Origin of the sequence: Nocardia sp. NPDC046763, from assembly GCF_040645495.1 — a bacterium.
Taxonomy (GTDB): Bacteria; Actinomycetota; Actinomycetes; order Mycobacteriales; family Mycobacteriaceae; genus Nocardia.
This window is the reverse complement of record NZ_JBEYYI010000001.1, coordinates 1-57,671: the sequence shown is the minus strand read 5'-3', so window position 1 is coordinate 57,671 and position 57,671 is coordinate 1. Positions and strand designations below refer to the sequence as shown.

Annotated in this window: 48 protein-coding genes (1 of these 48 running past the window's edge); 21 read left to right on the top strand and 27 right to left on the bottom strand. The window is 69.7% G+C overall.

The window, feature by feature from the left end:
• Positions 1 to 209 carry the final stretch of a DNA helicase PcrA gene (pcrA, locus tag ABZ909_RS00240; protein ID WP_356995367.1) on the top strand. The gene continues 2,257 nt to the left of window position 1, outside the view, so only the last 209 of its 2,466 coding nucleotides appear in the window; its start codon lies beyond the left edge, outside the window; it ends in the stop codon at positions 207 to 209.
• On the opposite strand, the gene ABZ909_RS00235 is transcribed toward pcrA, so the two are convergent.
• The 4 genes from ABZ909_RS00235 to ABZ909_RS00220 form a co-directional block, all read right to left on the bottom strand.
• Complete coding sequence (locus ABZ909_RS00235; protein ID WP_356995366.1) at positions 210 to 449, bottom strand: hypothetical protein; 240 nt, start codon at positions 447 to 449, stop codon at positions 210 to 212.
• Positions 446 to 2,050, bottom strand: a complete 1,605-nt coding sequence (locus tag ABZ909_RS00230) for a cytochrome bc complex cytochrome b subunit (RefSeq protein WP_356995364.1) — start codon at positions 2,048 to 2,050, stop codon at positions 446 to 448. The genes ABZ909_RS00235 and ABZ909_RS00230 overlap by 4 nt, the downstream gene beginning before the upstream one ends.
• A gap of 90 nt (positions 2,051 to 2,140) precedes the next feature.
• Positions 2,141 to 3,523, bottom strand: a complete 1,383-nt coding sequence (locus ABZ909_RS00225; RefSeq protein ID WP_356995363.1) for a DUF1731 domain-containing protein — start codon at positions 3,521 to 3,523, stop codon at positions 2,141 to 2,143.
• 81 nt (positions 3,524 to 3,604) lie between these two features.
• Positions 3,605 to 4,081 carry a hypothetical protein gene (locus ABZ909_RS00220; protein ID WP_356995361.1) on the bottom strand — a complete coding sequence of 159 codons (477 nt, stop codon included), beginning with the start codon at positions 4,079 to 4,081 and terminating at the stop codon, positions 3,605 to 3,607.
• 190 nt (positions 4,082 to 4,271) lie between these two features.
• Between ABZ909_RS00220 and ABZ909_RS00215 the strand changes: the two genes are divergently transcribed.
• Positions 4,272 to 4,676, top strand: coding sequence for a DUF3224 domain-containing protein (locus ABZ909_RS00215; protein ID WP_356995360.1), 405 nt, complete (start codon positions 4,272 to 4,274; stop codon positions 4,674 to 4,676).
• Positions 4,677 to 4,713: 37 nt separating this feature from the next.
• Here the strand turns inward: ABZ909_RS00215 and ABZ909_RS00210 are convergent, their stop codons facing one another.
• Positions 4,714 to 6,336: an acyl-CoA dehydrogenase family protein gene (locus tag ABZ909_RS00210; RefSeq protein WP_356995358.1), complete on the bottom strand. Its 1,623-nt coding sequence runs from the start codon at positions 6,334 to 6,336 to the stop codon at positions 4,714 to 4,716.
• A gap of 12 nt (positions 6,337 to 6,348) precedes the next feature.
• Positions 6,349 to 6,999, bottom strand: a complete 651-nt coding sequence (locus tag ABZ909_RS00205; protein ID WP_356995357.1) for a TetR/AcrR family transcriptional regulator — start codon at positions 6,997 to 6,999, stop codon at positions 6,349 to 6,351.
• A gap of 119 nt (positions 7,000 to 7,118) precedes the next feature.
• On the opposite strand from ABZ909_RS00205, the gene ABZ909_RS00200 reads away from it, so the two are divergent.
• Both ABZ909_RS00200 and ABZ909_RS00195 read left to right on the top strand, forming a co-directional pair.
• Complete coding sequence (locus ABZ909_RS00200; RefSeq protein WP_356995355.1) at positions 7,119 to 7,880, top strand: crotonase/enoyl-CoA hydratase family protein; 762 nt, start codon at positions 7,119 to 7,121, stop codon at positions 7,878 to 7,880.
• An 86-nt stretch (positions 7,881 to 7,966) separates the two neighbouring features.
• The gene (locus ABZ909_RS00195; RefSeq protein ID WP_356995353.1) at positions 7,967 to 9,226 is read left to right on the top strand and encodes a hypothetical protein; all 1,260 of its coding nucleotides are present in this window, start codon (positions 7,967 to 7,969) and stop codon (positions 9,224 to 9,226) included.
• A gap of 7 nt (positions 9,227 to 9,233) precedes the next feature.
• On the opposite strand, the gene ABZ909_RS00190 is transcribed toward ABZ909_RS00195, so the two are convergent.
• The 4 genes from ABZ909_RS00190 to ABZ909_RS00175 form a co-directional block, all read right to left on the bottom strand.
• Entirely contained in the window at positions 9,234 to 10,847 is a 1,614-nt protein-coding gene (locus ABZ909_RS00190; RefSeq protein ID WP_356995351.1) for a carboxylesterase/lipase family protein, read from the bottom strand.
• Positions 10,848 to 10,965: 118 nt separating this feature from the next.
• Positions 10,966 to 11,211 (bottom strand): DUF2630 family protein, encoded by a 246-nt coding sequence (locus ABZ909_RS00185; RefSeq protein ID WP_354836333.1) that lies wholly within the window; start codon positions 11,209 to 11,211, stop codon positions 10,966 to 10,968.
• Positions 11,208 to 12,608 carry a PLP-dependent aminotransferase family protein gene (locus tag ABZ909_RS00180; RefSeq protein ID WP_356995349.1) on the bottom strand — a complete coding sequence of 467 codons (1,401 nt, stop codon included), beginning with the start codon at positions 12,606 to 12,608 and terminating at the stop codon, positions 11,208 to 11,210. Before ABZ909_RS00180 ends, ABZ909_RS00185 begins: the two co-directional genes overlap by 4 nt.
• A gap of 64 nt (positions 12,609 to 12,672) precedes the next feature.
• Entirely contained in the window at positions 12,673 to 13,368 is a 696-nt protein-coding gene (locus ABZ909_RS00175; RefSeq protein ID WP_356995347.1) for a DUF4184 family protein, read from the bottom strand.
• Between the two features lie 77 nt (positions 13,369 to 13,445).
• On the opposite strand from ABZ909_RS00175, the gene ABZ909_RS00170 reads away from it, so the two are divergent.
• Positions 13,446 to 14,135 (top strand): pyridoxamine 5'-phosphate oxidase family protein, encoded by a 690-nt coding sequence (locus ABZ909_RS00170; RefSeq protein WP_356995345.1) that lies wholly within the window; start codon positions 13,446 to 13,448, stop codon positions 14,133 to 14,135.
• A 3-nt stretch (positions 14,136 to 14,138) separates the two neighbouring features.
• On the opposite strand, the gene ABZ909_RS00165 is transcribed toward ABZ909_RS00170, so the two are convergent.
• On the bottom strand, positions 14,139 to 15,005 hold the full coding sequence (locus ABZ909_RS00165; RefSeq protein ID WP_356995344.1) for a DNA-formamidopyrimidine glycosylase family protein: 867 nt from the start codon (positions 15,003 to 15,005) through the stop codon (positions 14,139 to 14,141).
• Positions 15,006 to 15,073: 68 nt separating this feature from the next.
• The gene (cobF, locus tag ABZ909_RS00160; protein WP_356995342.1) at positions 15,074 to 15,847 is read right to left on the bottom strand and encodes a precorrin-6A synthase (deacetylating); all 774 of its coding nucleotides are present in this window, start codon (positions 15,845 to 15,847) and stop codon (positions 15,074 to 15,076) included.
• 20 nt (positions 15,848 to 15,867) lie between these two features.
• Here cobF and ABZ909_RS00155 point away from each other — a divergent pair, with 20 nt between their 5' ends.
• The 5 genes from ABZ909_RS00155 (at position 15,868) to ABZ909_RS00135 (ending at position 19,630) form a co-directional block, all read left to right on the top strand.
• Complete coding sequence (locus tag ABZ909_RS00155) at positions 15,868 to 16,674, top strand: thymidylate synthase (RefSeq protein WP_356995340.1); 807 nt, start codon at positions 15,868 to 15,870, stop codon at positions 16,672 to 16,674.
• An 88-nt stretch (positions 16,675 to 16,762) separates the two neighbouring features.
• On the top strand, positions 16,763 to 17,266 hold the full coding sequence (locus ABZ909_RS00150; protein WP_356995338.1) for a dihydrofolate reductase: 504 nt from the start codon (positions 16,763 to 16,765) through the stop codon (positions 17,264 to 17,266).
• Positions 17,267 to 17,371: 105 nt separating this feature from the next.
• Positions 17,372 to 17,698: a cupin domain-containing protein gene (locus ABZ909_RS00145; protein WP_356995337.1), complete on the top strand. Its 327-nt coding sequence runs from the start codon at positions 17,372 to 17,374 to the stop codon at positions 17,696 to 17,698.
• Between the two features lie 61 nt (positions 17,699 to 17,759).
• The gene (locus ABZ909_RS00140) at positions 17,760 to 18,770 is read left to right on the top strand and encodes a Dyp-type peroxidase (RefSeq protein WP_356995336.1); all 1,011 of its coding nucleotides are present in this window, start codon (positions 17,760 to 17,762) and stop codon (positions 18,768 to 18,770) included.
• Positions 18,771 to 18,832: 62 nt separating this feature from the next.
• Entirely contained in the window at positions 18,833 to 19,630 is a 798-nt protein-coding gene (locus ABZ909_RS00135; RefSeq protein WP_354836349.1) for a family 1 encapsulin nanocompartment shell protein, read from the top strand.
• Between the two features lie 20 nt (positions 19,631 to 19,650).
• On the opposite strand, the gene ABZ909_RS00130 is transcribed toward ABZ909_RS00135, so the two are convergent.
• The gene (locus ABZ909_RS00130) at positions 19,651 to 20,637 is read right to left on the bottom strand and encodes a DJ-1/PfpI family protein (protein WP_356995335.1); all 987 of its coding nucleotides are present in this window, start codon (positions 20,635 to 20,637) and stop codon (positions 19,651 to 19,653) included.
• A gap of 127 nt (positions 20,638 to 20,764) precedes the next feature.
• Between ABZ909_RS00130 and ABZ909_RS00125 the strand changes: the two genes are divergently transcribed.
• Complete coding sequence (locus ABZ909_RS00125) at positions 20,765 to 21,355, top strand: cysteine hydrolase family protein (protein WP_356995333.1); 591 nt, start codon at positions 20,765 to 20,767, stop codon at positions 21,353 to 21,355.
• A gap of 28 nt (positions 21,356 to 21,383) precedes the next feature.
• Here ABZ909_RS00125 and ABZ909_RS00120 read toward each other — a convergent pair whose 3' ends face one another.
• Entirely contained in the window at positions 21,384 to 22,754 is a 1,371-nt protein-coding gene (locus ABZ909_RS00120; RefSeq protein WP_356995331.1) for a serine hydrolase domain-containing protein, read from the bottom strand.
• Between the two features lie 119 nt (positions 22,755 to 22,873).
• Positions 22,874 to 23,251: a glyoxalase gene (locus tag ABZ909_RS00115; protein ID WP_356995329.1), complete on the bottom strand. Its 378-nt coding sequence runs from the start codon at positions 23,249 to 23,251 to the stop codon at positions 22,874 to 22,876.
• Between the two features lie 87 nt (positions 23,252 to 23,338).
• On the opposite strand from ABZ909_RS00115, the gene ABZ909_RS00110 reads away from it, so the two are divergent.
• The 4 genes from ABZ909_RS00110 to ABZ909_RS00095 all read left to right on the top strand — a co-directional run bounded on the left by ABZ909_RS00110 (position 23,339) and on the right by ABZ909_RS00095 (position 25,540).
• Positions 23,339 to 23,869 carry a hypothetical protein gene (locus tag ABZ909_RS00110; RefSeq protein WP_356995327.1) on the top strand — a complete coding sequence of 177 codons (531 nt, stop codon included), beginning with the start codon at positions 23,339 to 23,341 and terminating at the stop codon, positions 23,867 to 23,869.
• Positions 23,870 to 24,037: 168 nt separating this feature from the next.
• Positions 24,038 to 24,478, top strand: coding sequence for a hypothetical protein (locus tag ABZ909_RS00105; RefSeq protein WP_356995325.1), 441 nt, complete (start codon positions 24,038 to 24,040; stop codon positions 24,476 to 24,478).
• 54 nt (positions 24,479 to 24,532) lie between these two features.
• Positions 24,533 to 24,937, top strand: a complete 405-nt coding sequence (locus tag ABZ909_RS00100) for an NUDIX domain-containing protein (protein ID WP_356995324.1) — start codon at positions 24,533 to 24,535, stop codon at positions 24,935 to 24,937.
• A gap of 114 nt (positions 24,938 to 25,051) precedes the next feature.
• Complete coding sequence (locus tag ABZ909_RS00095) at positions 25,052 to 25,540, top strand: hypothetical protein (protein WP_356995322.1); 489 nt, start codon at positions 25,052 to 25,054, stop codon at positions 25,538 to 25,540.
• On the opposite strand, the gene ABZ909_RS00090 is transcribed toward ABZ909_RS00095, so the two are convergent.
• Both ABZ909_RS00090 and ABZ909_RS00085 read right to left on the bottom strand, forming a co-directional pair.
• Positions 25,528 to 27,156, bottom strand: coding sequence for an MFS transporter (locus ABZ909_RS00090; protein ID WP_356995320.1), 1,629 nt, complete (start codon positions 27,154 to 27,156; stop codon positions 25,528 to 25,530). The genes ABZ909_RS00095 and ABZ909_RS00090 overlap by 13 nt on opposite strands.
• A 324-nt stretch (positions 27,157 to 27,480) precedes the next feature.
• Entirely contained in the window at positions 27,481 to 28,152 is a 672-nt protein-coding gene (locus tag ABZ909_RS00085) for a helix-turn-helix domain-containing protein (RefSeq protein WP_356995318.1), read from the bottom strand.
• Positions 28,153 to 28,375: 223 nt separating this feature from the next.
• On the opposite strand from ABZ909_RS00085, the gene ABZ909_RS00080 reads away from it, so the two are divergent.
• The 5 genes from ABZ909_RS00080 (at position 28,376) to atzF (ending at position 35,130) form a co-directional block, all read left to right on the top strand.
• Positions 28,376 to 29,947, top strand: coding sequence for an amino acid permease (locus tag ABZ909_RS00080; RefSeq protein ID WP_356995316.1), 1,572 nt, complete (start codon positions 28,376 to 28,378; stop codon positions 29,945 to 29,947).
• Positions 29,948 to 30,112: 165 nt separating this feature from the next.
• Complete coding sequence (locus ABZ909_RS00075; RefSeq protein ID WP_356995315.1) at positions 30,113 to 30,859, top strand: DUF1989 domain-containing protein; 747 nt, start codon at positions 30,113 to 30,115, stop codon at positions 30,857 to 30,859.
• On the top strand, positions 30,856 to 31,473 hold the full coding sequence (locus ABZ909_RS00070) for an urea amidolyase associated protein UAAP2 (RefSeq protein ID WP_356995313.1): 618 nt from the start codon (positions 30,856 to 30,858) through the stop codon (positions 31,471 to 31,473). The genes ABZ909_RS00075 and ABZ909_RS00070 overlap by 4 nt, the downstream gene beginning before the upstream one ends.
• Positions 31,470 to 33,482 (top strand): 5-oxoprolinase/urea amidolyase family protein, encoded by a 2,013-nt coding sequence (locus ABZ909_RS00065; RefSeq protein ID WP_356995311.1) that lies wholly within the window; start codon positions 31,470 to 31,472, stop codon positions 33,480 to 33,482. The genes ABZ909_RS00070 and ABZ909_RS00065 overlap by 4 nt, the downstream gene beginning before the upstream one ends.
• A gap of 34 nt (positions 33,483 to 33,516) precedes the next feature.
• Positions 33,517 to 35,130, top strand: coding sequence for an allophanate hydrolase (gene atzF, locus ABZ909_RS00060; RefSeq protein WP_356995309.1), 1,614 nt, complete (start codon positions 33,517 to 33,519; stop codon positions 35,128 to 35,130).
• 7 nt (positions 35,131 to 35,137) lie between these two features.
• Here atzF and ABZ909_RS00055 read toward each other — a convergent pair whose 3' ends face one another.
• Positions 35,138 to 35,980 (bottom strand): patatin-like phospholipase family protein, encoded by an 843-nt coding sequence (locus tag ABZ909_RS00055; protein WP_356995308.1) that lies wholly within the window; start codon positions 35,978 to 35,980, stop codon positions 35,138 to 35,140.
• A gap of 247 nt (positions 35,981 to 36,227) precedes the next feature.
• The gene (locus ABZ909_RS00050) at positions 36,228 to 36,701 is read right to left on the bottom strand and encodes a MarR family transcriptional regulator (protein ID WP_356995306.1); all 474 of its coding nucleotides are present in this window, start codon (positions 36,699 to 36,701) and stop codon (positions 36,228 to 36,230) included.
• Between the two features lie 110 nt (positions 36,702 to 36,811).
• Between ABZ909_RS00050 and ABZ909_RS00045 the strand changes: the two genes are divergently transcribed.
• Complete coding sequence (locus ABZ909_RS00045) at positions 36,812 to 37,939, top strand: GDSL-type esterase/lipase family protein (RefSeq protein ID WP_356995304.1); 1,128 nt, start codon at positions 36,812 to 36,814, stop codon at positions 37,937 to 37,939.
• Between the two features lie 145 nt (positions 37,940 to 38,084).
• Here ABZ909_RS00045 and ABZ909_RS00040 read toward each other — a convergent pair whose 3' ends face one another.
• The 8 genes from ABZ909_RS00040 to ABZ909_RS00005 all read right to left on the bottom strand — a co-directional run bounded on the left by ABZ909_RS00040 (position 38,085) and on the right by ABZ909_RS00005 (position 57,611).
• A complete protein-coding gene (locus tag ABZ909_RS00040) occupies positions 38,085 to 39,653 on the bottom strand; it encodes a hypothetical protein (protein WP_356995303.1) in 1,569 nt (522 codons plus the stop codon).
• Positions 39,638 to 40,405: an ABC transporter ATP-binding protein gene (locus tag ABZ909_RS00035; protein ID WP_356995302.1), complete on the bottom strand. Its 768-nt coding sequence runs from the start codon at positions 40,403 to 40,405 to the stop codon at positions 39,638 to 39,640. The genes ABZ909_RS00040 and ABZ909_RS00035 overlap by 16 nt, the downstream gene beginning before the upstream one ends.
• Before the next feature lie 130 nt (positions 40,406 to 40,535).
• A complete protein-coding gene (locus ABZ909_RS00030; protein ID WP_356995300.1) occupies positions 40,536 to 40,976 on the bottom strand; it encodes a Uma2 family endonuclease in 441 nt (146 codons plus the stop codon).
• Complete coding sequence (locus tag ABZ909_RS00025; RefSeq protein WP_356995299.1) at positions 40,976 to 41,251, bottom strand: hypothetical protein; 276 nt, start codon at positions 41,249 to 41,251, stop codon at positions 40,976 to 40,978. Before ABZ909_RS00025 ends, ABZ909_RS00030 begins: the two co-directional genes overlap by 1 nt.
• Before the next feature lie 23 nt (positions 41,252 to 41,274).
• The gene (locus ABZ909_RS00020; RefSeq protein ID WP_356995297.1) at positions 41,275 to 42,426 is read right to left on the bottom strand and encodes an epoxide hydrolase family protein; all 1,152 of its coding nucleotides are present in this window, start codon (positions 42,424 to 42,426) and stop codon (positions 41,275 to 41,277) included.
• Between the two features lie 150 nt (positions 42,427 to 42,576).
• Positions 42,577 to 43,422 (bottom strand): hypothetical protein, encoded by an 846-nt coding sequence (locus ABZ909_RS00015; RefSeq protein ID WP_356995295.1) that lies wholly within the window; start codon positions 43,420 to 43,422, stop codon positions 42,577 to 42,579.
• 213 nt (positions 43,423 to 43,635) lie between these two features.
• Positions 43,636 to 43,863, bottom strand: coding sequence for a hypothetical protein (locus tag ABZ909_RS00010; RefSeq protein WP_356995293.1), 228 nt, complete (start codon positions 43,861 to 43,863; stop codon positions 43,636 to 43,638).
• 50 nt (positions 43,864 to 43,913) lie between these two features.
• Positions 43,914 to 57,611 (bottom strand): amino acid adenylation domain-containing protein, encoded by a 13,698-nt coding sequence (locus tag ABZ909_RS00005; protein WP_356995291.1) that lies wholly within the window; start codon positions 57,609 to 57,611, stop codon positions 43,914 to 43,916.
• Between the last annotated feature and the right edge of the window lie 60 nt (positions 57,612 to 57,671).

Here is a 57,671-nt window from a genome sequence, read left to right as displayed (position 1 = left end):
GGCCCGCGCCGGCCGCCTCGGGGGTCAAGCGCAACAACACCGGGCTGGTGCTGGCCGTCGGCGACCGCGTCAACGACGACAAGTACGGCCTGGGCCGGGTGATCGCCGCCGAGGGCTTCGGCTCGCTGGCGACGGTCACCATCGACTTCGGCACGGCCGGCAAGATCCGGCTGATCCCGCAGTACAGCCGGACCCTGACCAAGCTCTGATCAGCTGGTGTGGCGACTGAGGACGTCGTAGGCGCGCACGGCGTCCTCGGGAAAGACCAGGATTCGGAAGCGGTCCTTGATGTTTCGCCAGCGGTGGATGCGCGCCCGGCCCATGGTGGCGCGCACCCCGTGGGTGTGCAGCAGCTGCCGGACGGCGCGCGCGGACTGCATGTCGTAGACGGTGGCGGCGGGCACCAGCAGCCCGTATTCCTCGTCGTCGGTGCGTGTCCGGAGTTTCATCCTCGACTCCCGTTGTCCTGCTTGGCTTTCAGCATGGTGAGCTGTGCGTGTTCCTCATCATGATGCTGGGCGGTGAGGAGCGCACGCTCGTCGGGTGGGTCGGCGGTGAGGAACCCGCCGGGTCCCGGTTCGCCCGCGGAGCCGAGCTTGCTCATCTTCTTCGGGACGGCCGCGCCCTGGTACTCCAGGGGAATCGGATGGCCGTGCCGGTCCACCGGCCCGAGCGACTGGTGCACCTCGATGTACTCGCCGTGCGGCAGCCGCTTGATGATGCCGGTCTCGATACCGTGCTCGAGCACCGCCCGATCGCTGCGCTGCAGGCCCAGGCAGAACCGGTAGGCCACGGCGTAGGCCAGTGGCGGCAAGGTCAGCAGCGCGATCCGGAAGAACCAGGTGGTCGCGTTGAGGGAGACGTCGAACTTCAGCGCGATGATGTCGTTCACGCAGGCGAAGGTGAGCACCAGATAGAAGGCGATGGCCATGGCTCCGATAGCGGTGCGCACCGGCACATCTCGCGGCCGCTGCAGCAGATTGTGGTGCGCGGTGTCCTTGGTCAGCCGCTTCTCGATCCACGGGTACAGGGGGATCACCGCCAGCACGATGCCCATCACCACCGCCACCCAGAACGGCGCGGGAATGGTGTAGCGGCCCAGGTAGATCTCCCAGGGCGGCATGAGCCGGGCCAGGCCGTCGGTCCACATCATGTAGAAGTCGGGCTGGGATCCGGCCGACACCTGGGCGGGGTTGTAGGGCCCCAGATTCCAGATCGGGTTGATCTGGAACAGCCCACCCATGAGCGCGACGGTGGCCAGGGTGAACGCGAAGAACGCGCCCTGGTCCAGGGAGAACACCGGAACGATGCGCGCGCCCACCACATTTCGCTCGGTACGGGCGGGGCCGGGGAACTGGGTGTGCTTCTGGTACCAGACGAGTGCGATGTGAGCGCCGATGAGCGCCAGCATGATTCCCGGGAACAGCAGCACGTGGGTGATGTAGAGCCGCGGGATCAGGACGGTGCCGGGGAATTCCCCGCCGAAGAGGAAGAAGTGGATCCAGGTGCCCACCACCGGGACCGCCATGGTGATGCCGCCCAGCGGTGACCGCAGGCCGGTGCCGGAGAGCAGATCGTCGGGTAGCGAGTAGCCGAAGTAGCCCTCGAACATGGCCAGGATCAGCAGGACCGCGCCGATCACCCAGGTGGCCTCGCGGGGTTTGCGGAAGGCGCCGGTGAAGAACACCCGGAACATGTGGATGATGATCGACGCCGCGAACAGCAGGGCGGCCCAGTGGTGGACCTGCCGTACGAACAGGCCGCCGCGCACGTCGAAGGAGATGTCCAGGACGCTGCGGTAGGCGGCCGACATCTGGACGCCCCGCAGTGGCTGGTAGCTGCCGTTGTAGGTCACCTCGGTCATGGACGGCTCGAAGTAGAGCGTCAGGTAGACCCCGGACAGCAGCAGGATGATGAAGCTGTACAGCGCGATCTCCCCGAGCAGGAACGACCAGTGGGTCGGGAAGACCTTGTTGATGGAGCGTTTCAGGCCCGCGGCGAGGTGATACCGCTGGTCGGCGGCATCGGCGCGGTTCGCGGTGGCGTTCATGAACATGAGACGCCGGAGCGGGCCGAAACGTGACACCCGGATCGAGTGGTTGTCCCGGATCACATCTCGGGGACGGCCGGGATCGCCGGGTCAGCGCGGCAGCAGGTCCGACAGCGCCTCGTCGAGGGTCGGGTAGCGGAAGCGGAACCCGCTGTGCCGCAGCACCTCCGAAGTGGCGTGCCGGCCGGTCAGCCCGAGCGCCGGATCGGTGCGCAGGAAGACCGCGCCGACGGTGAGGGCGGCCGCGGGGGTGGGCGGCGACCACGGGCGGCGCAGCTGCCTGCGCAGGGTGGTCATGAGCTCCTTGTTGCGCACCGGGAAGTCGGTGGCCGCGACCACCACGCCGGTGGGCAGGCCGACTCGCGGGTCCAGGCCCAGCCCGGCGCGCACGATGGCCAGCCAGTCCTCGACGTGGATCCAGCTGAACCACTGCCGGCCGCTGCCGACACTGCCGCCCAGGCCCGCCTTGGTCAGGCCCACCAGTCGCCGCAGCGCGGGGGCGTCCGGGTCCAGCACGATGGAGGTGCGCAGGATGGTCCAGTGCGTGGCATTGGCGCCCTCGAAGGCCGCTTCCCAGGGTGCGGCCACGCCGGTCATCTGCGGCAGGCCGGGCTCGGGCAGGGGTGTGCCCTCGGTGCAGCGGAGTTCCCCGGCGTCGGCCCAGATGGCGGTGGTGCTCGCCTGGATCCAGTAGTCGACGGGCCGGTCCAGTGTCTTGGACGCCTCCACCAGCGCGCGGGTGGAATCGACGCGGCTGCGGCGCAATTCGGCGATATTACGGGCGGTGGGGCGGCAGTCGACGAGCTTGCCGGCGAGGTTGATCACCGCGGTGCGGCCCGCATTGCGCAGGGCGTCGGCCCACGTGCCGACGGTGCGGCCGTCCCATTCGTATTGCGGGTAGGGCAGTTCCAGCGCGGTGCGCCGGGTGAGGACGACGACACGCTGGCCCCGGCAGGTGAGGTCGGCGGCCAGGGTGCGGCCGAGGGCGCCGGTGCCGCCGGCGATCACGACGGTGAGCGCGTCCGCGGCGGGCCGCAGTCCGGCCAGCTGGGCCAGGCGGGTGAAGCAGGTGTGGGTGTCGGTCTGCAGCAGGTCCCCGACGACCTTGCGCATGACCGCGGCCGAGGTGCCGGTGAAGGTGAGCTGCTGCCGGAGTTCGGTGCCACCGTCACGCGGGGTCAGCACCCAGCGCAGTCGCATGGTGCCCGCGGGTTCGGGTTGTTCCAGGGTGATTTCGCGGTCGGGTACGAAGGTGGAGACGACGAACGGTTTCGCGAGCCGCCCGTGCACGGCCTCGGTGACGCGCCCGCGCGGCAGATAGTCGCCGGTGACGCCCGCCGCGGGGGTCCCGTGCAGCGTCACCGCGGTGATGGCGGGATTCCACTCCGGCCAGCGGGCGGGATCGCCGAGCACGGCCCACAGCTGCTGCGGCGGGAGGGCGATCCACTGGGTGTACGTCGTTGTACGAGGCATACTTTCGACGCTATTACCGGCGGGCTGCGGCGGGAAGCGTGGTCTTGGTCGCAGCCCGCGCGGTGTCCTCGGGGCCGGGTGTCAGCCGATGCTGGTCTGGGTGCCGAGGGTGAAGGTGTGGCCGTGCGAGGTGCAGGTCATGCCGTTACCGTGCGGACGCCCGCCGAGGCAGGTCGCGCCCGCGTAGTCGAACTGGGTGCCGGCGTACACGTTTCCGGGCGGGCGCGGCACGTCCCAGAGCTGGCGGGCATTCGGATTGCCGTGCTGGCCGCCGAGGCCGAAGGTCGGGTGGGCGGGCAGGAAGGAGCCGTCGATCACGATGTCGGAGATGGGAATCAGGCCCCACAATTTGTTGCCCTGGCCGAGATCGCAGGCGACATCGCCATTCGCGTGAATGGCGCACTGGGTGGCGAATTCATTGAAATACAGGGTGTCGCCCACCAGGAAATCCGAGTTGTCCGCCTCGATCACACCCGAGTCCGCCGAGGCGGCGCCGGTGCCGAGGATTGTGAGCGCGACCGCTGCCATCGCACTGCCGATAACACTACGCACGTTCATGATCATCGACACTAGAGCACCGGAACCCCTTGACACCAGCGCGAATTCGCGTTTTTCACAATTCGGGCATCGATTAACGAGACTTCTCGATCCACCCCGATTCGCCACTTGATGAATGTCCCCGTACCGCCTGAAGGTGGAGGACGACAGTCGCGCGCCGCGGGCGCATTCCGAAGAACAGGGGCATGTGATGAGCGAGAAGATTCGGGTCGAAGGCACCATCACGGTGCACAAATACGAGCCGGTTCCCTACGACGAGCCCGAGCAGGGACCGGTGCTCACCCGAATTCACGTGGAGGAGAGCTTCTCCGGCGGCATCGAGGGCGACGGTGTGGTGGAATTCCTCCAGTCCTCCACCCCCGACGGCGCGGCCAGTTTCGTCGGCATCGAGCGGATCGCCGGTTCCGTCGACGGCAAATCCGGCACCTTCCTCCTCCAGGACGCCGGCACCGTCGCCGACAACATCGTCAGCGGCACCTGGTTCGTAGTCCCCGGCTCCGGCACCGCCGACCTGACCAACCTCCGCGGCGAAGGCGGCTTCACGGCCAATCTCGGTGAGGGCGCAAAGGTCTGGCTCGAGTACTGGTTCGACTGATGCCGAGGGTGGCCGCCCACAGTCAGCCGGAGCCGGCTCAGTCGACGTAGGCGCGCTGAATGATCGCCTCGGTGTCGACGCCGGTCGGCAGCGTGCCGAAGGCGATGCCCCAGTCACCTCCGAACCTGGTGGCGCAGAAGGCGTCCGCGACGGCCTGGTGGCCGTGCCGCACCAGCTGCGCGCCCTGCAGCACCAGCGCCATCAGCTCGACCACGCGGCGCGCGCGGTACTCGATATCGGCGAAGTCGGTGAGCTCCTTGCCGATTCGGTCGATGGCCTCGTCCAGGTGGCGGTTGGCGCCGCGGGCGAGGTTCACCTCGGTGAAGAATGCCTCGACCGTCTCCGGCTGCCGCCCCATGGCGCGCAGCGCGTCCAGCGCGGCCACATTGCCCGAGCCCTCCCAGATGGACATGAGCGGTGCCTCGCGGTACAGCCGCGGCATGCCGGACTCCTCGGCATAACCGTTGCCGCCGAAGCATTCCAGCGCCTCGGCCGCGTGCGCGGGGGCGCGCTTGCACACCCAGTACTTGGTGACCGCCAGTGCGATGCGGCGCAGTGCCGCCTCGGCGGGATCGGAGTCCGCGCGGTCGGTGGCTCCGGCCAGGCGCATCATGATGGTGGTCGCGGCATCGGATTCGATCACCAGGTCCGCCAGCACATTCCGCATGGCGGGCTGGTCGACGAGGTGCTTGCCGAACACCTGGCGATGCCGGGCGTGGTGGGTGGCGTAGACGGCCCCGGCGCGCATGCCGGTGGCCGAGCCGATCACGCAGTCCAGCCGGGTCATATTGACCATCTCGATAATGGTCTTCACGCCCGCGCCCTCCGCGCCGACCGGCCAGCCGATGGCGTTCTCGTACTCCAGTTCCGAGGAGGCGTTGGACTTGTTGCCCAGCTTGTCCTTGAGCCGCTGGATGCGCAGCGCGTTGCGGGTGCCGTCGGGCAGCACCCGGGGCAGCAGGAAGCAGGACAGGCCGCCCGGCGCCTGGGCCAGGGTCAGGAACATGTCGCCCATGGGGTGCGAGGTGAACCACTTGTGGCCGACGATGCGGTAGGTGCCGTCGGCGAGCGGGGTGGCCGTGGTGGTGTTGGCGCGGACGTCGGAGCCGCCCTGTTTCTCGGTCATGGACATGCCCGCGATGAGTCCGGCCTTGCTGGACGGCTCGCGCAGGCCGAAATCGTAGACGCGGGAGGCCAGCAGCGGCTCGAACTTCGCGGCCAGTTCGGGATTGTGGCGCAGCGCCGGCACCACGGCGTAGGTCATGGAGATCGGGCACATGTGCCCGGCGTCGGCCAGGCCCCAGGTGAAGAACTTGGCGGCGCGGGCCGCGTGCGCGCCGGACCGGTCGTCCTGCCAGGGCGAACCGTGCAGGCCGTGCGACACCGCGGTGTCCATGAGGTTGTGCCAGTACGGGTGGAACTCCACCTCGTCGATGCGGTTGCCGTAGCGGTCGTGGGTGTGCAGAATCGGCGGGTTCTCGTTGGCCAGCCGGCCCCACTCCTGCGCGGCCGCGCCGCCCGCGAGCGCGCCCAGCTCCCGCACCTCGGCCTCGGCCCAGCCCGCACCCTCCCGGTGCAGGCCCTCGAGCAGCGCGGGATTGCGCGAATTGTCGAAGGGGACGATGGGCGGCACCTGGTTGAAGACGTCGTGCGTGTGCATTGCGGGTGACTCCTATTCGTGTGGGACGCCGCGAGATTCGGGGTGGCCGCCGGAGGCGTCCGGCTGGACACCGAGGGCGCGCAGGGCGAACGCGACCAGTTCCGGCAGCACCGATTCGCTCTGGAGTTGTTCGGAGAGCGGGCCGACGAGCACCTCGCCGATCGCCCCGACCAGCGCGGTCGCGGAGGTGCGCGGATCCTGCGGCGGCAGTTGACCGGTGGCGATGCCGTCGGAGATCGCGGACACGTAGGTCTCGGCGAAGGCCCGGCGGAAGCGCAGGCGTTCGGCGTCGACGACGGTGTCCACGGGTTCGGCGAGCAGCACATAGGCGAGTTTGGGGTTCTTGAGGGCGCGGCCGGCGAAGGTCTCGACGGCGGCGGTGACCCGGTCCGGGGCGGTGCGTCCCTCCCCCGCCGCGCCGGCCTCGGCGACGGCGTCGACCTCACGGGTGACGACCTCACGGAAGACGGCGGTGACGAGTTCGGCCTTGCCGCTGAAGTTCTTGTACACCGTCCCGGTGGCGACCCCGGCCTCGGCGGCGACCGCGGCCATGGACAGTCCGGCGAACCCGTCGCGGGACAGCACGGTCATGGCCGCCCGCACGATCGACCCCGCCTGAGCGTCCAGGCGAGCCTGGACAGCGGGGGTTCTGCGATAGGCCATACAAGAAGTGAACCACCAATTCATTTCTTGACGCAAGCCCACCCGTCGCCCACCACCACCCGCAACCGAGGCGCTCCGCGCCGCTGTGCAGAATCCACTTACGGCGTACTGTCGGCCGCGTGACAGTACGAGTCGAGCGCAACGGCCCCGTCTACACCGTGATCCTGCACCGCCCCGAAGCCCGCAACGCGGTCGACGGCCCCACCGCGAAAGCCCTGGCCGACGCCTTCCGCGACTTCGACGCGGACCCCACCGCCGCGGTCGCCGTGCTGTGGGGCGACGGTGGCACCTTCTGCGCCGGCGCCGACCTCAAGGCGCTCGGCACCGAACGCTCCAACCAGGTCACCGAGGACGGCGACGGACCCATGGGCCCGACCCGCATGAAACTGTCCAAACCCGTCATCGCCGCGGTCTCCGGGTACGCGGTCGCGGGCGGCATCGAGCTGGCGCTCTGGTGCGATCTGCGAATCGCGGAGCAGGACAGCACCTTCGGCGTGTTCTGCCGCCGCTGGGGTGTGCCGCTCATCGACGGCGGCACCGTGCGACTGCCCCGCATCATCGGCGAGGGCCGCGCCATGGACCTGATTCTCACCGGCCGGGCCGTCGGCGCCACCGAGGCGCTGCAGATCGGACTGGTCAACCGGGTGGTGCCGAACGGCGAATCCCGCCGCGCCGCCGAGGAACTCGCGCGCGAACTGGCCACGCTGCCGCAGACCTGCCTGCGCTCGGACCGCATGTCGGTGCTGGAGCAGAACGGGCTGGAGGAGTCCGAGGCCATCGCCAACGAGCTGCGCCACGGCATGACGGCCCTGATGGACGGCGCACTGGACGGGGCGCAGCGCTTCGCCTCGGGCGAGGGCCGCCACGGCCGCCCGGCCTGATCGGACCTCGGGGTCGACCGGTCGCGCGAAAGCCCCGAATACGCGCGGCAGCACCCCATGGAACCGATCGGTACGCTAGCCGTTCGATGGATCGGCTGAGCGTGCTGGACGAGATCTTCCTGCGGTCGCATCGGGGCATGGGCACCCCGATCGTCCTGCAGGGACTCTGGCGTACCGCCGAACCGGTGCATCCGGCCCTGCTCTGGCGGGTGCACCGCGATCTACGCACCGGGCCGCTCGGCCGCCGGGTGGTGCGCTCGCGGGTGCCCGGGGCGCGGCCACGCTGGCAGCCGAACGAGACCGCATACCCGTTCACCGTGACGCCGGAGCCGATTCCGCGCGCGGCCGCACTGGATTGGGCCGACCGCCAGGGCGCGGACCTCGATCCCGAGGCCGGGCCGGGCTGGCGGCTGTCGGCGGCGCGGCTGGACGACGGCGGCTGCCTGGTCGCGCTGACCTGTTCGCACGCGTTGGCCGACGGCCGCGCGCTGACCCTGGCCATCGACAACGCACTGTCCGGTGTCCCGCTCGCGGCACCCCTTGCGGGACATTCGGATTGGGCCGACGCCCGGCGCATGTGGGCCACGGTCCTGGGTGGGACCGCCCGCGCGCTGCGGCGCGGCATTCCCGAACGCCCGGCCGCGCCCGAGGCTCGGAAGGTGTTGCCGGGCAACGAGAATGCCTTCGCAAGCCCCGGAACCTCCACCACCTGCGGGACGGTGCTCGAGATCCCTGCCCGGGACTGGAACCGCGTCGCGGTCGCGCACGCGGGCACCGCCAACAGCCTGTTCGTCCATCTGATCGCGAAGATGCTGTGGTCCAGCGGTTTTCCCGCGGACACCATCGCCGCCAGCCTCCCGGTCGACACCCGCGACGAACCGCGCGTGGACAACGACATGTCCATGACCGAGGTCGCCATCACCCGCGACGACACCCCGGCGACCCTGCGCCGCAAGGCCCGTGCGGCCTACGAGCACCGCATGACCAGTCCGGGCGGCATCCCCGAGGAGATCCTCCAGGTCATGCCCGACCGGTGGGCGTATCGGCTGGCGAGGGGCGCGGGCGAGCGAGACGTCCTGTGCTCCAATATCGGCAACCTGCCCGAGTCGCTGCTGGCGCTGGGCCCGCACTCCTGCACCGGGGTGGCGGCCCGCGCCATCCACCCCGGGCTCCGGCCCGACGCGCTGCCCCGAACCCGGCTCTCGGGGTACCTGACCCGGATCGCCGACACCTACACGCTGTCGCTGATCGGCCTGGATCCGGACGCCATCCCGACCGGGGACGCGCTCACCGCGCTGGCCGAGACGGAACTGTCCGCGCTCGGCCTGCCCTGCTCGACGTGGTGACCGCCGCTCAGGTGAGGGCGGGAATCCGAACTCCCTGCCACGCCAGGCGTTTGGTGCGGTCCGGGTCGAGTTCGACGCGGCCGGGCGAATCGATGATCAGCGTCGCGCGCTGTTCCTCGGTGTAGGCGGGCCAGGCCGGCAGCGGAGTTCCGGTGCGGGCGAAGGCCAGCCAGTTGTCCTGGAACTGGCTCGACACCTCACGAAAGGCGCGGTGGCCGCCGAGCGCGGTCATGGCACGGCCGAAGGACGAATCGACCGCACCGAAGACGGGGATCAGATCCAGGGCGTGCGTGGCGCCGAAACCGCTCAAATGGATTGCGCGCGGGGCGAAGTCGTAGCGGTACGCGTAGGTCGGCGCGTAGCGGCTGTGCGCCTCCATGACGCGGACCGAGGGCCGCCAGAAGGTGAAGTCGCCGCCCATGCGGACGGTGGCCTTCTTGCCCGGAAAACCGGGATAGGCCGCGGTGACCCGGGATTCGACGGCCGCACCGAACTCGGACAGCGTCTCGTGCAGCCGCTCCCGCGAGGTCGGCATGGACTGGCCGAGTTTGGTGAAGATGGGGCTGTCGTCGCCCACGTCGAGGGCCTGGTCCACGTGGCGCAACAGCCAGCGCATGCGATCGGGGGTGGTGGGCAGGGTGTCGTCGAAGCGCACGAACAGGGTGGCCTCGTCCCGGTTGGTCCCGATGATGAGCGGCACCCGGTGCGCGGTGCCATTGGCGAAGGCGGCCAGCGGTGCGGCGGGCAGGAATTCGCCGTCCACCACCGGGGCCACCGGGAACAGGCCCGGCTGCTGGTGCATGATCCGGGCGACCGCGTGATCGACGGCCTTGCGGATGTCGTTCGCACCGGCGATGCGCAGTTCCTTGGCGGCATCCCCGGGGGCGATGCCGAGGTCGTCGAGGCAGCGGCGGGCGAACAGCCGGGCCTCGGCCTGGCTCGGGGCCCAGTCCGCGGGCGCGCTCTGGGCGATGCCGCGGTGGAACAGCCCGGCCGCGGCGGGGGTGGCCATGAGGGCCAGCACCGCGTGCGCCCCGGCCGATTCGCCGAAGATGGTGACATTGTTCGGGTCGCCGCCGAACGCGGCGATATTGCGCTGTACCCATTCCAGGGCCGCGACCTGATCGCGCAGGCCCAGGTTGGAATCGAATCGGCTGTCGGGCGTGGAGTATTCACCGAAGTCGACGTAGCCGAAGGCGCCGAGCCGGTAGTTGACCGACACCACGATGACATCGCCGCGGACCGCCAGCCGGGCGCCGGAGTACAGCCGCAGCGCGGAGGTTCCGATCATGTAGCCGCCGCCGTGGATGAAAACCATGACCGGGCGGGGCGTGGCCGCAGGCGCGTTCGGCGCGGTCACGTTCAGCGTGAGGCAATCCTCGCCGGTCGGCTGTGCCTGCCGCGGCCCGATCCGTGCACCGTCGCGGTGTTGCATTGCGGCATAACCGAAATCGGTGGCGTCGCGCACCCCACTCCACGGTTGCACCGGCTGCGGCGCCCGGAAACGGAACTCCCCGACCGGAGCCGCTGCGAAAGGAATGGACCGCCAGCGTGAAACGCGGCGGCCCCGGAGTCCGCGAACCCTACCGTCCGCGGTCGTGATGTCTGTCGTTGCCACCATTCACAAAGGGTAGACCCAACTCTCGGGGGCTCCCAGGGGCTCGGACCATGGATCCCGAAGGTGGCGGGAACGGCCGACCCGCCAGGCAGAGCGGAACGGCCGGACGGCGGACGGGCGATTACTGCAGGTAGCCCTCGACCTGGCGGGCGGGGTTGACCTGGGCCTCGTCGGGGTTGCGCCCCTGGTCCATGCGGGCGCGGCGCTGACGCAGCAGGTCCCAGCACTGGTCGAGCTGGACCTCGATCTCGGCCAGCTGGCGGCGCTCGGCCTCCGGATCGAGTTCGCCACCGGTGGTCTTGGCACGCAGCTCGTGCTCACGATCCACGAGTTCCTTGATGCGCGCGTGGATGTCCTTTTCGGTCATGCGGACCACTCTACGACCCGGGCCAGCGCCGCCCCCGCCGACCGGACCGCGCCCGGGAGCTCTGCCGCAGGCAGCGCGGCATATCCGAGGACGATGCCGAAGGTGTGCCGGGCGCCCAGATGGTGGCGGGCCAGCGCGTCGAGGTAGACGCCGCGCTCGCGGGCGGCGGCCACCGCGCGGTCCTCCTGCTCCGGGGTGGCGAGTGGGACGAAGACGTGTGATCCGGCGTCGTCGCCACGCACGTCCAGGCCGCGGCCGCGCAGCTCGTCCACCACCAGGGCGCGGCGGGCCGGCATGTCGCGGCGCAGGCGGCGCAGATGGCGGGCCAGGTCACCGTGCCGGGCCAGTTCGGCCACCACCTGCTGACCCGCCGGGGCCGGGCCGGTGCCGGTGAGTTCGCGATGGGCGAGCACCGCCGCGGCGATGGCCGGATCCGCCACCAGCCAGCCGATGCCGAGGGTGGGCGTGAGGATCTTGCTGGTGGTGCCCAGATGCACGACCACATCGGGGGCCAGGGTGGCCAGCAGCGGCAGCGGCGCGGTGTCGTACCGCAATTCGCCGTCGTAGTCGTCCTCGACCACGAGTGCGCCGGTGCGGCGGGCGAATTCGATGAGCTCGACCCGGCGGGCGGCGGGCATGCGCGCGCCGAGCGGAAACTGGTGCGCGGGAGTGCAATACACCAGGCGGGCGTCCTCGGGCAGCCGCTCGACCCGCAGGCCCTCGGCGTCCACCGGCGCCGGGACCGGCCGCATGCCCGCCGCCCGGAACGCCCCGGCCGCCCGCTGATAGCCGGGATCCTCGATGGCCACCACGTCGCCGGGTCGCAGCAGCGCCGCCGCGAGTTCGCCTGCGGCCGCGCTGGTTCCGGCGGTGGCCAGCACGGTGGTTCCGCTGCCCGCGCCCAGCCCGCGATGCCGCAGCAGGTGTTCGGCGACGGCCTCCCGATAGTCGGTCTCCCCGCGCCGGTCCTTGCGGATCAACGGCATTCGATCCGAGGCGGCCCGCCACGCCCGCCGCCAGGCGGCCGGGTCGATGGCCTCGATGGACGGCGCGCCCGCGCCGAGATCCAGCAGTCCCGCCAGCGGATCGGGCCGTTCGGGCCCGCCGGTTTGCGCGCCCACCGGTGCGGGCGCGGCCGTGAGGTAGGTGCCCGAGCCGTGCCGCCCGTCCAGCCAGCCCTCGGCGTGCAACTGGTCGTAGGCGGCGGTGACGACGGTCCGGCTCACCCCGAGCCGATTGGCCAGCTCGCGGGAGGAAGGCAGCCGGTCACCGCCGCGCAACGCGCCGGTGGTCGCGGCCCGGCGCAGTCCGTCGGCCACCTGAACGGCCAGCGGCACGCCGCTGTCCCGTTCGACGATGAACGGCAGATCGTCGTCGACCAGCCGATTCGCCCGCAAGTGGCCTCCTGATCACTCGACAACCGGTCGATACCAGAATGCCACTCAGCGCACGACAGTGCGCTCAGCGAAGTCCCCTGACGGCCGCAACTACCATGGAGCCGAGGGCGTACACCACGAAACCCGTTGCGGCGCTGGTGATTGCGTAGACCAGCAGGTGCCGCACGCAGTCGTAGAGGCTGGCGTGCGCCACCGGATCGGTTCGGGCGATGAGACCGGCGAGCACCGCCACCGCGAGCAGCGCCGCCAGCACCGGGGCGCGCCGGGAATCCGGCGCCACCGGCCGGGCTCGCCGGTACCAGGCGGCGAAACAGCCTGCGAGCAGCAGCATTCCGCCGATCGAGGAGATGTACCCGATCACGTTGTACACCCGATGCGGTCCGATCACGGACTCCCGCAACACGTCCCAGTGGCGCACGGCGGGACCGTCGGTGTGGGTGAAGGCATCCCAGGCGAGGTGGGTGAGGGCCCCGATGAGCAGGGCCGCCGCGGCCGTCACCGGCCCCGGCCTGCTCGCGGCGATCTCCTTGCCGATCATGCCCGAGACGGTGCCGCGCAGCGCCCACCCGATGGCCACCAGGATCGCGCCCAGCAGCACGTCCACCGGGAGCCCCCGCAGCGAATGTGTCAGCTCGCCATCCACACCGATCCACAGGTAGTACGGCATGTCGGGCGCGATGCTCCCGGCGACGAGTCCCGGAAACCACAGCACCCGCCGCATGGGCAGCACGGCAGCCGGATGTGCGAGCGTGAACGGCACGGATCCCCCAAGTGGTCTGTAGATCTTGCGGAGAATTGGCTATTCAGGAATGCCATTTCTCCCACGAAACTGGTCATATGAGTGAGACAGCTTCGACCCGGACCCCATTGTCACCCACCCCGCGCAGCAGCCTCACCCGGTCCAAGGAACGGGGCCGCACCGACCGCGCCGAACTGGACGCGGTCCTCGACGCCGGGCTCATCTGCCACCTGGGCGTGGTCCTGAACGGCAGCCCGGTGGTCATCCCGACCATCTACGGCCGCGACGGCGACACGCTGTACCTGCACGGCTCCACCGGCTCGGGCAACATGCGGGCCGCCATGACCGGCGACGTCTCGCTGACCGTGACGCACGTGGACGGCATCGTCTACGCCCGCTCCGCCATGCACTTCTCCATGAACTACCGCTCGGCGGTCATCCACGCCCGGCCGGTCGAGCTGACCGACCCGGACGAGCGCATGCACGCGCTGCGCGTCATCGTCGAACAGGCCGCACCCGGCGCGTGGGACGCGGTCCGTTCACCGAACAAGAAGGAGATGGCCGCGACCATGGTCCTGGCCCTCGACCTCACCGAAGCCTCGGTCAAGGTCCGCACCGGCGGCCCGCGCGACGAGCAGGACGATATCGATACCGGTGGCGTCTGGGCCGGCGTCCTGCCGCTGCGGCAGGTCTTCGACGCCCCGATCCCGGCCGCGGATCTGGAAGCGGGAGTAGAGATTCCGGCGCATGTGCTGGACCGCCGCACCGATGCGGTGGCCGGGGTCTAGGGCCTACTTCAGCAGCCGGGACATGCGGCGATCGGCCAGGATCTTGCCGCCGGTCTGGCAGGTCGGGCAGTACTGGAACGACTTGTCCGCGTAGGAGACCTCGCGGACGGTGTCGCCACACACCGGGCACGGCAGGCCGGTTCGGGCGTGCACTTGGAAACCGGACCGCTTCTCGCCCTTGAGGCGGGCGGCATCCTGGCCCACCGAGCGCAGGATGGCGTCGGACAGCGTGGCGCGCATGGCCGCATGCAGGCGCGCCACCTGTTCGGCGTCCAGCGTGCCGGAGGTGGCGAACGGCGAAAGCTTTGCCGTGTGCAGGATTTCGTCGGAGTAGGCATTGCCGATGCCGGCCAGCAGGCTCTGATCGGTGAGCGCGTTCTTCACGCGCTGCGATGTGCCGCGCAGGATCTCGGCGAATTCCGGTTCGCTCACGGCCAGGGCGTCGGGCCCCAGCCGCGCGATGCCGGGCACCGAGAGCGGATCGCCGGTAACCCACACGGCCAGCCGCTTCTTGGTGCCGGCCTCGGTCAGATCGAAGGCGGGGGTGGCGCCCTCGGTTGTGAAGAAGTGCACGCGCAGGGCCAGCGGCCCCTTGCCGGGCTTGGGCGGATTGGCGCCGGGCTCGTCGATCCACCGCAGCCAGCCGCCGCGCGACAGGTGCGTGATCAACCACAGCCCGTCGCAATCCAATCCGAGGTGTTTGCCCCAGTGCCCCACCCCGGTCACGTCCCGCCCCGAGAGCGCGGTCACCGGCGGATCGAAGGTCTTCAGCACGCTCAGGGCCGCCACGTCGACCCGCCCGACCACCGCCCCCACCGCATGCTCGGCCAGGAACTGCTCGAGCGCCACAATCTCCGGTAGTTCGGGCAACGGATCTCCTCCAATGGGCGACCATCTCCGTCGTCCACCCTAACCGCACACCCCGACACCCGGCCGATTCAGCGCGCGGCGCCCGCCTGCCGCAGCAGGTAGATGTCCATGATCCAGCCCTTGGCCGCGCGCAGGGCCGCACGCCGGCGGGCGATACGGCCCTCGACCACGCGCAGCGGACCCTCGACGATCACCTCGTCGGGCATGCCCAGGTACGCGCCCCACCAGATGTAGACATCGTCGCCCGGCACCTGTACGAACGAACACTCACCGTCCAGCATCACCAGCGTGGACTGCCCCGGGACCAGCCCCTCCTCCCGCAGCCGCCGCCCGGTGGTGATGTGCAACGGCTCGCCGATCTCGTGCAGCACGATGCGGTGCGCGGCGGCCAGCGCCTGCGCGCTGGTGACGCCCGGAATCACCTCGTACTCGAACTGGATGCGCTCGCGTTCGAGCACCCGCTCCACGATGCGCAGCGTGCTGTCGTACAGCGACGGGTCACCCCACACGAGAATGCCGCCCACACCGTCGGTTTCGGCGAAGGCCCGCTCCAGCAGCTCGGCCCGCGCCTCGTGCCAGTCCGCGACCGCGCCCTGGTAGACGACGTCCGCGCCGCTGGCGGGCACGCCCCGGTCCCGCGGCGGGTCGATGATCTCTACTATCGAGTGCGGCTGGCGCGCGTACTCGGCCAGGATGGCCGACCGCACGTCCGTGAGCTCCTGCTTCTCGGCCCCCTTGCCGATGAGAAAAAACACGTTTACCTGGCACATGGCCTTGATGGCCTGCACCGTCACCTGGTCCGGGTCCCCCGCCCCGATTCCGATCACAAACAACTTCCGCACGATGCGTAAGCTTGCCAGGCGTGGAGAGCGCCCGAGATACCCAGTACGAGGACCTGCTCCGACTGGTGCTGGAGTCCGGCACGCCCAAGGCGGATCGGACCGGAACCGGCACCCGCAGCATTTTCGGGCACCAGCTGCGCTACGACCTGTCGCAGGGCTTTCCACTGATCACCACCAAGAAGGTGCACCTCAAGTCGATCGTCTACGAGTTGTTGTGGTTCCTGCGCGGTGACTCCAATGTGCGGTGGCTGCGGGAGCACGGCGTCACCATCTGGGACGAATGGGCCGACGCGCAGGGCGAATTGGGCCCGGTCTACGGCGTGCAGTGGCGGTCCTGGCCGACCCCGGACGGCACCCACATCGATCAGATCTCGCAGGTGCTGCAGACGCTGCGCACCGATCCGGATTCGCGGCGCATCATCGTCTCGGCGTGGAATGTGGCCGAGCTGAACAAGATGGCGCTGGCCCCCTGCCACGCCTTCTTCCAGTTCTACGTGGCCGACGGCAGGCTGTCGTGCCAGCTGTATCAGCGCAGCGCGGATCTGTTCCTGGGCGTGCCGTTCAATATCGCCAGCTACGCGCTGCTGACCCACATGGTTGCCCAGCAGACCGAGCTGCTGCCCGGCGACTTCATCTGGACCGGCGGCGATGTGCACATCTACGACAATCACGTGGCCCAGGTGCGCGAGCAGCTGACCCGCGAGCCGTACCCGTTCCCGCAGCTGCACCTGCGGCCCGCGCCGACGCTGTTCGACTACGCGTACGAGGACGTGGAAATCCAGGGCTACCAGCATCATCCGGCCATCAAGGCGCCGGTGGCGGTATGAGTGGTCAGGGCCGGAGGCGCCGCTCCACCTCCCTGCGCTTGCGGAACGTGACCAGGGAGGCCCCCGGCTCATATCTGGCGGGCACAGCGTGAACCGGACCATCGGGCTGATCTGGGCCCAGACGCCGGAGGGAATCATCGGGCGGGACAACACGATTCCGTGGCGCGTCCCCGAGGACATGGCGCACTTCAAGGACGTCACGTTGGGGCATCCGGTGATCATGGGCCGCAAGACCTGGGATTCGCTGCCGGTGCGCTTCCGGCCGCTCGACGGCCGCCGCAATATCGTCGTGACTCGGCAGGCGGACTGGTCCGAGGCCGGGGCGGAGCGGGCGGGCTCGCTGGCCGAGGCCCTGCACATGACCGGCGAGAACTCGGTGTGGATCATGGGTGGCGGCGAGATCTACCGTGCCGCAATGCCTTTCGCGACCGAGCTGATGGTCACCGAAATCGACGCGGACATCGCCGGCGACACCCTGGCCCCGGCCATCGATCGCGCGTGGCAGACCGATGCCGCCGACTGGAGCGAGTCCTCGACAGGTCTGCGGTATCGCTTCCGCCGTTATCGCCGCGTCGCCCAGGGCTTGCGGTAACGCCTGCATTCCTAGTCCGGCAATTCCTGCACACACCGCCTCGAAACCGCCGATCGTCCCGGGTGCGTCCGGCATACTCAGCGATATTCCGGCGAAAGGCAGTCCATGGACAAGAAATCGCTGACCGCGGTTGCCCGCCAGCAGCTGAAGCTGGCGGCCAGCGCCTCGAGCGGGCGCAGTTCGTTGACCATCTATGGCGGCCACACCCACAGCCTGCGCCAGACGGTCATCGCGATGACTGCCGGACAGACGCTGGCCGAGCACGAGAATCCGAGCGAGGCGACCCTCGTGGTGCTGAGCGGGGTGCTGGTGGTGATCAGCGGCACCAACGAGTGGAAGGGCTCGGCGGGTGACCTGATTGTGATCCCCAACGCCCGTCACAGCGTGAAAGCCGTCGATGACGTGGCATTTCTGCTGACCGTCGCCAAGTAGTCCGGGGAACGAGGCATACCGGGCAGGTCGGCGGTCGACCGCAGCGCATAAGGTGGTGCCCATGGGTGAGCCACAGCCGATCCTCGACCCGCTCACACCGGCCGCGATCTTCCTCGTCGTCACCATCGACGAGGGTGGCGAGACGGTGACGCGGGATTTGCTCGCAGATCTGCCCGGGTTGCGCCGCTCCGTCGGATTCCGGGTGCCCGGATCCGGCCTCGCGTGCATCACCAGCATCGGGTCCGCCGCCTGGGACCGCCTGTTCTCCGGGCCGAAACCCGCACAGCTGCACGAGTTCCCGGGTTTCATCGGTGAGCGGCACCAGGCCCCGGTCACACCGGGCGACCTGCTGTTCCACCTCAAGGCCGAAACCCAGGACGCCTGTTTCGAATTGGCGATGAAGATCGCCGAGCGGCTGTCCGGCGCGGCCACCATCGTGGATCAGACGGTCGGCTTCCGCTATTTCGAGCAGCGTGATCTGCTCGGATTCGTGGACGGCACCGAGAATCCGGAGGGACAGCTCGCCGCCACCGCCGCGCTGGTCGGCGACGAGGATCCCGAATTCGCCGGTGGCAGTTACGTCATCGCGCAGAAGTACCTGCACGATCTGGGCTCATGGAAGGCGCTGTCGACCACCGAGCAGGAAAAGGTCATCGGGCGAACGAAACTCGACGACTTCGAACTTTCCGACGCCGACAAGCCCGCGAATTCGCATGTGGCCGTGAACGACCAGGACGAGATCGGCAATATCGTGCGCGCCAATATGCCGTTCGGCTCGGTCCAGGACGGCGAATTCGGCACCTATTACATCGCCTACGCCGACGACCCGGCCATCACCGAGAACATGCTGGTCCGCATGTTCCTGGGCACCGCGGACGCCGCCTACGACCGCATCCTGGACTTCTCCACCGCCGTCACCGGCACCTCGTTCTTCGCGCCGCCCGCGGGGTTCTTCGACGCGCTGCCGGCCGCACCCGCGCCGGAGGCGGCCACCCAGCGGGAATCCACCGGCGGCAATGGCGTTGTGTCCCGGGACGGATCTCTCGGCATCGGGGCGCTACGCAATCGTTGAACCGCCGCTACGCAATCGTTGAACCGCCGCTACGGAATCGTTGAACCGAACGGAGCTGACGCATGAACAACCTGCATCGCGAACTCGCGCCCATCACCTCGGAGGCCTGGTCGGCCATCGAGGAGGAGGCGACGCGAACCTTCAAGCGGCACATCGCCGGTCGCCGCGTGGTCGATCTGTCCGGACCGCACGGCACCGACTACTCCGCCGCCGGACTGGGCCGCACCTCCACCATCACCTCCCCCGGTGACGGCGTGCAGGCCCGCCAGCGCGTGGTGCTGCCGCTGGTGGAGCTGCGGGTACCGTTCACGCTCTCCCGCGAGGAGCTGGACAATATCGAGCGCGGCGCGCACGACGCCGATCTGGATCCGGTGAAGACGGCGGCCAAGAAGATCGCCTTCGCCGAGGACCGCGCCATTTTCGAGGGCTATCCGGCGGCCGGGATCATCGGTGTCCGGGCCTCCACCTCGTGCGAGCCGGTGAAGCTGCCCGGCGACCCGCGCCTGGCCCCGGAGGCGGTGGCGCAGGCGCTGAGCAAGCTGCGGCTGGCGGGTGTGGACGGGCCGTACTCGGTGCTGCTGTCGGCGGATCTGTACACCGCGGTGAGCGAGACCTCCGATCACGGGCACCCGATCCGCACCCATATCGAGCGACTGATCGACGGTGACATCATCTGGGCGCCGGCCATCGACGGCGCGTTCGTCCTGTCCACGCGCGGTGGCGATTTCGATCTGCAGATCGGCCAGGATCTGTCCATCGGCTATCTCTCGCACGATGCCGAGACGGTGCAGCTGTACTTCCAGGAGAGCCTGACGTTCCTGGTGTACACGGCCGAGGCGGCGGTCCCGCTCGAGGCGTGACCAGGTGATTCGAGGCGAGATCAGGTGAGCCGGAAGCGGTTTCGATACTCCGTCGGCGTGATGTCCAGTACGCGCCGGAAGGCCCGGGTGAGGGTGTCGGTAGTGTTGAAACCGCTCAGGGTCGCCACCCGGTCGAGCGTGTGGTCGGTCGTCTCGAGCTGATTGCGCGCGAATTCGACTCGGGCGGACTCGATATAGGCCGCCGGGGTGGCGCCGAGATCGGTCTTGAAGATGCGGGTCAGCTGCCGTTCGCTGACATGGGCCTGCACGGCCAGATCCGCGACCGTCAGCGGCTCGGCGAGATGCCGGGCGATGTAGTGCCGCAGGTCGTCGATCCGGCGCGTGGCCGAGATGGGTTCGAGTGACACGCTGAACTGGCTCTGCCCGCCGGGCCTTTTCAGGAACATGACCAGCTGCCGCGCCACGCGCAGTGCGAGGGCGTCGCCGAAATCGTCGGCGACCAGTGCGAGGGACAGGTCCAGGCAGGCGGTGAGTCCCGCGCCGGTCCAGACGTTCTGGTCGCGAATGAAGATCGGATCGGCGTCCACGGTCACGGCCGGATGTTCCGCCGCGAGCTGCTGTGCGGTGGACCAGTGGGTGGTGGCGCGCTTGCCGTCCAGCAGCCCGGCGTCGGCGAGAATGTGCGCACCCACGCAGACCGAGGCGACGCGGCGGCTGTTGGCGGCCAGCTTCGCCACCCACGCCACCACCTGCGGGTCGCTGAGCGCGCGCACCCGGCCGGCGCCGTCCACCTCGACCGAGCCGGGCACCACCAGCGTGTCGATCGCGCGCCCGGCGAGGTCGGCGAAGGTGATGTCGGGCAGCACTCGGACTCCGGCGGAGGTGGTGACGGGGTCGAGGGTCTCGGCGGCCAGCGCCACCTGATACCCGGTGTCCCCGTTCATCTCTCGCTGGAGCAGCGCGAAAACCTCTGGCGGCCCGGTCACATCCAGCAGATCGACCCGGTCGAACAGCACGATGACGACGAATCTCGCAGGTGCGTTCATCGTTCCTCCACCCTCGCCGTGTCCGAATCTGCAGGCTACATGACATTTCCGACACGCCTGTCGGCTCATAGCGTGGAAAACGTCCACCGCACCGGGCGGTCCGGACGCGTGACCCAGGAGGATCTCCATGCCCGCACAGACCCTGCGTGACCTCGGCGGCTTCGATCAGACCCCGGCCACCCTGGCCGACGCGACCCTGATCCTCGTCGACTACCAGAACACCTACACCCGCGGCGCGATGGAGCTGACCGGCTGGCGGCCCGCCCTCGACGCCGCCGCCGACCTGCTGGGCCGCGCCCGCCGGGCCGGCTCCGCGATCATCCACATCGTCAACGACGGCGGCCCCGGCACCCCCTACGACATCACCGCCGACATCGGCGCGATCCACCCCGCCGTGGCCCCGGCCGACGGCGAACCCGTTGTCGTCAAACAGGTTCCGAACGCCTTCCACGACACCGACCTGGCCGCCCACGTGGACGCCGCGGGCAACAAGAACCTGATCATCGCCGGCTTCATGACCCACATGTGCGTCACCTTCACCACCGAGGGCGCCTTCCTGCGCGGCAACCACCCCACCGTCGTGGCCGACGCCTGTGCCACCCGCCCCCTCGAATCGGCCGTCGGCGAGGTGACCGCCGCACAGCTGCACGACAGCGCCCTGGCCACCATCGCCGACCTCTACGGTGTCGTCGTGGCCTCCGCCGCCGAGCTGAACTGATCCTCGGGCCGGCTGGGTATGGCGAGCGTCAGGGCTGGCGGGGCATCGCGCGGCTGGTGTGCAGGTAGCGGGCAGCCGGGCCACCGTCGCCGTTGATCAGGCCGTAGACGGCGTGGCGGCCACGAACAGAGCGCGCGGCGATCAGCGCGTCGGACCGTAGGTGCAGAAGTTCCATGCGGTCCGGGGCGGAGGCCAGGGCGGCTTCCGCCGTCAGGGGCATCGTGGACAGCCAGGCCCGGCCGTCGGGGCCGACGTCGATGACGTGCTCGTACATGACCGAGCGGTAGCGCCCGCTGACCCGCGCCGCATCCACCGGTTCGGGCCGGGCGGGCGGCACGGGCCGGGCGGGCAATCGGATACCCGCGTGCACCCACAGGAGGTCTCCGACGACATCCTGGTAGAGCGCGAACGCGTCACCTCCATTGGCCAGCAAGGCGATTGCGACGTCGGCGGCGGGCGCGATACGCAGGAAAGCGTTCTGGCCGATGGTGCTGCCGTCGTGCCCGAACAATCCGGTTCCGGCGGGATCGAACAGCTGCCAGCCCAGACCCCAGTGGGTGCCGTAGCCGATATCGGGCACCTCGACGTGGGGCCGGGTCATCGCCTGTACCGCGGTCTCGGAGAGCACGGGGACGCCCTCCATGGTGCGACCGCCGGTCAGGTGCAGCCGGGCGAATCCCAGCAGATCGCGCGCGGACATCGCCAGCCGCGCCCCGGCCGGAGCGTTGGAGGCCGGGAGCGCCCATACCGGCGCGGGTTCCGGGCCGACCCCCGCCGCGGATTCGATATGCCCTACCGCGGCGCGGAACAGGATGGCCTCGTCGGCGTCGGTGGCCACCCGGGTCAGCCCGAGCGGGGTTACCAGCCGCTCCCGCAACACCGCGTCGAAAGGCTTGCCGCGCAACACTTCCAGTATTCGACCGAGTAGCACGTATCCGCTGTTGCAGTACGAGAACATGTCTCCGGGCGGGTGCACCTGCCCGGCGTCCGCGATGGCGGGCACGAACTTCTCCACCGCGTCCGAACCGCGCCCGGTGTCGAGGAACAGGTCACCATCGATGCCCGAGGTGTGGCCGAGCAGCTGCCGGAGGGTGATGCCCGCCGCGGCCGCTTCGTCACGCACCCGGAACTCGGGCAGGTACCGGCGCACCGGGGCGTCGAGCTCGATCAGCCCCTCGTCGGCGAGCTGCATGATGAGCGTCGCGGTCCACGCCTTGGTGACCGAGCCGATCTGGAACACCGAATCCGTGGTCGCCGCAACACCTGTCGCGGTGTTCAGCACCCCGGCCGCCGCGGCCGTGATCTCGCCGCCGACCAGCACCGCGACTTGCGCGCCGGGGACTCCGTGCTCCTCGATCGAGTCGGCCAGTCGGCGCGCGAGGTCGACGGCGTGCGGCATGAGTCGCTCCTTCGGGTGATGCGGGACCACCGGTTACCGGTGAGCGGTAGTAGAGGCACGGTAGGTCGCCAAGGGCGTCGATGTCGAGATCGGCTGGGAATCCGCCGGTTTCGCCCCCCTCAGGAGTCCGTCTGCATGACGTAGAAGCGGTTGTCGTCGGGGTCTCGGAAGGCGAACATGAGCGGCGCGGAATCCCAGTCCAGCAGCGCGCCGACGGTGAGGCCGAGGCCGGCGAGCGTGGCATGGGCGGCGCGGGCATCGGGGGTCGCCAGCCGGATCCCGGTGTCGATGCCCGCGGGCAGTTCCGCGGACGCGCGCACCAGCGCCAAGGAGGCCGTCCCGCCGGGTAGCGACATCTCTATCCAGCGGAAGCCCGGCTGCAGTTCGGCGTCCATGCGGGTCACCAGCCCGAGCCGCTCGAGCAGCGCCTTGGTCCGGTCCTGATCGGTCACGGGCACCGCGATATTGACGACCGCGGTGAAGGTCGATTGCGTCATGCGGATGAGGACGGTCCGTCCGCGTCGAATTCATCGACGACGCGCACCTGGGGGTACGGTGACCGGCAGTCGGTTTCGGGAGGCGGAATGACGATGGTGCGGGCGGGCGTGGTGCCGGGGCGGCGCATGGCCGGGTACGTGGCCGCGGGGATATTCGTGGTGGCCGTCGTCTGCGCGGGGACCGTCGTGGCGTTCGGGCTGAATCGGGTGTTCACCGGGCTGTTCTTCGGCGCGGCCGTCGCGGTGGGGATGATGGTCGCGCTGTTCGGGCGGGACCGGGTGGAGCTGACCGAGGATGCGATCGTGCGGCGGACCCCGTGGGGTGCCTCGACGGTGGCGTGGGATCGGGTGGTGGCCGGACGGTTCGCGCTGGACGAGAAGGGCCGCTGGACCCTCGCACTGGATCTCAACGGCGGCGACGAGCCGCATCGGGAACTGGTGCTGCTGTCCATCCCGCCGGTGCAGCGGCCCATCGCCAACGCCTACGACATGCGCAAACGCGAACAGGTCGACGAGATTCGAACCATGTTGCGGCACAGGCGGATCCCGGTGACCATCCTGCCGGAGATCGCCGACGCCCTGCAGCGGCACTGGAAGATCGCCCCGCCCACCCGCTGAGCCCGCACGCCTGGGGGATCTCCCTGAGCGATCGGCGACCACAGGACGATGCATCCGCCCCGGTCACAGCCGAGAATCCTTGGTGTGGCCGGTGATCGCAGCGTTCTCTCGGGAACCTCACAGCCACGGCGGATCGGATGCACAGCCGCAGGTGTGAGGGTGATTATCGTGGCGTTGAGCGTTGTGGCGGAGGACTTCCGCCGGTACGGATGGACGATCGAGACGACCGGCGACGGCGTCGACTTGATCACCGGCGAGCAGATCGCGGCCATCGAACTCACCGGGTCCGTCGCTGCGGGAGTGCGCCGATACCTGCGCGCAAACAATCTCTCGGGCCCGGTCATCGAGGTCCCGGGTCCGCAACGGCGGGAAATCCATCTGGTCATCGGCGTGGCCAAGGCCGCGCGGGCCATCGAGAGCCTGCGCGCCGCGGGGGCGATCGTGCACACCGACGGTGACCGGGTCCCGCTGCCGCAGCCGGGCCGCGGGATCGCGTGGAGCGTCATGCCCCACCAGGCGCGCTGGGTGCCGCCGGTGGTCGCCATCGCCGCGGCCGTGCGCTGCGTCGCGGCCGGCGATCGGGCGCGGCTGCGGACCGTGGCCTGCTGACACCGGGCCGGTTCGAGGGCGCCCGCACAGCCCGCGCTACCAGGGCTGGCTAGGGTGGGACGGGTGATTCGCACCGCGGCACTGGCGCATATCAGGGACCGTCGCATGTTGCAGACCCGGTCCACCGGCAAGGGCGTCTTCTATATGGCGGGCGGCAAGATCGATCCGGGTGAAACCCCGGAGATGGCCCTGCACAGGGAGATTCACGAGGAACTCGGGGTGGCCGCCACCGGCGTCAGCGAGCTGGGCGTGTTCGAGGCGGAGGCCTACGGGCACGCGCCCGGCACCCGCCTGCACATGACCTGCTTCCTCGGCGAGCTCACCGACGAGCCGCGCCCCTCCGGGGAGATCGCCGAACTGCGCTGGTTCACCCTCGGCGAATACGCCGCCATGGACGCGGTCGCCCCCGGCTCGCTGCTGGTCTTCCGGCGGCTGCGCGCGCTCGACCTGATCGACTGACCCTCGCACTGTAACCACCCGCGCTATTTCTGAATGGCAGCTACGCCAACCGGATCCGCGCCCCGAGATGCGCCGGTCCGGATTCCGGATCGCACCGAATCAAGGGTGATTGCAGTGATCAAACCGCTTACTCTGCTCGCGACGGCCGTGATGGCCGCGGGTGGCCTCGGCTTCGGAACCGTGGCGGACACCCGTTTCGACTCCGGCGCCGACTGCCTGTGGGCGGGCGGCACGCACCCGCGGGGGTCGCAGGTGGTGGCGGGAGGCTCGGCCTTCACCTGCGGCAGCGACGCGGCCGGTCCGCACTGGTACCGGGGCGGCGCTGCGGGCGGGAGCACCGTGCCGAATCCCGGGGCGGACGCCGATCCGGCGGGCCGCTTCAGCGCGGGGGCGCGCCAGCCCGGCACCGATTACGACGACTACTGCGTCGGCGATCAGCTCATCCCCGGTGTCGGGGACGTCTTCGAGGCCGTCCCGACCAGCGGCGGCCTGCTGTGGAAGTCGGCGGGCCCGGTCTCGCAGTGGACCTTCGATCCCGGTGTGGTGCAACCGAAGACGTCCACCCGCTCGTCCGGGATGTGCCTCGACGGTCAGCTGCTCTGAGCGTCCTCGTTGTCGTCCGCCGCCGTGTACGGCCGATTCGGGATGAGGGCGGCCGAGGCCAGGCCGACGAGCAGGAACAGCGCCGCGGCCAGCAGCGTGGTCCGGGTGGAGTCGGCGAAGGCCCGGCTCAGCGCGTCCACGATGGCCGCGGCGCCGTGGTGGTCCCGCAACCCGGTGATGGCCCCACCGGCCGACTGTCGGGTCGCGGTGGCGAGGGTGTCGGCGGCAGGCTTCTGCAGATCGGGCACGTGTGCGAGCCGTCTGGGAAGATCGTGGGCCAGCGCCGCCGACAGCAGCGCACCGATGACCGCGGTGCCGAAGGCCGATCCGATCTGCCGCACCGTGGACTGGGTGGCCGATCCCTGGCCCGAATTCTCCGGCGGCACATCGGCGAGCACGGTCCCGGTCAGCTGCGCCGAGGCCATCCCCAGCCCGATGCCGTACCCGATCAGCAGCACCGCCAGCCACCAGCCGGAAATGTGCGGGGTGACGAACAGCGCGGCCAGCGCCACGGCGACGGCCTCGAACAGGAGGCCCAGCTGCACCACCCGCACCGGCCCGAACCTGCGCACCAACCTCTCGGCGAGCCCCGCGGCCAGGAACGCGCCGACGGCCATGGCGGCGAGCACATAGCCCGCGCCGAGGGTGGACAGCCCGAGCGCGTTCACCATGAACAGCGGCAGCACGAACAGCAGGCCGAATTCGCCCAGCGCCACCAGGAACGCGGTGATATTGCCCCAGCGGAAGCTGGGGATCCGGAACAGCGCGGGATCCAGCAGCGCCGAGCGGCCGATCAGACGGCGGTGCTGCTCCCAGCGGATGAACAGGTACAGCGCCACCACCCCGAGCACCAGCAGGATCGGGATCAGCGAGACCGGCGCGCTCGCCGGCCAGTTCCACCCGGCGAGCGGGAATTCCCGCAGCGGCTTCCACCACCCGTAGGTCTGGCCCTCGATGAGCGCGAACACCAGCAGCGCGAAACCCGCTGCGCTGAGCAGGAATCCGTCCACATCCAGGCCGGGCGCGGCCTTGCCCATGCGGGTCTCCGGGACGAACAGCACCAGCCCGATCAGCACCACCGCTCCCAGCGGCAGGTTCACCAGGAAGATCCACGGCCAGGTGAAGTAGGTGGTGAGCCAGCCGCCCAGCAGCGGGCCGATGGCGGCGACACCGGAGACGACCGAGCCCCAGACCGCGAAGGCGATCACCCGGTCACGGCCCCGGAAGAGGGCGTTCATCGTGGCCAGCGTGCCGGGCATGACACCGGCCGCGCCGATGCCCTGCACGGTGCGTCCGAGGAGTAGGGGCCAGGCGCCGTGCGCCTGTGCCGAGAGCACGCTGCCGAGCATGAAGATCACCACGCCGAGGGCGAACATCCTGCGCCGCCCGAGCCGGTCGCCGAGGCGGCCGCTGGTGATCAGCAACGCGGCCAGCACGACCGCGTAGATGCTGTTGATCCATTGCGCCTGAGTGAAATTCAACTGCAATTGGTCGATGATGACGGGCAAGGAGACCGCGACGATGGTGCCGTCCAGCACCACCATGGACAGTCCCAGCGCCAGGACACCGAGGGTGATCCATTTGTTGCGACCCAGGTCGAGCTGCGTTTCCGTCATTCGTCGCTCCCGCCGCTGAACAGCCGTCCGAAGAGTCCGATAGTCCGTTAGCCACCTATGCGCCAATTGTCCGTTCAACAGTGTATGTCGAGGCGACTGGACAGCCGAATATTTGCCGACGGGTGACCTCTGCGCTCGGACGCCGATTTCGTCTTCTATGACCAGCCGCTGCACGCCGCGGGCGCGGTCCGCACCACTGCTAGCGGACGGGACCGGTGATCGTGGACGCGCTCTCGGTGCCGGTTCCGGGGCAAACCGGCGGTAGATCAGGTCTACGGCTGGGGTCTCGAGTGGGGCACTTCGACGGGCAAGTCCTGATGCCGATCACTCCGGAGCGAGTCGCCGCGCCAATTCCAGTGCGGCGCACCGGGTTTCGGCCAGCGAGCCGGGCCAGCAGAGCAGCCGCAGGATGGCGTCGGGAATGAGCTGCTCGGCGTACTCCGGCGCCGCGCCCTCGTCGGAGCGCATATTGATGACCGACTCCACCAGCCGGAACGGCAGCAGTTCGGCCCCGGCCACCGCGCCCGCGCCGGCCTCGGCGATGACGGCGGCGGACAGGGTTTCGTAGTGGCCGCGCAGCTCGTCGCGGCGTTCCCGGAAGCGGGCGAAGCGTTCGCTGCGCAGTTCCGGCAGCAGGTACAGCGCGCCGAGATTCCAGCGGCTGGCGCACAGCTGGCTGACGTCGTGCCAGGCGAGCGCGTACAACCGCACGGCCGCGGACTCGGGCCGCCCGGCCAGGATGCCCGCCAATTCCAGTGGCGTGGTGACAGTTTCGGCGAGCAGGGCGTCGAGAATGTCGTCCTTGGCCCCGAAGTGGTGGTACAGCGAGGCTTGCCGGATGCCGACGGCGTCGGCGACCGCGCGGGTGGAGGTATTGCCGTAGCCGTGACTGGTGAACAACTCGGCGGCGGCGTCGAGGATTTCAGCGCGCGGCGTCTGGCCCGCGCGCCGGCGCGGTTCGAGGCGAGGACGGCCGGGTCCGAGTTGGGTCACCATGCCATTGTGTCCTACCCGCACCATCGACCCGCCCACCCGCGCTGCCGACCTGCCCACCCGCGCTGCCGACCTGAACGGTGAGGTTCCTGTCATTTGACAGAAATACCGGCAATGCAGAAGTTACGGCGGGCCATTCGACCGATACAGCGGCGTCACCCGAGCCGCGATCGCGAACGGAAAACTTTCAATCGATAGATATTCGCCTCGCGAAAGACTCACCACCATGGTTGCCTCCGCCGACGCCGTCATCCCCCAGCCCCCGCCGGCCACCGCCGGGACCAGCACCGAAACCAGCTCGGACAGCGCCGATCTGGCGCGCTTCGGCTATCAGCCGGTGCTGCACCGCAAGCTCGGCCGCTACGCCTCCTTCGCGGCCGGATTCTCCTTCGTCTCCATCCTGACCACGATCTTCCAGTTCTTCGGCTTCGGCTACTCCTTCGGTGGCCCGGCCTTCTTCTGGACCTGGCCGATCGTGTTCGCGGGCCAGTTCCTGGTGGCGCTGAACTTCGCGGAACTGGCCGCCCGCTACCCGATCTCGGGCTGCATCTATCAGTGGTCGCGCCGGCTGGCCGGCGAGGTTGTCGGCTGGTTCGCGGGCTGGATGATGATCATCGCCCAGATCGTCACCGCCGCGGCGGCCGCGATCGCGCTGCAGGTGGTGCTGCCTACCATCTGGTCCGGATTCCAGCTGATCGGCACGGACAGCGATCTCACCTCCCGTGACGGGGCGTCGAACGCGGTGCTGCTGGGCAGCGTGCTGCTGGTGATCACGACGCTCATCAATGTGGTGGGCATCGACTGGATGGCGCGCATCAATTCGCTCGGGGTGACCATCGAGATCATCGGCGTGATCGCGGTGATCGCGGTGTTCTTCACCCACACCGACCGCGGGCCTGGGGTGGTCACGCACACCGATCAGGCCGCGGCCGGGCCGTACTGGGCCGCCTTCCTGGCCTCCGGATTGATGGCCGCCTACGTCATGGTCGGATTCGATTCCGCCGGTGAGCTTTCCGAGGAGACCAGGAACCCACGGCACGTCGCACCGCGCACCATTCTGTCGGCGCTGGCCGTGTCCGCGCTGGGCGGCGGGCTCATCCTGCTGGGCGCGCTCATGGCCGCACCGAGCCTGACCGACGACTCACTGGCCAGTGGCGGGCTGGCCTACGTGATCGAGGCCAAGCTGACCAGCGTGCCCGGCAAGGTGGTGCTGGCCTGCGTGGCGTGCGCGATCACGGTGTGCACCTTGGCGATTCAGACGGCCGGTTCGCGGCTGCTGTTCTCGATGGCCCGCGACGGGCGGCTGCCGTTCGCCAAGCCGCTGTCGACGGTGCATCCACGCTTCGGCACGCCGGTGTGGCCCGCCGTGGTGATCGGCGTGCTGGGTGTCGGCCTGCTGGTGGTGAACCTGGGCAATGCCGCCATCTTCGCGACCCTGGCCAGTGTCTGCATCGTCATGCTCTACCTCGCGTACCTGCTGGTCACGGTGCCGCTGCTGGTGCGCCGGATCAAGGGCTGGCCCGCCGATATCGCCGGTGACGCCGCCGGCACGAAGCTGTTCACGTTGGGCCGCTATGGCATTGCGATCAACGCGATGGCCGTGATCTGGGGCATCGCCATGGCGGTGAACCTGGCCTGGCCACGCGCCGAGGTCTACACCCCGACCGGCGGTGGCTGGTGGATGCTCTGGGCCGCACCGCTGTTCGTGCTGCTCACAGTGGCGGTCGGCGCGGTGGTGCACCGGATGGTGACCCCCGCGCGCGGCGTCCCCGCCGATCCAATTCCCCAAATCGCCTGATCCACAGGACATTCCGATGATATCGCCGGAGCCCGACCAACGCCTCCGTGGACGACCTGGACTGGCGATGGTGCTCGACGACCTGCGGCACCGCGCGTACCGCAGGTGGCGCCAACGCCGCACCGTCGGCCGGGTCTCCGGCGATCCCCGAGAAACGGAGTAGCAATGACCACAGCCAATACCACAGGCGCGCGGGATCATGCCCGCTCCCAGGCGGCCGCCGCCGAGCACGTCGCGCCCGAGCTTCCCGTGGACGTCGAAATCGCGAAAATAACGTTTGCCCAGCGGATTCCGGCGGGTGGATACGCGAATGCGGTGCTGGCGCGTGGCACCCGGGTGCGGCTGTCGGATCCGTTCGGCGCGGCGTGTGCGCATCTGCTGCTGCTGCGGGCCGAATCGCCCTGGGAACGGTTGAATGTCGCCGACACCGTGAAGGTGCCGTGGCAGGCGTATCTGCGCGTCGGTCATCCGCTGCTCTCCGATCAGGGGCGGGTGCTGGCTACGGTGATCGCGGACTCCTCCGGCCGTCACGACGCCCTGTGCGGTCCGTCGCCCGCAGCGCGGCTGAGCCTGCGGATGGCCGGGGCCAAGCAGGGGCTCGAGCCGCGGGATATCGGCCCGACGGTGTCGTTCTTCCAGGGTGTGCGCGTGGAATCGGATGGCGCGCTGACGATCACCGGCGGCGCGGCGGCGGGAGCGGCGGTCGATCTCCTCGTGCAGCTGCCGGTGACCCTGCTGGTCGCCAATGCCGAACACCCGCTGGATCCCACTCCCCCGACCGAACTCGACCTCGTGGCCTGGTCCGCGCCGGAGGAACTCGCGCTCGCGCACGGTACCGACCCGGAATATCTGCGCGCGGTTGAGAACACCGAACAGGACTGGCACGCACGCACTCCGGAGGCCCGCGCATGATCACCACCGCCCGCACCGTCGTGCTCGACGAGACCGTCCCCGCCCGCGCCCCCTGGTCGGCCGTGGTGCGCGCGGGAGACCAGCTGGACATCATCGATCTGCACGGCAATCAGGCGGTGGACTGCCTGCTCTACAACGCCGCCGATCACACCGATCGGTACAGCGCGCAGGCGACGATCACGGCCCAGCGCAATATCTTCCTGACCACCGGCAGCGTCCTACTGACCGAGGCGGGCACCCCGCTCATGACGGTGGTCGCCGACGAGGTCGGCAATCACGACACCGTGGCCGGGGCGTGCTCGCAGGAGTCCAATACCCTGCGCTACGGCCACCACACCCGCCACCAGCACGCCTGCGTGGAGAACTTCCTGGCCGAGGGCCTGAAGTGGGGGCTGGGCAAGCGTGATCTGGTCTCGAACATCAACTGGTTCATGAACGTTCCCGTCGAGGCGGACGGCACGCTCGGCATCGTGGACGGGCGCTCCGCGCCGGGAAAGAAGATCACGCTGCTCGCCGAGATCGACACCCTGGTGCTGATCTCCAACTGCCCGCAGATCAACAACCCCTGCAATGGCTTCGATCCCACGCCGGTGCGCATGGTGGTTGCCCGATGACCGCCGTGCTGCCGAACCTCACCGCACCCGAGCATTCGTCCCCCGCCGCGACATTCCAGGTGATCCGGCCGGGAATGCAGACGACCGTGCAGGATTGGCCGGGCCGCGTGGGCTACTGGCATGTCGGGGTGCCGCCGTCCGGCCCGATGGACGATCTGTCGTTCCGGCTGGGCAATCGGGCGCTCGGCAATCCGGAGGGCGCGGCCGGGCTGGAGTGCACCCTGGGCGGACCGGCCCTGCGCTTCGACGCCGCCACCTGGGTGTGCGTCACCGGTGCACCGGTGCCCGCCACCGTGAACGGCCGCGCAGTGCGGCAATGGCGCAGTGTGCTGGTTCCGGCGGGCGGCGTGCTGGACATCGGCATGGTGCGCGGTCCCGGAATGCGGTGCTACCTGCTGGTGGCCGGCGGTATCGAGGTGCCCGAATACCTGGGCAGCCGTGCGACTTTCACCCTAGGCAAGTTCGGCGGCGGCACCGGCCGGGCATTGGCGGCGGGCGATGAGTTCGCGCTCGGCGCGCCCGGGCGGGTGACGCCCGGGGTGACAGGCGACGATCAGCCCGTGCTGACCCGGCGCTGGGAGCTGGCGGTCACCGAGGGACCGCACGGAGCGCCGGAGTTCTTCACCCGCAGCGATTTCGACACCATCATCGGCACCGACTACGAGGTGCATTTCAATTCCGATCGGACCGGGGTGCGGCTCATCGGCCCGAGACCCCGGTGGGCGCGGCGGGACGGCGGCGAGGCTGGACTGCACCCGTCCAACATCCACGACAACGCGTATTCCGTTGGCGCGCTGGACTTCACCGGCGACACCCCGATCCTGCTCGGCCCGGACGGGCCCAGCCTGGGCGGCTTCGTCTGCCCGGTCACCGTGGTGGCGGCCGAGCGCTGGAAGCTGGGCCAGCTCACGCCCGGCGACCGCGTGCGCTTCGTCCCGGTCCGCGCCGACCGCGCGGCCTCGCTGCGGGAGCTCGGGGCCGAGCGCCGGGCCGCCTGGCCGGTCGTGCTGTCCACGGGCGGCGACGGTGACGACGGTGTCCTGGCCCGCCGCGACGGCGCGGACACCGCGGTCACCTATCGACGCGCGGGCAATGACGGCCTGCTCGTCGAATACGGGGATATGACACTGGATCTGGAGCTGCGCGCCCGCGTGCACGCCCTGCACCAGGCGCTGCTGGAACGATCCGAACCGGGGATCACCGAACTCACCCCGGGCGTGCGATCCCTGCAGGTACGCCATGATCCCGGCCGGCTGCCCACCCGCACCCTGCTGGGCCTGCTCGCCGAGGTGGAGGCCGAGCTGCCGCCCGCCGATGAGCTGGTGGTCCCCAGCCGCACCGTGCGGCTGCCACTGTCCTGGGACGATCCGTCCACCCGCGAGGCCATCACCCGCTATATGCACGGCGTCCGCGCGGATGCCCCGTGGTGCCCGTGGAATATAGAGTTCATCCGCCGGATGAACGGACTGGCCTCCGTGGACGAGGTTTTCGACACCGTGTTCGCGGCCGAATACCTGGTCCTCGGCCTGGGCGACGTGTACCTGGGCGCGCCCGTGGCCACCCCGACCGATCCACGGCATCGGCTGGTCACCACCAAATACAACCCGGCCCGCACCTGGACGCCGGAGAACGCGGTCGGCATCGGCGGCGCCTATCTCTGCATCTACGGCATGGAGGGGCCGGGCGGCTATCAGTTCGTCGGACGCACCACCCAGGTGTGGAACCACCGCTCCAACGGCATCGGCGAAGACCCTTGGCTGCTGCGGTATTTCGACCGCATCAGCTGGTATCCCGTGAGCGCCGCGGAACTCCTCGACCTGCGCGCCGACACCGCTGCGGGCCGCGGCGAGCTGCTGGCCGAGGACGGCGAGTTCCGTCTCGTCGACTATCGGAAGTTCCTGTCGGACAATGCCGCATCCATCGACGAGTTCCGCGCCCGGCAGGCCGACGCCTTCGCCGCCGAACGCAATTCCTGGCGCGAGGCGGGCGAACTCGCCGAAACACCCTGAGCGCCTCCGCCCCATCCCAGATCCAGGAGACCCCATGACCGTGTGGATCCACCACCGCCCGGATGCCGAGGTGGACGCCGAAATCGCCAACGCCGCAGGAACTCTGGCCGGACTGCGTCTCGCCGTCAAGGACAATGTGGATGTCGCGGGCCTGCCGACGACCGCCGCCTGTCCCGACTTCGCGTATACGCCGGATCGCGACGCGCCCGTGGTTGCGGCTCTGCGTGCGGCCGGTGCGGTCGTGGTCGGCAAGACCAATCTCGATCAGTTCGCCACCGGCCTGGTCGGTACCCGCTCGCCCTACGGCGTCGTCGAGAACGCGCTGCGGCCCGGATATGTCTCGGGCGGTTCGAGTTCCGGGTCGGCGGTCGCGGTCGCGACCGCGGAGGCGGAGATCGCCATCGGCACCGATACGGCCGGGTCCGGGCGCGTGCCGGCCGCGTTCCACGGCCTGGCCGGTATCAAGCCCACCGTCGGCGTGATCTCCACCGAGGGCGTCGTCCCCGCCTGTCGCTCCTATGACTGTGTGACGATCCTCGCCGCCGATCTGCGCCTGGCCAATCGGGCGATGGGCGTCATGGCCGTGGGTGCGCCGGGCCGGCCGTGGCCCGCCGACGCCCGGCTGGCTGCGCCGCCGCAGCCGGTGATCGCGGTGTTCAGTGCGCTGCCGGATCTGGATCCGCAGTGGCACAGCGCCTTCGAGCGGACCGTCACGGCACTGCGCGATCGGGGCGCGACCATCGTGGAAGTCGATCCGGAGCCTTTCCTGGCCGCCGCCAGACTGCTGTACGACGGCGCGCTGGTCGCCGAACGCTATGCGGCGGTAGGCGAATTCATCGACGCGCACCCCGAATCGGCCGATCCCACGGTCGGATCCATCATCCGTGCCGCCCGCGAGCTACCCGCGCATCGGCTGGTCACCGATCTGGCCGCGCTCGAGCACCTGCGCGCCACCGCCATGGCGAGCCTCGCGGGCGCGGACGCGCTGCTGACCCCGACCGCACCGGCCCACCCGACCATTGCCGAGGTCGCCGTCGATCCCATTGCCGTCAATGCCCGGCTCGGCACCTACACCAACTTCTGCAATCTCTTCGACCTCTGCGCGGTCGCGATCCCCACGGACGAGCCGCATTTCGGCGTGACCGTGCTGGCCCGCGCCTTCGAAGACGCCGTCGCGCTCGATATCGCCGCCCTGATCACCGGCGCCCCGCTCGACCCCGGCGAGCCGTGCTGGCCGACGATGGTCGCGGCCGCGCACGATCTGGTCGTCTTCGGCGCGCACCTGCGCGGCCAGCCCCTCGAAGATCAGCTGACCGACCTGGGCGCGCGGTGGTGCGGCCCGGTCGAGACCGCTCCGCACTATCGCCTGGGCGCACTGGTCACGGTGCCGCCCAAACCGGCCGTAACCCGGGTCCCCGCAATGGAATCCGGTGTCGCGGTGGCCGGGGAACGCTGGCTGCTCTCGCCCGCGGCCCTGGGCCGCTTCCTCGCGGCCCTGCCCGCCCCCATGCAGCTGGGTGCCGTCGAACTCGCCGACGGCACCTGGCACACCGGGTTCGGCTGCACCGGCTCTGCCGCCGAATCCGCCAAGGACATCAGCGAATACGGCGGCTGGCGGGCGGCGCTGGCGGCGGGCGCCGTGAGCTGACGGTCCGTCAGTTCTGCCAGAGCGCCAGGACGCGGTCCGCGTCCGCCTTGCCCTGCGCGCGACCGGCTTCCAGTGACGGAACGCGGGTGGCGGTGTCGAGCGGGTTGAGGCCGAAGGCGGCGGTGGCCGCCTCGTCCGGGGCGATCACCTCGACCCGGGCGCCGGCCGCGACCAGGCCCGCCACCTGGGCCTCGAGTTCCGCGTCCGGCATGGGCGCGATCACCAGCACTCGGGCGTAGCCGGTGGCGAGATCGGCGTTCACCGACGTCCGGACGCCGCCATCGGTGTAGCGCGCGCCGTCGACCGTGGCGCAGGGCCACACCATGGGCACCGCGGAGCTGGCGGTCACCGCGTCGACCAGTGCGACACCGGAATCCTTGTCGAAGATCCGCAGCTCGCCCGTCTCGGCGTTCACCGCGGTGATCCGGACATCCCGATCGGACCATTCGTGCACGGGCAGCCGAGTCTCGATGACGGCCCGCCGTTCCGGCTCCGGGACCGACTCCGCCCGCAGCGCGAGCGCGCCGATGCGCTGCCGGCGTTCGACCGAATCCACCTGCAGTTCCTCGATGATGGCGGCCAGCGTCTCCCAGAGCCCGGCGAACTTCTCCATCGAGGGCACGATCTCGCGGCTCTGCACCGCCGGATCCACCTGCCGCCGCACCAGTTCCGCGAGTTCGACCCCGCTGCCCACCTGAGCGGCCACATTGGACCCGGCGGAGGTGCCGAGCAGCAGATCCGCCCCGGTCACGTCGGCGCCCGCATCTGCCAGCCCGGCGAGAATGCCGGTGGCCCAGGAGATTCCGGCCACCCCGCCGCCGCCGAGGACCAGCGCACGTTCCGTCGTCATACCCGCTCTCACTTCCTACCCGCTGAAAAAGACACCCTGCGGTACGAAAACTACCGGCTAGGCGGGCAGAACGGCGGCGATGGCTTCGATTTCCACCACACAGCCCGGACGGCCCACCCCCGCGACCCGGCGACGGTGATGGCGGGCGAATTCGGCCACATGCCCCACCGCTCCACGCGGGCCGCCAAGCGGTCCTGGACAGACCGGCCGTACCGCGGAGCCTGGCCAGGCGTCCCGACAGGTTCGCTCATTCCGAGACGTACGTCGCGTTGGGATTGGTGGCGTCGCGAATGATGCGCAGGCTCGCGGTGAGCTGGTCGAGTTGCTCGGGGCTGAGCAGGCCGGTGAACCAGCGGTCGACGCCGTCGAGGTACGCGGGCAGCACGCGCGCCACGCGGGTGGCTCCGGCGGCGGTGAGCACCGCGTGGGAGCTGCGCCGGTCGGCGGGATCGGCCTCGCGGCGGACGAACCCATTGCGCTCCAGGCGATCCACCAGCCTGGTGACGCCGGAGGTGGACAGGCTGGTCTGGGTGGCCAGATCCGTCATGCGCAGCTTGCGGCCGGGTGAACGACTCAGGCGCATGAGGGCATTCAGGTCGAGTCCCGACAGGCCATTGCGCTTCCAGGTCTCCTCGAGCCGGGCGATGAGCCCGTCGTGAGCCTCGTACAGCAGGCCGACCGCGGTCAGCCGGGGGTCATCGAAGAGATGCTTGGGGTCCACGGTGAGCAGCCTAGACCAGACGTTTTCAGTGCGGATAGTTGACACGCGGAACATTTTCGATATCTTGTTGCTGACGCAATATTCCGCATTGCAACTATATGGAGGTACCGATGACGACCGAGCGCTGGGTGGCGGGATTCCGTGCGCCGCTGGTGAATCCGACCGAGGAGATCAAGCTCGCCGAGCCGCGGGCCTTCGCCGGCGAGACGGTGCGGCAGGTGGTGCGGGTGGCCGGAGGCGGGTCACGGCTGCGGGTGCGACTGACCAATCGCTACGGCACGGACGAACTCGCGATCGGCGCGGCGCGCATCGCCGTGCGCAAGACGGGCGGCGAGATCGTGCCCGAGACCGATACCGCGGTGCGGTTCGCGGGGTCCGCATCCACCCGGATCGCGGCCGGGGCCGATATCGTCAGCGACCCGGTGGACCTGGCCGTCGAGGCCGGGACCGAACTCGCGCTGAGCGTGTATCTGCCCGAACCGGCGCTGCCCGCGTTCGCGCAGCTCCCGGTCGACAGCAGCTGGATCAGCGCCGACGATCGGACGGGCGACGCCGCCCCGTCCGATGCCGAGGAGACCGCGGCTCGGTTCTTCCTCACCGGAATCGACGTCGCTGTCGACTCCGAGGCTCCGGTGCTGGTGGCCTTCGGCGACTCGTGGTTCGAAGGCGTCGGGTCGACCCACGGTGCGAACCGCCGGTCGGTGGATGCGCTCAACCAGCGGCTCGCCACCGGGTGGGCGGTCAATCAGGGCATCAGCGGCAACCGGCTGCTCACCGACCAGATCGGCGAGCACGGGCTGGCCCGGTTCGAGCGGGACGTGACATCGGTGCCGGGGGTCGCGGCGGTGTGGGCCAACTTCGGCATCAATGACCTGATCCTGGCCGGCACCGCGACCGCCGGAGCGCTCATCGCCGGCTTCACCGCGCTGGCCGAGCGGGCGCACGCGGCCGGACTGCCGATCTACGCCAACACCATCGGACCGTTCGGCGGGGCCATCTACCCGGGTCTGGCGGTGGCCGAGGGCATTCCGGTGCGGCGCGCGGTGAACGAGTGGCTGCGCACCACCACGATGTTCGACGCCGTCTTCGATGTGGCCGCGGCCGTGGAGAATCCGGCGGATCCGGACTTCATCCGGCCCGAGTTCGACACCGGCGACGGCATGCATCTCAATGACGCAGGGGCCCGGGCCATGGCGGCGGCGGTGGATCTCACCGCGCTGCCGCCGGCCTTCCGGTGAACGGCCGGGCGGCGGGTCGGGGCGGGCGCGGTACGGCGGCCTGATCATCCGCTTTCGCTGTCTCCCGAAGAATTCGAGCACTACGCGGGCGGCGCGTCGGAGCACGGCCGGGTCGAATGACCTTCGGGAGAGGCGAATGCGCTGTTCAGCGCGGTTTTACCTCCGCGAGCAGCTCGGGTCCACGGGCCTCCAACCGGGTGGTCGCCCAACGGATTCCGAGCACGGCGACCACCCCGCCGAGCAGTGCGCCGATCGGCAGTGCCGCCCACTGAACCAGCGAGTTGTGGAGTGCCACACCGATTCCCAGTATCGCGAGCACCGGGGCCGCCGTCAGCAACTGCACCAGGCCCACCGCGAGCTGCATGAGGAGCTTCAGGCAGCCGGGATTGCCCGAGCCCGCGAACGGGTTGCCGCGCTGTGGCGGCAGGGCGAAGGCGGCATGCGTGGACAGGAACACCACGGCCCCGACACCGACGCCGACCAGCACCGGCAGCGTCGACAGCGCCCAGACGTACAGGTACGGCCGGCCGAGCGCGCCGGGCAGGATGAGGGTGGCGAGCACCGACGGCGGGGTGACCAGGAGCAGCCAGGCGTAGGCGCGGCCGCGCACATCCGCGCGTGGCGCGCCGGGCGTCACCAGCGTTTGCCAGATCGCGGTGCCGTCGAATCCGTACAGGTTGGTGCTGGCCATGGTGGCCAGCCACACCACGAAAGCGCCCGAGAACGGGATGGTTCCGCTACCGCCGTTGCGGAGCGACAGGAAGATCGGCAGCACGAAACCGACGAGCAGCAGCGGCAGCAGGGCGGCGCGGCGACGGCCGTCGCGCCACCAGGTGCGCAGCTCCTTGGCGACCACGGCGCCGACCGCGTTGGCGGGGATGAAACGATCGAGCAGACCGCCGCCGGTGTCGACCACCTGGCCGGCGAGTGCGGCGGGGGTGGTGAGGCGGCGTTCCAGCAGGACCGCCCAGGACTGCCACAGGATCAGCGACAGCAGCGCCAGGCCGAGCAGGGGCAGCAGGGCGAGCAGGTAATTGCCGCGGTCCGCGGCCTCGACGGCGTAGGGTGCCCAGCCCGACGGGACCGCGCGCAGCGTCACCGACAGGCCGCTGCGATCGCCCTCCAGTTTCGGGCCGACGGCCGAAACCAGCAGGTTCAGCGGGTAATACGCCAGGCCGATGAGGGCGGCGAGGAGCACGCCGAGGTCCTTGCCGCGCCGGGACCGCATGGCCGCGCCGAGCCAGGCCACCACGACCCGCGACAGCAGGACCACGAACACCAGTTGCAGGACCGCGCCGAGAGCCGCGATCGCGGTGGCGCCCAGGCCGATCGGTGCAGCGAGCAGGACCAGACCACCGAAGGCGATCAGGTTGACGATGGGGGCGGGCCCGACGAAGGCCGCCGCGCCGAGCCCGTAGGCCAGTTGCCGAGTTGTCAAGGGCAGCAGGCGGAATTGCTCGGGTTGCAGGGTCTCGTCGCTGCTGCCGGTGAGCACCGGGCCGCAGATCCAGCCGAGGGTCCAGGCCGCAAAGATCGCCGCCGCCACCGTCACTCCCCCGTGCACGGTCTCGTGCGCCCTGGCGATGATCAGCGCGGTGGCTGCCGCGGCGACCAGACCGAAGATGCTGCCGGTCCAGAAGTTCAGCGCCGCACGGCCTTCCCGCATGTGCCGCGCGGTGATACGCAACCGCATGCGGATCAGGACGCCAACCACGACAACCCGTCCTCCCCGCCCACGTGTCCGCCCACCAGCCGCACGAAGGCCTCCTCCAACGTGCCCCCGCCCCGCACCTCGGTGAGTGTGCCGCCCGCCACCACCCGCCCCCGGTTGATCACGGCGATCCGGTCGCAGATCGACTCCACCAGTGCCATCACATGACTCGACAGCACCACCGATCCGCCCGCGGCCACGAACCGCTGCAGGATCGTTCGAATGGTCCCCGCCGACACCGGATCCACCGCCTCGAACGGCTCGTCCAGCACCAGCAGTTTCGGTGCGTGCAGCAGAGCGGTGGCGAGGCCGATCTTCTTCCGCATACCAGCCGAATAATCGACCACCACGGTGTTTTCCGCGCCGTCCAGCTCGAGCACGTGCAGCAGCTCGTCCGCCCGCCCGACCACGGTCGCCTTGTCCATCCCCCGCAGCAACCCGGTGAAGTTCAACAACTCCCGCCCGGTGAGCCGCTCCGGCAACGCCAACCCATCCGGCAGCACCCCCACCACGCTCTTCGCCCGCGCCGGATCCGCCCACACCTCATGCCCGAATATCCGGGCAGCCCCATGATCCGGCCGTAACAACCCCACCGCCATCGACAGCGTCGTCGTCTTCCCCGCCCCGTTCGGCCCCACCAACCCGAAGAACGACCCGGGCGGCACCGCCAGACTCACCCCTTCGACGACCCAAGGTCCCCCGAACCTCTTGTAGAGCCCATCCAGCTCGAGCGCCGGTCGCCCATCGACAGTCATGTGCCCTCCTCGGAGCTCCCACCTACCGCCCTTTCACGATAAGCATGCTGCTCCACTGCCAGACATATCGCTCAACCCGCACTCCACCGCAACCGGGCGCTCGATTCCGGCGCTCGCGCATTACGGTGCGCTACGGGCGGAGCGACGCGGGGTCGAAGGCGATGTCGAAGGGGAGGTTCAGGGCGGCAACCCGGCCGGCCGGGCAACGAGCGACCAACTCGTATTCGCCGCTGTCGGTGAGCGCGTACGCGAACAGGACTGGGATCTCTTCGCTGGACAATTGCCCCTTGAAGCGATTGGTCTCGATCCGCCAGAAGTTCGGGATCCCGCCGTCGGCGTAGAGGTCCGGTTTCATCCGGCGATCCATAGCTGCGGTCGAGCGCGAGTCGACCTCCACCGCAAGTGCGACCAGCGCCGCAGGTATCCCCCGCTCCTCCCAGGGGACCGGGCCCGCACACACCAGTAGATCCGGGATCGGCTCATCGTCGCCGATGAGCACCCCGACTCCGGGGATCATGAAGAGCCCGTCCGGTAGCGCCGAGTCGAGTATCCGCCCCAGCTGGGACACCATCAGCTGATGGATGGGTTCGGCGCGGCATTCACGACAAGCTGCCCGTACACGACCTCGTAGCGGAGTCCGTTCTCGGGAAGGTGATCGAGATCGGCCGCGGTCCAACGATCGGAAGCAGGCACATGCATAGACGAATTGTCTGGCTCGAGTGCCGGCATCGCCAAGGCAAACACCCCCCTTTCCCCAATCTGGTTGTACACCACCGCCAACAAGGCTGAACGGTAGCTCGATCCCGACGGCGACTCGCCGGTGACGAACATTTGTTCGTTCGTCACCGGCGAATTGTGGCGCGCTCCGATCAGCGGGTGAGGGCGGCGAAGAATTCGCGGATGTCGCCGGTGAGCAGGTCGGGGACTTCCAGGGCGGGGAAGTGGCCGCCGGAGTAGAACTCCGACCAGTGCACGATGTTGTGGGCCTTCTCCGCGAAGCGGCGGATGGCGAAGTCGGCGGTGGTGAACACCGCGACGCCGGTCGGGACCGTGCCCTTGGGCTTCGGGGCGAACATCGTGTAGTCGTGAAAGCGTTCGTAGTAGTAGTTGGCGACACTGCGGGCGGTGTCGGTGAGCCAGTAGATCGCGACGGTGGTCAGGATCTTGTCCCGGTCGATCGAGTCCTCGGGCAGCTCGCGGCCGGCGTCGGTCCACTCCTTGTACTTCTCCACGATCCAACCCAGCTGTCCCGCAGGCGAATCCGCGAGCAGCTGCGCGATCGTGTTCGGGCGCGACCCGGCCAGGTTCATGTAGGCGGAGCCGTCGTCCTGGAACTGCTTCATCGCCGCCAATCGCTGCTGTTCCGCCTCGGTGAGCGCGGCCATGTCGGCCGGGTCGCCGGTGGGGAACGTGACCAGCGCGTTGACGTGCACCCCGATCACCCGGTCGTCGAAATCGCGGGCCACACGCGGCGCCACGAATGCGCCGTGGTCCCCGCCGTGCACCCCGAACCGCTCATACCCGAGCCGGGTCATGAGCTCGGCCAGCGCGGCGGCGACTTTCCCATCGTTCCAACCGGTTTCGGTCAGCGGCCCGGAGAACCCGTGCCCCGGCAGGGTCGGGATCACCAGATCGAAGGCGGGAGCGTCGGTCTCGGCAGGGTTGGTGAGGGGCTCGATCATGTCCAGGAAGTCGGCCGGGGTCCCCGGCCATCCGTGGATCAACATCAACGGGGTGGCCTCGGGACGCTCGGACCGAATGTGGAGAAAGTGCAGGTTCTGCCCATCAATGGTGGTGCTGAACTGCGGGTGGGCATTCAACCGCGCCTCCACGGCCCGCCAGTCGAATTTCTCGGCCCAGTACCCGGCCAGCTCCCGCAGGTAGGAGGCAGGAACCCCACGCTCCCACCCGGCGCCGGGCACCGCGTCGATCCAGCGGGTCCGAGTCAGGCGCTGCTGCAATTCGTCCAGCTCGGCCTGCGGAATGTCGATGCGGAAGGTGCGGATCTCGTTCTCGCTCATGACAACGAGTCTTCCGATAAAGAGGCCCCCTCCACATCACGAAGATTCGTTATCTACACCCCGGTGTGCACCACACTTCACCCCAAGATCAGGGAGCACTGGTCGCCGGAACCGGACAGAATCCCACACCCAGAGCTCCCTGATCTTGAACTAGTCGAAGACCTGCTCGGCGGAATCTACTTCCAGCGTCCGATCCAGCCAATAGGCCAGCAGATCGGGATCCGAACAGCCGACGATGCGGTCTCGAACGGCAGCGTCGACAGCCAGCCCACGACGCTCCAGAATCCGCAACACCGATCCGGCCAACGCCTCGGCCCGCCCCTCGGTCCGACCCTCAGCGCGGCCGATGGCCTGGTGTTCGCGGGCGAAGTCACTCTCCCAGTGGTAGTTCTCGATTGCGATGGCCACGAGCTCCTCCCACTCCTTCCGGTACCGGGAAGGTACACATTTGCTGATGTAGTCATGGTAGTGGACGCGCAGGTCGGGCTCGAGGTGTTGCATGGCCTCCAGTGCCATGGCGAGGACTCGGCGACGCTCGGTATCGCCGAGGTGACCCGGTGCGGAGAGCAGCGCTAACTCCGGCCATTGGTCTGCCTCGGCGACCGTGGTGATCGCCGGCAGCATGCCGGGCCAGTAGGTTCGTGCTCGGAACACGAAATCGGGATGCCCGGTTTCGACGGGTGTGGCTACCTTGCCGGCGATCCGTTCGTCGGGGCAGAACGCCAGCAGTACGACCGGACAGCCCAGGCGCTGACGCACGTGGGTGACGTAGGCCGGCCAACTCAGGGCGATTCGCTCCAGTTCGTCCGTGCAACCCGAGTTCTGGACCTCGTGAATGATGGCGAATTCTGGTTTGTCGGCGGTCGTGCCGACCAAGACGATGTCCAAATGGAGTTCGCCGGGAGAGAGCAGGGTGACCGTCTCGGGTCCCGGCCGCCAGCACGGCAGGTCCGGTACCGGCAGGCCGAGCACGTTGCGGGCGATTCGGGGTGCCACCTCGGGTCTATGACGCAGCAGTTGCAACGGAACTTCGTGGCGGATGGACGGCACCCCAGCAACGTATCGTCTTGCCCGAGTGTGCATTTCGAGTTCCGATGAACGGTCCGTTTTGCCCGCGTACCCGACGCTCGGCGTGTCCCACAGTTGAATGCTCGGATCCTCACCGTATCCCGGGCGGCCCGAAGCGGTCCGGCTGGCGGTTCGAATCCTCTAGGGCGCGTTGACGATTCGGGACAGCAGGCCCGACAGCTCGTCGACCTGTCGCGCGTCCAGGTCACCGAAGACCGTACGGGTCGCGACCCCGGACAATTTCTTCGCTTCGGCCAGCGCCGCCCTGCCCTCGGGCGTGAGCGTCAAGTCATAGACACGGCGGTCGGTGGCCGACTGCGAGCGTTCCACGAATCCGCGGCGGTCCAGGTCGTCGACCGTTCGGACCATTCCCGCCGACGCCGGTGACGAACGGTGCGTTCGTCACCGGCGGGGCCGGGTCAGTCGATGAGGCGGATATCTTCGCCTGCTTCGTCTCTCGGGTCGCCCGGGGTGGTGAACCAGTGGGTGACCTCGCCGTCTTCCAGGTCGGCGGGGGTGTTGCCGCTGGGAAGGACGGAGAGGGCGCCCGCGGTGGCGGAGGCGAGGAATTCGTTGATCGCGGGCCGGCCGATGGAGGCGGTGGTGTACGTCGTGGACTCGTAGTCGACGTCGTTGTCAGCGCGCAGGGTGGTTGCGCGATCGAGGGCCTCGGACTGGGTGAGGGTGGCCCAGGTGTCGGCGTCGCGGTAGACGAAGGCGGGGTCGGTTTCGGACAGGGGGCGGACGCGGTCGGTGTAGGAGACCGGGTGCGCGGGGCGGGTGGCCAGGTCGGACTGGATACTCGGGTCCGACGGGACCAGCCAGCGGACCGAGCTGGCGGCCGGTTCCTGGGCGATGCCGAAACCGGCTCCGGCGGCGAGGATGTCACCGAAGGAGAGGCCGTCGGCGAAGAGCACCGCGGCACCGGCCTTGTGGATGGCCCAGACCGCGACCACCGCGTCGACCGTGTGCGGGAGGGCCACGGCGACGACGTCGCCGGGGCCAGCGCCGCGCTCGATGAGCAGGCGGGCCAGCTGGGAGCTGCGGCGGTCCAGGACTGCGTATGCGATCTCCTGGCCGTCGGACAGCAGGGCCGGGGCCTGCGGGTCCTCTTCGACGACCTCGGCCAGCACATTGGCCACGGTCGCGGTGCCGACGCGCGCCGCGTCCACCGCGGAATCGGCGGGGGTGACGGCGCTTTCGGCGAGGATGCGGGCGCGTTCGGTGGCATCGAGGATGTCGATGTCACCGACCAGACCCGCGGCGTCTCCGACGAGCGCGTCCAGGATGCGGTTGAAACGCGCGGCGAGGATGGCGACCTCGTCGGCGGTGAACCGGCTGCCCAGGTAGCGCATGGAGATGTCGATGGTCTCGCCCGCCATGATGACCAGGCTCATCGGGTAGTGGGTGTTGTCGTTGATGCCCACACCGCTGACGGACATGCCGTCGATGGAGCTGGCCGCGGCGATGGCGTCCTTGTCCACCGGGTAGGACTCGAACGCCATGATGGTGTCGAATTCCGCTCCGGCGCCGGCCAATCGCTGAATCTCGGTGAGCCCGATGTGGTGGTGTTCGAGCAGATCGGCCTGATCGTGCTGAACCCGCTGCAGCAGCCCCGCGATGGTCAACCGGTCATCGACCCGGATGCGCACCGGCACCGTGTTGATGAACAGACCCACCATGGACTCGACACCGGGTAGATCGCCCGGGCGACCGGAGACGGTCGCGCCGAACACCACGTCACTACGCCCGGTCAGGCGGCCGATCAGCACCGCCCAGGAAGTCTGGATCAGCGTGTTCAGCGTGACATTGAGTTCCCCGGCGCGCTTGGTCAGCGCGCGGGTGCGGTCGGCGTCGATATCCAGTGTGTAGCGGCCGATTTCGTAGTTCTCGTCGCGGGTCGCGGCGGGAGCGAGCTGGGTCGGCTCACTCACCCCGGCGAGGGCGCGCTGCCAGGCGGCGAGCGATTCGTCCCGGTTCCGTCCGGCCAGCCAGGCCAGGTAGTTCCGGAACGACGCCACCCGCGGCAGCACCGACATGTCGCCGCGCACCGCGTACAGCACCAGCAGGTCCTGCATGAGCAGCGGCATGGACCAGCCGTCCACCAGGATGTGGTGGGTGGTGATGACCAGGTGCACCAGGTCGTCGCTGATCCGGAACACGCTGAACCGCATGAGCGGCGCCGCGGACAGATCGAAGTGATCGGCGCGATCGGCCTCGATCATCTCCCGCATGCGCGGATTGCGTTCGGCCTCAGGCAGATCCGTGAGATCGATGACGGTGAACGGCGCTTCGACGTGGTCCAGCACCACCTGGTGGGCCTGGCCGTCCGCGTCGGTGACGAACGCGGTCCGCAGGCTCGGGTACCGGTCCAGAATGGCCTGCGCGGCCACCTTCAGCCGATCCACGTCCACCACACCGCTCAGGTCGAGCACGGTCTGAATGGTGTAGACGTCCACCGTGTTCTGGGTGAGCAGCGCGTGGAACAGCAGACCCGACTGCAGCGGCGAGAGCGGCCACACGTCGGACAGCGCCGGGTACGTCTGCTCCCACACCTCGATGTCGGACTGCTCCACCCGTACCAGCGGCAGGTCGGACGGCGTGAAGCCACCCGCCTCCGGCCGCTTGGCGTGGGCAGCCAGCGCGGTCAGCGCCGCCACGAACAGGTCGGCGAACTCCTGCACCCGCTCGCGCTCGAGCAGCCCGCGCGGGTAGGAGAAGGCCGCGCCCAGCTCCGGGCCGTCCGCACCGTCGGTGACGATGGCGTTGATGTCGAGGGTGGCGTTGGCGGGCATGTCCGCGTCCATGTCACCGTCGAGGCGGCCCAGGTCGTCGACCGGCACCCAGCCCAATTCGGCCATGCCCTCGGGCACCTCGCCCGCGGACATCCGACCCAGGTAGTTGAAGCTGATCTGGCCGACATCGCGCAGCTGCGTGGCGGTTTCGGGGTTGAGGTAGCGCAGCAGACCCCAGCCGAGACCCTTGTCGGGCAGCGCCAGCAGCTGTTCCTTGACCGACTTCACGATGTCGCCCAGGGCGTTTCCGCCCTCGAAGGCATCGGCGAGATCCGCGTCGTTCAGGTCCAGTCGCACCGGGAAGGCGGCGGTGAACCAGCCGACCGTGCGCGAAAGATCCGCGCCCGGAACGATTTCTTCCTCACGGCCGTGACCCTCGAGCTTGATCAGCGCCGAGCCGCCCGTGGTCTCGCCGCGCCAGCGCGCGACCGCCAGGGCCAGCGCCGACAGCAGACCGTCGTTCACGCCGCCGCGGTACAGGCCCGGGATGGCGGTGAGCACGGCGTCGGTGACCGTGGCCGGCACCGTGACCTCGATCCGCTCGACGGTGTCGAAGGTGTCGACCTTCGGGTCGAACGCCCGCGTACCCAGCTGCGGATCCGGAGTCTCGGTGACCCGCTGCCAGAACGGCAGTTCCGCGACCCGCGCCTCGCTGCGCGACTCCTCGACGAGGGCGTGTGCCCAGCGCCGCATGGAGGTGCCGGTCTCGGGCAGCGCGATCGGCTGGTCGAAGGCGACCTGCGACCAGGCCAGGCCCAGGTCCGGGATCAGGATGCGCCAGGAGACGCCGTCCACGACCATGTGGTGCGCGACGATGAGCAGCACGTCACGACGGACGCGCGCCTCGTCGGAGCCCTCGGGGGCGAAGGCGAACCAGACGAACTGCACCATGGCGGCATTCGCCGGATCCAGACGTCCCAGCGCCGCATCGAATTCGATGCTGCCGACCCGGGTCAGCTCCTCGTCGGAGATGTCGGCGGCCAGCTCGACCCGGTGCACCAGCGCGTCGACGTCGACGGCCCCGCGCGGCAGCGCTTCGAATTCGAAGCCCTCCGAAGCATTCTTTGGATGGGCACTGCCGAGGAGTCGCGACCGCAGCACATCGTGGTGGTCGAACAGCGCACCGATGGCCCCGACCAGCACCGCCCGCGTGATGCCGTCCGGCAGTCGCAACGGCATGGTCTGCGAGAACCGTTCGTAGGACGACCCACTCGACAGGATCGCGTGCATGATCGGCGTCAGCGGAATGTCGCCGACTCCGCCGCCCGGCAGTTCCGCCAGCTTCTCCTGCGCCGTGTCCCCGCCCAGCGTGGCGACCTCGGCCAGCCCCGCGACGGTTCGCTTCTCGAACACCTCGCGCGGCGAGAACACGATGCCGCGCGCCTTGGCCCGCGAGACGAGCTGGATGGACAGAATCGAGTCGCCGCCGAGTGCGAAGAACGAGTCGTCCGCACCGACCTTTTCGACGCCGAGCACGTCGGCGAAGACCTCGGCGATGGTCGCTTCCAGTTCGGTGACCGGGGCGCGGAAGTCCCGCGCGGTGAACACCGGCTCGGGCAGCGCCCGGCGATCCAGCTTGCCGACCGGGGTCAGCGGGATGGCGTCCAGGATCGTGATGGCCGTCGGCACCATGTATTCCGGCAGGCGGCCCGCGACATGCTCGGTCAGCGCCAGGATGTCGATGGTCCGGCCCGCCACCGGCAGCACGTAGGCCGCCAGGATGGTGGCCCCGGCCTCGGTCCTGTGGCCGACGGTGACCGCGAAGTCGACCGTCTCGTGCGAGGCCAGCGCGGCGTCGATCTCACCGAGCTCGATGCGGAAGCCGCGCACCTTCACCTGGAAGTCGTTGCGGCCCACGTATTCCACCTCGCCGGTGGGGGTCCAGCGGACCACGTCACCGGAGCGGTACATGCGCTCGCCGGCCACGAACGGGTTGGCGACGAACCGCTCGGCCGACAGGCCCGGGCGGTCGTGGTAGCCGCGCGAGAGCTGGATACCCGACAGGTACAGCTCACCCGCGACGCCCACCGGCACCGGACGCAGGCGCGCGTCCAGGATGAGGGCCTGCATACCGCGGATCGGACCGCCGATGGTGACCAGATCACCCGGCACCAGCGCATCGCTGATATTGGTCATGATCGTGGTCTCGGTCGGGCCGTAGCCGTTGTGGAACGCACGAATCGTGCGGTTCTGCTGCGTTCCCTCTCCGATGGGCACAGCCCACTTCTCGACCAGGTCGGCCGGCACGGCCTCACCACCGGCGACGAGCACCCGCAGCGAGTCCAGACCCTTCGGGTCGAGGGTGGCGAGCGCGGCCGGGGTGATGAAGGCGTGCGTGGCCCGCTCGCGCTTGATCAGCTCGGCCAGTTCCTCGCCGCCGTAGACGCCCGGCGGGACCACGACGAGGGTGCCTCCCGCGCCGATGGCGAGCAGGTACTCCAGCACCGACGCGTCGAACGACGGCGAGGCGAAATGCAGTGCCCGCGAACCGGAGTCGAGGTGGTAGCGCACGATCTGCTCGGTCGCGAAGTTGGCGAGGCCGGAGTGCGTCACCACGACGCCCTTCGGCATGCCCGTGGTACCCGAGGTGTAGATCACGTAGGCCACGTGGTCCGGCCGGACCGGGGCCCACCGCTCCGCGTCGGTGACGGGTTCGGCGAAGTGCGAGGCGATCTCGGCCTGCACCATGGGATCGTCGAGCGAGATCCAGCCCGCCAGGCTCTTGACCGGCGGCAGCCCCTCGAGCTCGGCGTCGACCGTGAGGCCGAGCACCGCGCCGGAGTCGTTGACCATGTGCGCGATGCGGTCCGCCGGGTAGGACGGATCGACCGGCACGAAGGCCGCGCCCGACTTGGCGACGGCCCAGATGGCCAGCACCGATTCGAAGGAGCGCCGGATCGCCACGGCGACACGGGTTTCCGGTCCGGCGCCGCGCTCGATGAGCACCCGCGCCAGGCGCGAGGAGGCCGCATCGAGTTCGGCGTAGCCCAGGGCCTGGCCCTCGAAGGCCACTGCCTCGCCGACCGGGTTGTTGGCGACGGCCTCGGCCAGCAGCTCGGGCAGCACGCGCGGTTCGATGGCCGGACCGCCCGTGCGGGAGATCAGGTCGGCGCGCTCGTCGGCGGCCAGGATCTCCAGGTCGCCGACCGCGGTACGCGGCGCGTTGATGATCTCACCGAGCAGGCGGAGGAACCGCTGCGCGAAGCCCTCGACGGTGGCCTGGTCGAACAGGTCACGGGCGTAACCGAATTCGGCGTACATGCCCGCGTCCGCGTCGGCCGGGGCCTCGGTCAGGGTGAGCATGAGGTCGAACTTGGCGATCTCGTTCTCGAAGTCGACCGCCGCGGCCCGCAGCGCGGGCAGTTCGAAGGAGCTGTCGGGCAGGTTCTCGAACGACAGCGCCACCTGGAACAGCGGGTGCCGCGCGGTGGACCGCTCCGGGTTGAGCAGCTCGACGAGCCGCTCGAACGGAATGTCCGCGTGCGCGAACGCCGCCAAGTCACTGTCCTTGGCCTTGGCCAGCAGCTCCGTGAAGCCGGCCTGTCCGCTCACCTCGGTGCGCAGCACCAGGGTGTTGACGAACATGCCGATCAGGTTGTCCAGCTCGGCCTCGCCACGGCCCGCGATGGGCGCGCCGATGGCGATGTCGGCGGTGCCGGACAGGCGCGCCAGGAACACCGCGAGGGCGGTGTGCACGACCATGAACATGGTCGCGTTGTTGGTGCGCGCGATCTGCTGGAGTCCGCGGTGCAGGTCCTTGCCGATCGGGAACAGCACCCGGCCGCCGCGGAAGGACTGCGCGGTGGGGCGCGGGCGATCCGAGGGCAGGTTCAGCTCGTCGGGCAGATCCGCCAGTGCGGTGCGCCAGAATTCGGCTTGCGCGGCGATCAGGCTGGTCGCGTCGTCCTCGGAGCCGAGGACCTCGCGCTGCCAGATCGAGAAGTCCGCGTACTGCACCGGCAGCGGCGCCCAGCCGGGCGTGACACCGGCGGCGCGGGCGGCGTAGGCCACCATGACGTCGCGGGTGAGCGGGCCCATGGACCAGCCGTCGGCTGCGATGTGGTGGGTGACGAAGACGAGCACGTGCTCGACGGCGGCGGTGCCGCCAGTGGACACGGCGGCGGTGCCGCCAGTGGACTCCGCGGCGGTGCCGCCAGTGGACTCCGCGGCGGTGCCGCCAGTGGAGTCCGCGGCAGCGCCGTCGACGCGGAACAGCTTGGCGTGCAACGGCACTTCTGCGGTCACGTCGAAGCCGGTGGTGACCAGCGCGGCAATCCGCTCGGTCACCGACTCGGCCGAGACGACGACCGGCGTCAGATCCGGAACCGCCTGCGCCGCCGGCACGATCACCTGTGCGGCCGCGCCGTCCACCTGCGGGTAGACGGTGCGCAGCGTCTCGTGGCGGCCGATCACGTCGGCCACGGCCTGCTGCAGCGCCTCCACATCCAGCGCACCGGTCAGGCGCACCGCCACGGGGACGTTGTACGCGGCAGACGCGGTGTCGAACTGGTTGAGGAACCACATGCGCTGCTGCGCCAGCGACAGCGGCACATTGTCCGGTCGCGGTCCGGCGGTGAGCGCCTTGCGGTCTCCCGCGCCGGCGTGCTGCTCGACCTTGGCGGCCAGCCCGGCGACGGTCGACGCCTCGAACACGGCGCGCACCGGCACCCGCGCGTCCAGGGCCGCGCCGATGCGCGCGGCGACCTGGGTGGCGAGCAGCGAGTTGCCGCCGAGGGCGAAGAAGTCGTCGTCCGCGCCGACCCGCTCGGCTCCGAGGACCTCCGCGATGACGCCCGCCACGATCTCCTCGATCGGGGTGGACGGCGCTCGGAAGGCGGTGGTCTCGAACTCGGGCTCCGGCAACGCCTTCCGGTCCAGCTTGCCGTTCACATTGAGCGGCAGGGCATCGAGGACCACGAAGGCCGACGGCACCATGTACGACGGCAGTGCCGCCGACAGCGCCGACTTCACCAGCGGCACATCGACACCCGATCCGGACGGCACCAGGTAGGCCACCAGACGGTCACCCGTCTTGGCGTCCTGTTTGGCCAACACCGCGGTCTGCGCGATCTCCGGCAACGCCAGCAGCGCCGCCTCGATCTCACCGAGCTCGATACGGAAGCCACGGATCTTCACCTGGAAGTCGGTGCGGCCCCGGTACTCCAGTTCCCCATTCGCCGACCAGGCGACGAGGTCACCGGTGCGGTACATGCGCTCACCGGTCGCGAACGGGTTGGCCACGAAGCGATCCGCGGTCAGGTCCGGCCGCGCGAAGTAGCCGCGGGCCAGCTGCGCACCGGCGAGGTAGAGCTCACCGGAGACGCCGTCGGGCACCGGGTTCAGGCGCGCGTCGAGCACGTAGACCCGCGAATTCCATTCCGGCGCACCGATGGATACCGAACCCTGATCGGCGTCGGTGACCCGGTGGCTCGTGATGGACACCGCGGCCTCGGTCGGGCCGTACAGGTTGAACAGTCGAGTTTGCCGGTTCAACGCACGGAAGCGCTGCGCGACTGTCGCGGGCAGCGCCTCACCGATGGCGAGGACCCGCCGCAGCGAATCGTTCAGCGTCCCTTCGGCCTCGGTGAGCAGCGCGTCCAGCATGGACGGCACCACGTGCAGGGTGGTGACCCGCTCGCGTGCCATCAGCTCGTTGAGGTACGCCGGATCCCGGTGCCCGTCGGCCGCGGCGATCACCAGGCGGCCACCGGACACGGCGGCCGACCAGAACTCCCAGACCGACAGGTCGAAGGTGGCGGCGGTCTTGAGCAGCACCGCATCGTCCGCGCCGAGCCCGAATTCCGCGCTCTTCCACTGCAACTGGTTGGCGATGGCCGCGTGCGGCAGCGCCACGCCCTTCGGGCGACCGGTGGAACCGGAGGTGAAGATGACGTAGGCGGTGTGCTCGGGCCGCAGCGGGGCGACCCGCTCGGCATCGGTGACCGGGCCGGGGTTCACGCCGGACAGCGTGAGCTCGTCCATCCGCACCAGCGGCGCGATATCGGTGGCGAACTCGGCCGCGAAGCGCGGGGAGGCGGAGCGGTTGGTCAGCACGCACACGGGCGCGGCGGTTTCCAGGATGTACCCGGTCCGCTCGGCCGGCTGGTCCGGATCCACCGGCACGTACGCGCCACCCGCGACGGAGACCGCATACATGGCCACGACCAGGTCGACGGAGCGCCGCAGCGCCAGCGCGACCCGCGCCTCCGGGCCCACGCCCAGCGAGATCAGATGGCGGGCAAGGCCGTTGACCCGCGCGCCGAGTTCGGCGTAGGTCAGCGTCTCGCTGTCCGGTCCGATGAGCGCGATGGCGGTCGGCTTGGCCGCCACCGTCGCGTTCAGCATGGACACCAGCGTCGCGGCCGAATCCACCTGGTGCGCGGTGGCATTGCGCCGCTCCAGGATCTCGGTCCGCTCGGCCACGGCCAGCAGCTCGATCTCGCCGACCGCGGTACGCGGTGCGGTCACGATCTCGCGCAGCAGGTGCACGAACCGATCCGCGAAGCCCTGCACGGTGTCCCGGTCGAAGATATCGGTGGCGTAGGTCAGGATGCCGGTGATGCCCTCGGCCGCACCGTCCTCGCCGTAGATGTCGGAGACGATCAGGTGCAGGTCGAACTGCGACAGCTCGGTGTCGACGTCCAGGCCGGCCACGCTCAGGCCCGGCAGTTCCAGGGTGGAGCGGGTCAGGTTCTGGAACGACAGACCCACCTGGAACAGCGGGTGCCGCGCGGTCGAGCGGGCCGGGTTGAGCACCTCGACCAGGCGCTCGAACGGCACGTCGGCATTGGCGTAGGCCTGGATGTCGGTCTCGCGCTGTCGCGCCAGCAGCTCGGCGAACGGCTGTCCGCCGTCGACCAGCGTGCGGAACACCAGGGTGTTGACGAACATACCGATGAGGTCGTCCAGGACGGCCTCGCCACGACCGGCCATCGGGGTGCCGATGGCGATGTCGTCGGAGCCCGACAGACGCGACAGCAGCACCGCGAGCGCGGTGTGCACGACCATGAACAGCGTCGCACCCTCGGCGCGCGCCAATTCGACCAGCGCCGCGTGCAATTCGGCGTCGATGCGGATGTCGATCTTGCCGCCCGCGAAGGACTGCACCGCCGGACGCGGCCGGTCGGCCGGGAGGTCCAGCTGATCCGGCAGGCCGGCGAGCGCCTGCGCCCAGTAGGCGACCTGCTTCGACGCCAGCGATTCCGGATCGTCCTCGCTGCCCAGCAGTTCGCGCTGCCAGATGGAGTAGTCCGCGTACTGCACCGCCAGCGGGGTCCAGCCCGGCTTCTGCTTGATGGAGCGCGCCGCGTAGGCGGTCATCAGGTCGCGGGTCAGCGGGGCCACCGAGGAACCGTCACCGGAGATGTGGTGGATCACCAGGGCCAGCACGTATTCCGCGGGCGCGGGGCCGTTCGGGTCCACGATCGGGAACTGGCCGGTGGGCTCGATATCGGCGAAGTCGAAGGTGTAGGCCGCCGCGTGCGCCGCGGCTTCCGACTGCCCTCGCGTCGCCGAACCGGACTCGGCCGCCGGAGCCGACGTCTCGCCCTCGATCTTGAACAGTGCGACCTTGATCGGCACTTCGACGGTCACGTCGAAGGCGGTGGAGGTCAGCTCGACCACCGCGCCCACCACCTCGTCGGCGGTGACGGTGCGCACCTCGAGCTCCGGCACGGCCTGCGCCGGCGGCAGGATGACCTGCACCGGCCCGTCCTCGGTCTGCGGGTAGATGGTCCGCAGGATCTCGTGGCGGGCAACCACATCCGCGACGGCGGCCCGCAGCGCGTCCTCGTCCAGCAGGCCCGACAGACGTACCGCGACCGGCACGTTGTAGGCGGCAGAAGCGGTGTCGAAGCGGTTGAGGAACCACATGCGCTGCTGGGCCAGCGACAGCGGGATGTTCTCCGGCCGCGGTCCGGCGGTGAGCGCCTTGCGGCCACCGGCGCCGGCGTCGTGTTCCACGCGGGCCGCCAGCGCGGCCACCGTGGACGCCTCGAACAGCAGTCGCACCGGCACCCGGGTGTTGAGCGCCTCGCCGAGGCGCGCGGCCACCTGGGTGGCGAGCAGCGAGTTGCCGCCCCACGCGAAGAAGTCGTCGTCCAGGCCGATGCGGCCGGACTCCACGCGCAGCACCTCCGCGAACACGCCCGCCACGATCTGCTCGATCGGGCTGACGGGGGCGCGGAAGACGGCCTTCTCGAAGGTGGGCTGCGGCAGCTCCTTGCGGTCCAGCTTGCCATTGGCGTTGAGCGGCAACGCGGTCAGCGGCATGAAGACCGACGGGATCATGTACGACGGCAGTTCGGCGGCCAGCGCCGACTGCAGCTGCTGCTTGTCGGGCTCGCCGTCGCTGCCCACGACGTAGGCCACCAGGCGGTCGCCGAGCACCGGATCGGTGTGCGCGACCACGGCCGCCGAGGCGATCGAATCCAGGCGCAGCAGCGCGGATTCGATATCGCCGAGCTCGATGCGGAAGCCGCGGATCTTCACCTGGAAGTCGGTGCGGCCCCGGTACTCGAGTTCGCCGTTCTCCTCCCAGGCGACCAGGTCACCGGTGCGGTACATGCGGGAACCGTTGTCGGCGAACGGGTTCGCCACGAATCGGTCGGAGGTGAGGTCCGGACGGCCGTAGTAGCCGCGCGCCAGCTGCGCGCCGGCCAGGTACAGCTCGCCGGAGACGCCCACCGGCACCGGCCGCAGACGCGAATCCAGCACGTACACCTGGGAGTTCCACTCGGGCGAGCCGATGGACACCGACAGCTCGTCGCGGACGGTGACCCGGTGGTTGGTGATGGACACCGCGGCCTCGGTCGGGCCGTACAGGTTGAACAGCTCGGTGCGCGACCGCTCCCGCAGCACGCGCTGCGCCAGCGGGCCGGGCAGCGCCTCACCGATGGCCAGGATGCGCCACAGCGAATCCGGCAGCCCGTCGGTGAGCAGCGCGTCCAGCATGGACGGCACCACGTGCAGGGTGGTCACCCACTCGCGGGCCATGAGCTCGTTCAGGTACGCCGGGTCCTTGTGGCCGTCCGGCGCGGCGATGACCATGCGGCCACCGCAGGCGGCGGCGGACCAGAACTCCCAGACCGAGAGGTCGAAGGTGGCGGCGGTCTTGAGCAGCACCGCGTCGGCCGGGTCGAGGCCGAATTCGGTGACCTTCCACAGCAACTGGTTCACGACCGCGCCGTGCGGCAGCGCCACACCCTTGGGGCGGCCGGTGGAACCGGAGGTGAAGATGATGTACGCGGTGTTCGCGGCGGTCAGTTCGCGCACCCGCTCGGCGGCGGTGATCGGCTTCGCCGAGTGGCCGGACAGGTCCACCTCGTCGATGCGCAGCACGTCGGCCAGGTCGGCCTCGAAACCGACTGCCGCCGTGGTGAGTACGGCCTTGGGCGCAGCCGTCTCGAGGATGTAGCCGACGCGCTCGGCAGGCTGATCCGGATCGATCGGCACGTAGGCGGCGCCGGACTTGGCGACCGCGTACATGGCGACCACCAGGTCGGTGGACCGCCGAATGGCCAGGGCCACCCGGTCTTCCGCGCCGATGCCGCGCGCAATGAGCTCGCGGGCGAGCTGGTTCACGCGGGCGTCGAGCTCTGCGTAGGTCAGCTGCTCGGTGCCCTCGGCGGTGTCGGCGACGATGGCCACGGCCTTCGGGTCGTCGGACACCGACCGGTCGAGCAGCGAGACCAGGGTGGCCTCGGAACCGCCGTCCATGACCGCGTCCACGTCCTGCGCGGTGTTGTTCCACCGCTGCAGGATTCGCGCGTTCTCGTCCTCGTCCAGCAGGTCGAGGTCGCCGACTGCGACGGTGGTGTCGGCCAGAATGGCGTCCAGCACCCGCACGAACCGGTCGGCGAAGGACCGCACGGTCGATTCGTCGAACAGGTCGGTGGCGTAACCGAATTCGGTGAGGATCTCGGCCGGGGTGCCGTCCTCGGTGTACCGGTCGTAGAGCGTGACGTGCAGGTCGGTCTTGGCCAGCTGCGAGTCGAATTCGACCGCGGCCACGTGCAGGCCCGGCAGTTGGAAGGCGGTCTCGGCCAGGTTCTGGAACGAGAGGCCCACCTGGAACAGCGGGTTGCGGGCGGTGGAGCGGACCGGGTTGAGCACCTCGACGAGGCGCTCGAACGGCACGTCGGCGTTGGCGAAGGCCTCCAGGTCGCGCTCGCGGACCTCGGAGAGCAGGTCGGCGAAGCTCGCGGCGCCGTCGACCTGGGTCCGGAACACCAGGGTGTTCACGAACATGCCGATCATGTCGTCGAGTTCGCGTTCACCGCGGCCCGCGATCGGGGTGCCGACCGCGATGTCGTCGGTGCCGGACAGGCGGGCCAGCAGCACCGCCAGGGCGGCGTGCACGACCATGAACAGCGAGGCGTTGTTGGCCCGCGCCAGCTCGTGCAGCTTGGCGTGGCGCTCGGCGTCGATGTCGAAGCGCAGCGCCTTGCCGTGGAACGACTGCGCCGGGGGGCGCGGCCGATCGGTCGGCAGCTCCAGCTGATCGGGCAGTCCGGTCAGCGTGCGGGTCCAGTACGAGACCTGCTTGGCGGCAAGCGATTCCGCGTCGTCCTCGCGGCCGAGCACCTCGCGCTGCCACAGCGCGTAGTCCGCGTACTGCACCGGCAGCGGAGCCCACTGCGGGACATCGCCGTTCACGCGGGCCACGTAGGCGGCCATGATGTCGCGCGCCATCGGGCCCATGGAGGAACCGTCGGCGGAGACGTGGTGGATGGTGAAGGCCAGCACGTGCTGGGTGGCGGGCACGTCAGGCCTGGAGGCGGCAGCGCGCGTAACCACGGAAGGCCCCGTGCCCGCCGAATCGGATACAGCCTCGCTGTCCGCGATGCGGAACATCTTGACCGCCAGCGGCACCTCGACGGTGACGTCGAAGGTGGTCATGGCGAATTCGATGACCTTGCCGAGCAGTTCGCCCTCGGTCACCTCCTCCGGCACCAGCGACAGATCGGTCTGCGAGGCGGGCAGCACGACCTGGTGCGGGCCCTCGCCCGACGCTCCACCTCCCTGCGCTTGCGGGTACACCGTGCGAAGCACCTCGTGGCGGGCGATCACGTCGCCGATGGCCTGCTTCATGGCGTACAGGTCCAGCGCGCCGGTGAATCGGACCGCCAGCGGAATGTTGTCGACCGCCGAAGTGCTGGTGTCGAACTGGTTGAGGAACCAGTAACGCTGCTGTGCCGGGGACAGCGGCAGGTGCGCCGGCCGCTCACCGGCGACCAAGCTCGGACGCCTACCGGAACCGGCGTTGCGCTCCACCCGCGCGGCCAGCGCCGCGACCGTGGACGCCTCGAACAGGTCGCGCACCGCCAGCTGTGTGTCCAGGGCCGCGCCGAGGCGGGCGGTGACCTGGGTGGCGATCAGCGA

Excerpts from the sequence above, each read along its gene's own strand:
- ABZ909_RS00235 (WP_356995366.1), bottom strand. The coding sequence starts at position 449 with ATGAAACTCCGGACACGCACCGACGACGAGGAATACGGGCTGCTGGTG.
- ABZ909_RS00230 (WP_356995364.1), bottom strand. The coding sequence starts at position 2,050 with ATGAACGCCACCGCGAACCGCGCCGATGCCGCCGACCAGCGGTATCAC.
- ABZ909_RS00225 (WP_356995363.1), bottom strand. The coding sequence starts at position 3,523 with ATGCCTCGTACAACGACGTACACCCAGTGGATCGCCCTCCCGCCGCAG.
- ABZ909_RS00220 (WP_356995361.1), bottom strand. The coding sequence starts at position 4,081 with ATGAACGTGCGTAGTGTTATCGGCAGTGCGATGGCAGCGGTCGCGCTC.
- ABZ909_RS00215 (WP_356995360.1), top strand. The coding sequence starts at position 4,272 with ATGAGCGAGAAGATTCGGGTCGAAGGCACCATCACGGTGCACAAATAC.
- ABZ909_RS00210 (WP_356995358.1), bottom strand. The coding sequence starts at position 6,336 with ATGCACACGCACGACGTCTTCAACCAGGTGCCGCCCATCGTCCCCTTC.
- ABZ909_RS00205 (WP_356995357.1), bottom strand. The coding sequence starts at position 6,999 with ATGGCCTATCGCAGAACCCCCGCTGTCCAGGCTCGCCTGGACGCTCAG.
- ABZ909_RS00195 (WP_356995353.1), top strand. The coding sequence starts at position 7,967 with ATGGATCGGCTGAGCGTGCTGGACGAGATCTTCCTGCGGTCGCATCGG.
- ABZ909_RS00190 (WP_356995351.1), bottom strand. The coding sequence starts at position 10,847 with ATGGTGGCAACGACAGACATCACGACCGCGGACGGTAGGGTTCGCGGA.
- ABZ909_RS00185 (WP_354836333.1), bottom strand. The coding sequence starts at position 11,211 with ATGACCGAAAAGGACATCCACGCGCGCATCAAGGAACTCGTGGATCGT.
- ABZ909_RS00170 (WP_356995345.1), top strand. The coding sequence starts at position 13,446 with ATGAGTGAGACAGCTTCGACCCGGACCCCATTGTCACCCACCCCGCGC.
- ABZ909_RS00145 (WP_356995337.1), top strand. The coding sequence starts at position 17,372 with ATGGACAAGAAATCGCTGACCGCGGTTGCCCGCCAGCAGCTGAAGCTG.
- ABZ909_RS00140 (WP_356995336.1), top strand. The coding sequence starts at position 17,760 with ATGGGTGAGCCACAGCCGATCCTCGACCCGCTCACACCGGCCGCGATC.
- ABZ909_RS00135 (WP_354836349.1), top strand. The coding sequence starts at position 18,833 with ATGAACAACCTGCATCGCGAACTCGCGCCCATCACCTCGGAGGCCTGG.
- ABZ909_RS00130 (WP_356995335.1), bottom strand. The coding sequence starts at position 20,637 with ATGAACGCACCTGCGAGATTCGTCGTCATCGTGCTGTTCGACCGGGTC.
- ABZ909_RS00125 (WP_356995333.1), top strand. The coding sequence starts at position 20,765 with ATGCCCGCACAGACCCTGCGTGACCTCGGCGGCTTCGATCAGACCCCG.
- ABZ909_RS00120 (WP_356995331.1), bottom strand. The coding sequence starts at position 22,754 with ATGCCGCACGCCGTCGACCTCGCGCGCCGACTGGCCGACTCGATCGAG.
- ABZ909_RS00115 (WP_356995329.1), bottom strand. The coding sequence starts at position 23,251 with ATGACGCAATCGACCTTCACCGCGGTCGTCAATATCGCGGTGCCCGTG.
- ABZ909_RS00110 (WP_356995327.1), top strand. The coding sequence starts at position 23,339 with ATGACGATGGTGCGGGCGGGCGTGGTGCCGGGGCGGCGCATGGCCGGG.
- ABZ909_RS00090 (WP_356995320.1), bottom strand. The coding sequence starts at position 27,156 with ATGACGGAAACGCAGCTCGACCTGGGTCGCAACAAATGGATCACCCTC.
- ABZ909_RS00085 (WP_356995318.1), bottom strand. The coding sequence starts at position 28,152 with ATGGTGACCCAACTCGGACCCGGCCGTCCTCGCCTCGAACCGCGCCGG.
- ABZ909_RS00080 (WP_356995316.1), top strand. The coding sequence starts at position 28,376 with ATGGTTGCCTCCGCCGACGCCGTCATCCCCCAGCCCCCGCCGGCCACC.
- ABZ909_RS00075 (WP_356995315.1), top strand. The coding sequence starts at position 30,113 with ATGACCACAGCCAATACCACAGGCGCGCGGGATCATGCCCGCTCCCAG.
- ABZ909_RS00070 (WP_356995313.1), top strand. The coding sequence starts at position 30,856 with ATGATCACCACCGCCCGCACCGTCGTGCTCGACGAGACCGTCCCCGCC.
- ABZ909_RS00065 (WP_356995311.1), top strand. The coding sequence starts at position 31,470 with ATGACCGCCGTGCTGCCGAACCTCACCGCACCCGAGCATTCGTCCCCC.
- atzF (WP_356995309.1), top strand. The coding sequence starts at position 33,517 with ATGACCGTGTGGATCCACCACCGCCCGGATGCCGAGGTGGACGCCGAA.
- ABZ909_RS00055 (WP_356995308.1), bottom strand. The coding sequence starts at position 35,980 with ATGACGACGGAACGTGCGCTGGTCCTCGGCGGCGGCGGGGTGGCCGGA.
- ABZ909_RS00045 (WP_356995304.1), top strand. The coding sequence starts at position 36,812 with ATGACGACCGAGCGCTGGGTGGCGGGATTCCGTGCGCCGCTGGTGAAT.
- ABZ909_RS00035 (WP_356995302.1), bottom strand. The coding sequence starts at position 40,405 with ATGACTGTCGATGGGCGACCGGCGCTCGAGCTGGATGGGCTCTACAAG.
- ABZ909_RS00030 (WP_356995300.1), bottom strand. The coding sequence starts at position 40,976 with ATGGTGTCCCAGCTGGGGCGGATACTCGACTCGGCGCTACCGGACGGG.
- ABZ909_RS00020 (WP_356995297.1), bottom strand. The coding sequence starts at position 42,426 with ATGAGCGAGAACGAGATCCGCACCTTCCGCATCGACATTCCGCAGGCC.
- ABZ909_RS00010 (WP_356995293.1), bottom strand. The coding sequence starts at position 43,863 with ATGGTCCGAACGGTCGACGACCTGGACCGCCGCGGATTCGTGGAACGC.